57 protein-coding genes (1 of these 57 only partly in view) are annotated in these 55,167 nt (G+C 69.3%); 15 read left to right on the forward strand and 42 right to left on the reverse strand.

Going from position 1 to position 55,167, the window contains the following annotated elements; all coding sequences use genetic code 11:
• The 6 genes from E9232_RS07695 to E9232_RS07720 all read left to right on the forward strand — a co-directional run.
• The coding region (locus E9232_RS07695; protein WP_309793165.1) for a zinc-binding dehydrogenase at positions 1-681 on the forward strand (681 nt) is incomplete at its 5' end.
• Positions 682-717: 36 nt separating this feature from the next.
• Positions 718-1,707, forward strand: coding sequence for an ABC transporter substrate-binding protein (locus E9232_RS07700; protein WP_309793166.1), 990 nt, complete (start codon positions 718-720; stop codon positions 1,705-1,707).
• Complete coding sequence (locus tag E9232_RS07705) at positions 1,697-2,479, forward strand: ABC transporter permease (protein ID WP_309793167.1); 783 nt, start codon at positions 1,697-1,699, stop codon at positions 2,477-2,479. The genes E9232_RS07700 and E9232_RS07705 overlap by 11 nt, the downstream gene beginning before the upstream one ends.
• Positions 2,476-3,222, forward strand: a complete 747-nt coding sequence (locus tag E9232_RS07710) for an ABC transporter ATP-binding protein (RefSeq protein WP_309793168.1) — start codon at positions 2,476-2,478, stop codon at positions 3,220-3,222. The genes E9232_RS07705 and E9232_RS07710 overlap by 4 nt, the downstream gene beginning before the upstream one ends.
• A gap of 60 nt (positions 3,223-3,282) precedes the next feature.
• On the forward strand, positions 3,283-3,561 hold the full coding sequence (locus E9232_RS07715) for a type II toxin-antitoxin system ParD family antitoxin (RefSeq protein ID WP_309793169.1): 279 nt from the start codon (positions 3,283-3,285) through the stop codon (positions 3,559-3,561).
• Positions 3,558-3,872 carry a type II toxin-antitoxin system RelE/ParE family toxin gene (locus E9232_RS07720; RefSeq protein ID WP_309793170.1) on the forward strand — a complete coding sequence of 105 codons (315 nt, stop codon included), beginning with the start codon at positions 3,558-3,560 and terminating at the stop codon, positions 3,870-3,872. The genes E9232_RS07715 and E9232_RS07720 overlap by 4 nt, the downstream gene beginning before the upstream one ends.
• A 3-nt stretch (positions 3,873-3,875) precedes the next feature.
• Here E9232_RS07720 and E9232_RS07725 read toward each other — a convergent pair whose 3' ends face one another.
• The 10 genes from E9232_RS07725 to E9232_RS07765 form a co-directional block, all read right to left on the reverse strand.
• Positions 3,876-4,421 carry a PQQ-dependent catabolism-associated CXXCW motif protein gene (locus E9232_RS07725; protein WP_309793172.1) on the reverse strand — a complete coding sequence of 182 codons (546 nt, stop codon included), beginning with the start codon at positions 4,419-4,421 and terminating at the stop codon, positions 3,876-3,878.
• Positions 4,418-5,263 (reverse strand): substrate-binding domain-containing protein, encoded by an 846-nt coding sequence (locus E9232_RS07730; RefSeq protein ID WP_309793173.1) that lies wholly within the window; start codon positions 5,261-5,263, stop codon positions 4,418-4,420. The genes E9232_RS07725 and E9232_RS07730 overlap by 4 nt, the downstream gene beginning before the upstream one ends.
• 10 nt (positions 5,264-5,273) lie before the next feature.
• Positions 5,274-5,840, reverse strand: coding sequence for a c-type cytochrome, methanol metabolism-related (locus E9232_RS07735; protein ID WP_309793174.1), 567 nt, complete (start codon positions 5,838-5,840; stop codon positions 5,274-5,276).
• Positions 5,841-5,921: 81 nt separating this feature from the next.
• Entirely contained in the window at positions 5,922-7,724 is a 1,803-nt protein-coding gene (locus E9232_RS07740; protein ID WP_309793175.1) for a methanol/ethanol family PQQ-dependent dehydrogenase, read from the reverse strand.
• Between the two features lie 449 nt (positions 7,725-8,173).
• Positions 8,174-9,322, reverse strand: coding sequence for a pyrroloquinoline quinone biosynthesis protein PqqE (gene pqqE, locus E9232_RS07745; protein ID WP_309793176.1), 1,149 nt, complete (start codon positions 9,320-9,322; stop codon positions 8,174-8,176).
• A complete protein-coding gene (pqqD, locus tag E9232_RS07750) occupies positions 9,319-9,609 on the reverse strand; it encodes a pyrroloquinoline quinone biosynthesis peptide chaperone PqqD (protein ID WP_309793178.1) in 291 nt (96 codons plus the stop codon). Before pqqD ends, pqqE begins: the two co-directional genes overlap by 4 nt.
• A complete protein-coding gene (pqqC, locus tag E9232_RS07755) occupies positions 9,606-10,358 on the reverse strand; it encodes a pyrroloquinoline-quinone synthase PqqC (protein WP_441722401.1) in 753 nt (250 codons plus the stop codon). Before pqqC ends, pqqD begins: the two co-directional genes overlap by 4 nt.
• Positions 10,359-10,383: 25 nt before the next feature.
• Entirely contained in the window at positions 10,384-11,301 is a 918-nt protein-coding gene (pqqB, locus tag E9232_RS07760) for a pyrroloquinoline quinone biosynthesis protein PqqB (RefSeq protein WP_309793179.1), read from the reverse strand.
• A 57-nt stretch (positions 11,302-11,358) separates the two neighbouring features.
• Complete coding sequence (pqqA, locus tag E9232_RS35805) at positions 11,359-11,439, reverse strand: pyrroloquinoline quinone precursor peptide PqqA (protein WP_374710610.1); 81 nt, start codon at positions 11,437-11,439, stop codon at positions 11,359-11,361.
• Positions 11,440-11,550: 111 nt separating this feature from the next.
• A complete protein-coding gene (locus E9232_RS07765) occupies positions 11,551-12,033 on the reverse strand; it encodes a hypothetical protein (RefSeq protein WP_309793180.1) in 483 nt (160 codons plus the stop codon).
• Between the two features lie 83 nt (positions 12,034-12,116).
• On the opposite strand from E9232_RS07765, the gene E9232_RS07770 reads away from it, so the two are divergent.
• The gene (locus tag E9232_RS07770; RefSeq protein WP_309793181.1) at positions 12,117-12,464 is read left to right on the forward strand and encodes a hypothetical protein; all 348 of its coding nucleotides are present in this window, start codon (positions 12,117-12,119) and stop codon (positions 12,462-12,464) included.
• 15 nt (positions 12,465-12,479) lie between these two features.
• On the opposite strand, the gene E9232_RS07775 is transcribed toward E9232_RS07770, so the two are convergent.
• Both E9232_RS07775 and E9232_RS07780 read right to left on the reverse strand, forming a co-directional pair.
• Positions 12,480-13,295 (reverse strand): quinoprotein dehydrogenase-associated SoxYZ-like carrier, encoded by an 816-nt coding sequence (locus E9232_RS07775; RefSeq protein WP_309793183.1) that lies wholly within the window; start codon positions 13,293-13,295, stop codon positions 12,480-12,482.
• Between the two features lie 11 nt (positions 13,296-13,306).
• Positions 13,307-14,239 carry a quinoprotein relay system zinc metallohydrolase 2 gene (locus tag E9232_RS07780; protein WP_309793185.1) on the reverse strand — a complete coding sequence of 311 codons (933 nt, stop codon included), beginning with the start codon at positions 14,237-14,239 and terminating at the stop codon, positions 13,307-13,309.
• Positions 14,240-14,499: 260 nt separating this feature from the next.
• Between E9232_RS07780 and E9232_RS07785 the strand changes: the two genes are divergently transcribed.
• From E9232_RS07785 to E9232_RS07810, 6 genes are all read left to right on the forward strand, one after another.
• Positions 14,500-14,889: a c-type cytochrome gene (locus E9232_RS07785; protein WP_309793186.1), complete on the forward strand. Its 390-nt coding sequence runs from the start codon at positions 14,500-14,502 to the stop codon at positions 14,887-14,889.
• A complete protein-coding gene (gene pedA1 / locus E9232_RS07790) occupies positions 14,886-16,097 on the forward strand; it encodes a lanthanide ABC transporter ABC transporter substrate-binding protein PedA1 (protein WP_309793188.1) in 1,212 nt (403 codons plus the stop codon). The genes E9232_RS07785 and pedA1 overlap by 4 nt, the downstream gene beginning before the upstream one ends.
• Before the next feature lie 8 nt (positions 16,098-16,105).
• Complete coding sequence (locus E9232_RS07795; RefSeq protein WP_309793190.1) at positions 16,106-17,071, forward strand: PQQ-dependent catabolism-associated beta-propeller protein; 966 nt, start codon at positions 16,106-16,108, stop codon at positions 17,069-17,071.
• Positions 17,072-17,299: 228 nt separating this feature from the next.
• Complete coding sequence (pedB, locus tag E9232_RS07800; RefSeq protein ID WP_309793191.1) at positions 17,300-18,040, forward strand: lanthanide ABC transporter ATP-binding protein PedB/LutE; 741 nt, start codon at positions 17,300-17,302, stop codon at positions 18,038-18,040.
• A complete protein-coding gene (pedC, locus tag E9232_RS07805) occupies positions 18,037-18,882 on the forward strand; it encodes a lanthanide ABC transporter permease protein PedC (protein WP_309793192.1) in 846 nt (281 codons plus the stop codon). Before pedB ends, pedC begins: the two co-directional genes overlap by 4 nt.
• A gap of 11 nt (positions 18,883-18,893) precedes the next feature.
• A complete protein-coding gene (locus tag E9232_RS07810; protein WP_309793193.1) occupies positions 18,894-19,544 on the forward strand; it encodes a hypothetical protein in 651 nt (216 codons plus the stop codon).
• A 40-nt stretch (positions 19,545-19,584) separates the two neighbouring features.
• On the opposite strand, the gene E9232_RS07815 is transcribed toward E9232_RS07810, so the two are convergent.
• The 9 genes from E9232_RS07815 to glpX all read right to left on the reverse strand — a co-directional run bounded on the left by E9232_RS07815 (position 19,585) and on the right by glpX (position 28,181).
• Positions 19,585-20,325: an HAD family hydrolase gene (locus E9232_RS07815; RefSeq protein WP_309793195.1), complete on the reverse strand. Its 741-nt coding sequence runs from the start codon at positions 20,323-20,325 to the stop codon at positions 19,585-19,587.
• Positions 20,326-20,327: 2 nt separating this feature from the next.
• A complete protein-coding gene (locus tag E9232_RS07820) occupies positions 20,328-20,993 on the reverse strand; it encodes an HAD-IA family hydrolase (protein ID WP_309793196.1) in 666 nt (221 codons plus the stop codon).
• Positions 20,990-21,673: a ribulose-phosphate 3-epimerase gene (rpe, locus tag E9232_RS07825; RefSeq protein ID WP_309793197.1), complete on the reverse strand. Its 684-nt coding sequence runs from the start codon at positions 21,671-21,673 to the stop codon at positions 20,990-20,992. The genes E9232_RS07820 and rpe overlap by 4 nt, the downstream gene beginning before the upstream one ends.
• Positions 21,670-22,596, reverse strand: coding sequence for a CbbX protein (cbbX, locus tag E9232_RS07830; RefSeq protein WP_309793199.1), 927 nt, complete (start codon positions 22,594-22,596; stop codon positions 21,670-21,672). The genes rpe and cbbX overlap by 4 nt, the downstream gene beginning before the upstream one ends.
• Before the next feature lie 188 nt (positions 22,597-22,784).
• Positions 22,785-23,183, reverse strand: a complete 399-nt coding sequence (locus E9232_RS07835) for a ribulose bisphosphate carboxylase small subunit (protein WP_309793200.1) — start codon at positions 23,181-23,183, stop codon at positions 22,785-22,787.
• Between the two features lie 10 nt (positions 23,184-23,193).
• On the reverse strand, positions 23,194-24,687 hold the full coding sequence (locus E9232_RS07840) for a form I ribulose bisphosphate carboxylase large subunit (protein WP_309793201.1): 1,494 nt from the start codon (positions 24,685-24,687) through the stop codon (positions 23,194-23,196).
• A gap of 12 nt (positions 24,688-24,699) precedes the next feature.
• Positions 24,700-25,779 carry a class II fructose-bisphosphate aldolase gene (gene fba / locus E9232_RS07845; protein WP_309793202.1) on the reverse strand — a complete coding sequence of 360 codons (1,080 nt, stop codon included), beginning with the start codon at positions 25,777-25,779 and terminating at the stop codon, positions 24,700-24,702.
• A 190-nt stretch (positions 25,780-25,969) separates the two neighbouring features.
• Positions 25,970-26,917 (reverse strand): phosphoribulokinase, encoded by a 948-nt coding sequence (locus E9232_RS07850; RefSeq protein ID WP_309793204.1) that lies wholly within the window; start codon positions 26,915-26,917, stop codon positions 25,970-25,972.
• Positions 26,918-27,191: 274 nt separating this feature from the next.
• Complete coding sequence (gene glpX / locus E9232_RS07855) at positions 27,192-28,181, reverse strand: class II fructose-bisphosphatase (RefSeq protein ID WP_309793205.1); 990 nt, start codon at positions 28,179-28,181, stop codon at positions 27,192-27,194.
• Between the two features lie 402 nt (positions 28,182-28,583).
• On the opposite strand from glpX, the gene E9232_RS07860 reads away from it, so the two are divergent.
• Complete coding sequence (locus E9232_RS07860) at positions 28,584-31,754, forward strand: 5'-methylthioadenosine/S-adenosylhomocysteine nucleosidase family protein (RefSeq protein ID WP_309793206.1); 3,171 nt, start codon at positions 28,584-28,586, stop codon at positions 31,752-31,754.
• Between the two features lie 176 nt (positions 31,755-31,930).
• Here the strand turns inward: E9232_RS07860 and E9232_RS07865 are convergent, their stop codons facing one another.
• From E9232_RS07865 to E9232_RS07950, 18 genes are all read right to left on the reverse strand, one after another.
• Positions 31,931-32,932 (reverse strand): hypothetical protein, encoded by a 1,002-nt coding sequence (locus tag E9232_RS07865; RefSeq protein WP_309793207.1) that lies wholly within the window; start codon positions 32,930-32,932, stop codon positions 31,931-31,933.
• Between the two features lie 86 nt (positions 32,933-33,018).
• Positions 33,019-33,693 (reverse strand): hypothetical protein, encoded by a 675-nt coding sequence (locus E9232_RS07870; protein WP_309793208.1) that lies wholly within the window; start codon positions 33,691-33,693, stop codon positions 33,019-33,021.
• A 150-nt stretch (positions 33,694-33,843) separates the two neighbouring features.
• On the reverse strand, positions 33,844-34,518 hold the full coding sequence (locus tag E9232_RS07875) for a LuxR C-terminal-related transcriptional regulator (RefSeq protein WP_309793210.1): 675 nt from the start codon (positions 34,516-34,518) through the stop codon (positions 33,844-33,846).
• A 134-nt stretch (positions 34,519-34,652) separates the two neighbouring features.
• The gene (locus E9232_RS07880) at positions 34,653-35,090 is read right to left on the reverse strand and encodes a hypothetical protein (RefSeq protein WP_309793211.1); all 438 of its coding nucleotides are present in this window, start codon (positions 35,088-35,090) and stop codon (positions 34,653-34,655) included.
• 178 nt (positions 35,091-35,268) lie between these two features.
• Positions 35,269-36,027: a DeoR/GlpR family DNA-binding transcription regulator gene (locus tag E9232_RS07885; RefSeq protein ID WP_309793212.1), complete on the reverse strand. Its 759-nt coding sequence runs from the start codon at positions 36,025-36,027 to the stop codon at positions 35,269-35,271.
• Between the two features lie 110 nt (positions 36,028-36,137).
• A complete protein-coding gene (locus E9232_RS07890; RefSeq protein WP_309793213.1) occupies positions 36,138-37,559 on the reverse strand; it encodes an FGGY family carbohydrate kinase in 1,422 nt (473 codons plus the stop codon).
• A 10-nt stretch (positions 37,560-37,569) separates the two neighbouring features.
• Positions 37,570-38,784, reverse strand: coding sequence for an NAD(P)/FAD-dependent oxidoreductase (locus E9232_RS07895; RefSeq protein ID WP_309793214.1), 1,215 nt, complete (start codon positions 38,782-38,784; stop codon positions 37,570-37,572).
• Positions 38,781-40,148 (reverse strand): NAD(P)/FAD-dependent oxidoreductase, encoded by a 1,368-nt coding sequence (locus E9232_RS07900; protein WP_309793215.1) that lies wholly within the window; start codon positions 40,146-40,148, stop codon positions 38,781-38,783. The genes E9232_RS07895 and E9232_RS07900 overlap by 4 nt, the downstream gene beginning before the upstream one ends.
• A 108-nt stretch (positions 40,149-40,256) precedes the next feature.
• Positions 40,257-41,231: an ABC transporter ATP-binding protein gene (locus tag E9232_RS07905; protein ID WP_309793216.1), complete on the reverse strand. Its 975-nt coding sequence runs from the start codon at positions 41,229-41,231 to the stop codon at positions 40,257-40,259.
• The gene (locus E9232_RS07910) at positions 41,228-42,220 is read right to left on the reverse strand and encodes an ABC transporter ATP-binding protein (protein ID WP_309793217.1); all 993 of its coding nucleotides are present in this window, start codon (positions 42,218-42,220) and stop codon (positions 41,228-41,230) included. The genes E9232_RS07905 and E9232_RS07910 overlap by 4 nt, the downstream gene beginning before the upstream one ends.
• A complete protein-coding gene (locus E9232_RS07915; protein ID WP_309793220.1) occupies positions 42,210-43,787 on the reverse strand; it encodes a gamma-glutamyltransferase in 1,578 nt (525 codons plus the stop codon). The genes E9232_RS07910 and E9232_RS07915 overlap by 11 nt, the downstream gene beginning before the upstream one ends.
• Positions 43,784-44,674, reverse strand: a complete 891-nt coding sequence (locus E9232_RS07920; protein WP_309793221.1) for a polysaccharide deacetylase family protein — start codon at positions 44,672-44,674, stop codon at positions 43,784-43,786. The genes E9232_RS07915 and E9232_RS07920 overlap by 4 nt, the downstream gene beginning before the upstream one ends.
• Positions 44,675-44,683: 9 nt before the next feature.
• The gene (locus E9232_RS07925; protein WP_309793222.1) at positions 44,684-45,469 is read right to left on the reverse strand and encodes an SDR family NAD(P)-dependent oxidoreductase; all 786 of its coding nucleotides are present in this window, start codon (positions 45,467-45,469) and stop codon (positions 44,684-44,686) included.
• Between the two features lie 22 nt (positions 45,470-45,491).
• Entirely contained in the window at positions 45,492-46,349 is an 858-nt protein-coding gene (locus E9232_RS07930; protein WP_309793223.1) for an ABC transporter permease, read from the reverse strand.
• On the reverse strand, positions 46,346-47,275 hold the full coding sequence (locus E9232_RS07935) for an ABC transporter permease (protein WP_309793224.1): 930 nt from the start codon (positions 47,273-47,275) through the stop codon (positions 46,346-46,348). The genes E9232_RS07930 and E9232_RS07935 overlap by 4 nt, the downstream gene beginning before the upstream one ends.
• A 34-nt stretch (positions 47,276-47,309) precedes the next feature.
• The gene (locus E9232_RS07940; protein WP_309793225.1) at positions 47,310-48,812 is read right to left on the reverse strand and encodes an ABC transporter substrate-binding protein; all 1,503 of its coding nucleotides are present in this window, start codon (positions 48,810-48,812) and stop codon (positions 47,310-47,312) included.
• A gap of 2 nt (positions 48,813-48,814) precedes the next feature.
• Positions 48,815-50,329, reverse strand: coding sequence for an ABC transporter substrate-binding protein (locus E9232_RS07945; protein WP_309793226.1), 1,515 nt, complete (start codon positions 50,327-50,329; stop codon positions 48,815-48,817).
• The gene (locus E9232_RS07950; protein WP_309793227.1) at positions 50,326-51,114 is read right to left on the reverse strand and encodes a GntR family transcriptional regulator; all 789 of its coding nucleotides are present in this window, start codon (positions 51,112-51,114) and stop codon (positions 50,326-50,328) included. Before E9232_RS07950 ends, E9232_RS07945 begins: the two co-directional genes overlap by 4 nt.
• A 292-nt stretch (positions 51,115-51,406) precedes the next feature.
• Here E9232_RS07950 and E9232_RS07955 point away from each other — a divergent pair, with 292 nt between their 5' ends.
• Entirely contained in the window at positions 51,407-52,513 is a 1,107-nt protein-coding gene (locus E9232_RS07955; RefSeq protein ID WP_309793228.1) for a DSD1 family PLP-dependent enzyme, read from the forward strand.
• Between the two features lie 21 nt (positions 52,514-52,534).
• Here E9232_RS07955 and E9232_RS07960 read toward each other — a convergent pair whose 3' ends face one another.
• The 3 genes from E9232_RS07960 to E9232_RS07970 all read right to left on the reverse strand — a co-directional run.
• Positions 52,535-53,356, reverse strand: coding sequence for a methyltransferase domain-containing protein (locus E9232_RS07960; RefSeq protein WP_309793229.1), 822 nt, complete (start codon positions 53,354-53,356; stop codon positions 52,535-52,537).
• Between the two features lie 112 nt (positions 53,357-53,468).
• The gene (locus E9232_RS07965; RefSeq protein ID WP_309793231.1) at positions 53,469-54,341 is read right to left on the reverse strand and encodes an ABC transporter permease; all 873 of its coding nucleotides are present in this window, start codon (positions 54,339-54,341) and stop codon (positions 53,469-53,471) included.
• 9 nt (positions 54,342-54,350) lie between these two features.
• Positions 54,351-55,167, reverse strand: partial view of an ABC transporter permease gene (locus E9232_RS07970; protein WP_309793233.1) — the 3' portion only. Its footprint extends 104 nt past the window's final position; 817 of the gene's 921 nt are visible here — the last part of the coding sequence; the start codon falls outside the window, past its right edge; its stop codon occupies positions 54,351-54,353.

Here is a 55,167-nt window from a genome sequence, read left to right on the forward strand (position 1 = left end):
ATCGCGCTGGCCAAGGTCAACCCGGACGCGCCCTTCGACAAGATCTGCTACATCGGCTGCGGCGTGACCACCGGCATCGGCGCGGTGATCAACACGGCGAAGGTCGAAGAGGGCGCGACCGCGATCGTGTTCGGGCTCGGCGGCATCGGGCTGAACGTGATCCAGGGCCTGCGGCTGGCCGGGGCCGACATGATCATCGGCGTCGACCTCAACAACTCGAAGAAGGAATGGGGCGAGCGCTTCGGCATGACCCATTTCGTGAACCCGAGCGAGGTCGAGGGCGACCTGGTGCCGTATCTGGTGAACCTGACCAAGCGTGGGGCGGACCAGATCGGCGGCGCGGACTACACCTTCGACTGCACCGGCAACACCAAGGTGATGCGGGCGGCACTGGAAGCGTCCCACCGCGGCTGGGGCCAGAGCATCGTGATCGGCGTGGCCGGGGCGGGGCAGGAGATTTCGACGCGGCCGTTCCAGCTGGTGACCGGGCGGGTGTGGAAGGGCTCGGCCTTCGGCGGGGCCCGGGGCCGCACCGACGTGCCGAAGATCGTCGACTGGTACATGTCGGGCAAGATCGAGATCGACGCGATGATCACCCACAAGCTGCCGCTCGAACGCATCAACGAAGGCTTCGACCTGATGCATGAGGGCAAGTCGATCCGCACCGTGGTCGAGTTCTGATGACCCTGCCGAGGTGCGCTCGGTAGAAGGATCACCATGACGCCCGTGATCGGTCGCCGCGGCCTCATGATCGGGGGCGCCGCCCTGGCCGCTTCCGCGGCCGGGCTGGCCCATGCCCAGGACCTGCCACGGGTCCGGGTCGGCACGCTGCAGTTCGGCACGGTGAACTGGGAGATCGCGGTGATCCGCGACGGGCTGGACCGCGGGCACGGCTTCGTGCTCGACCCGCTGGTGCTGGCCGACCAGGACGCCACGGCGATCGCGTTCCAGGCCGGCGAGGTCGACGCCATCGTCACCGACTGGATCTGGGTGGCACGGCAGCGCGACGCCGGGCGCGACTACACCTTCGTGCCCTGGTCGCTGACGGTCGGCGCGCTGATGGCCGATCCGAAGACCGGCATCCGCACCATCCACCATTTGCCGGGCAAGCGGCTCGGGGTCGCCGGCGGCGCCGACGACAAGAGCTGGGTGCTGATCCAGGCCTATGCCCGCAAGGTCGCCGGTATCGACCTGCCGCGCGCCGCCACGGTCAATTTCGCCGCCCCGCCGCTGTTGAACCAGCTGGCGTTGCGTGGCGACCTCGATGCCGTGCTCAACTTCTGGCAGTTCAACGCCCGGCTGGCGGCGAAGGGCTTCCAGCCGGTGGTCGAGATCGCCCGCATCCTGCCGGAACTTGGCCTCGACCGCCCGCCGCCGCTGCTCGGCTGGGTGTTCCGCGACAGCTGGGCGGCGCAGAATTCCGACCTGGCGCGCGGCTTCCTCGACGCCTCCTTCGCCGCCAAGGCGGTGATGAAGACGGATGATGCGGTGTGGCAGCGGCTGCGGCCGGAGATGAAGGCCGAGGACGAGGCGGTGTTCGCCGCCCTGCGCGACGGCTACCGCGCCGGCATCCCGTCCGGCGCCGGCCCGGCGGACGAGGCCGCGGCCGGGGCCGCGCTGCGCCTGATGGCCGGGATCACCCCGGCGGCGGTCGGCGGACTGGCGGCACTGCCGGCCGGCACCTTCTGGCCGGGCTATGGTCGCTGACGCGGTGCCGGCCGCCCTGGCGACCCCCGTCGGGCGGCGCTGGCGCTGGCTGCTGTCGCTGGCGATCCTGGCCGCTCTGTGGCAGGTCGCGGCGATGCTGGCTGGCAGCCCGGCACTGCCGCCGCCCGCGGCGGTCGCCGCCGCGGCCTGGCAGCACCTGGTCGACGGCGACCTGCTGCGCGACGTCGCCATCACCCTGGCGCGAGTCGCGGTCGCCTTCGCCGCCGCCATGCTGATCGGCAGCGTCGTCGGCTTCGTCCTCGGCCGCAGCCGGGTGCTGGACGAGCTGTTCGACGGCTGGCTGGTGATCGCGCTGAACATGCCGGCGCTGGTGACCATCGTGCTCTGCTACATCTGGTTCGGGCTGAACGAGGCGGCGGCGGTGGTCGCGGTCGCGGTCAACAAGGCGCCGCTGGTGGTGGCGATCACGCGCGAAGGCGCGCGGACGCTGGACCGGTCGCTGCTGGAGATGGCGCAGCTCTTCGCCATCCCGCGCGGCCGGGTGCTGCGGCGGATCGTGCTGCCGCAGCTGGCGCCCAGCCTGATGGCGGCCGCCCGCTCCGGCCTCGCCTTGACCTGGAAGATCGTGCTGGTGGTCGAGCTGCTGGGCCGGCCGAACGGCGTCGGATTCCAGATCCGCAGCTTCTTCAACTTCTTCGACATTGCCGGGATCCTGGCCTACACGCTGGTGTTTATTGCCGTGATCCTGGCGATCGAGGCCTGCATCCTGAAGCCGCTGGACCGCGCCGCCGGCCGCTGGCGGGCGCCGTGATCGGCGTCGCGCTGCACGGCATCCGCCGGCACTTCACCACCCCGGCCCGGCGCGACGTGCTGGATGGCGTCGACCTGGCGATTGCAGGCGGGGAGTTCGTCGCCCTGGTCGGGCCTTCGGGCCGTGGCAAGACCACGCTGCTGCGCATCCTGGCCGGGCTCGACACGGGACACCAGGGCCGGATCGACTGGCCGGACGGGCCGCCGCTGCGCCGCGCCGCGGTGTTCCAGGAACCGCGGCTGGTGCCCTGGCTCAGCCTGCTCGACAACCTGCTGCTGGTCGCCGACCGCGCGGCGGAGCCGCGGGCCCGGCAACTGCTGGCGGCGGTCGAGCTGGCGGGCAGCGAGGCCGCCTATCCCGGCCAGCTCTCCGGCGGCATGCAGCGCCGCGCCGCCCTGGCCCGGGCGCTGCTGGTCGACCCCGACCTGCTGCTGCTGGACGAGCCGCTGGTGTCGCTCGACCACGCCATGGCCGGGCGGATGCGGGCGCTGCTGGCCGACCATTGGCGTCGGCACCGGCCGACCGTGCTGCTGGTGACCCACGACCTGCACGAGGCGGTGGCCCTGGCCGACCGGGTGGTGGTGCTGGCCGCCGGCGCCGGCCGGGTGTCGCTGCAGCGCCGGATCGACCTGCCGCATCCGCGCGACCCGGACGATCCGCGGATCGACGCCATCGTGACGGCCCTGCTGCACTTCGACCCTGGGCTGGCGGTGGAGGAAGACGAGGCGGCGGATCGCGCCTGACTGCACCCTGGCCGGATCTGTGATAGTGTTCCATCCTATTGAATAGGATGGAGGCTGTCGTTGCGCACCACCCAGCAGTTCAGCGTTACCTTGCCGAACGAGATGGCGGACATGGTCCGGGCCAAGGTGTCGTCGGGCGAATATGCCAGCGAGAGCGAGGTGATCCGCGACGGGCTTCGTGCGCTTCAGGCCCGTGATCAGGCCCTCGAGAAATGGCTGCGTACCGAGGTCGCGGCCGCCTATGACGAAGCCAAGGCGAATCCGTCGAGCCTTATCGACGGCGAGCAGGTTCGCGAGCGGTTGGCCCAGTTGCGTGACCGGTCGACGAAGCGCCCGTGAAACGATTCCGCGTCCTCTATTCGGCACAGGCCGTCGACCAGCTGGAGGCGCTGTATCTATACATCGCGGAAGATACAGGACCGGATCGGGCGGCCGGCTATGTCGACGCGATCGCTGACTATTGCGACGGCCTTGAGACCTTTCCCCATCGGGGACAGCGTCGCGACGGCATCCGGCCGGGTCTGCGTCTCATCGGATTCCGGCGCCGGGTGACCATCGCCTTCACGGTCGAGGACGTCAGTGTGACCATCCTCGGCGTCTTCTATGGCGGACAGGATGTCGAGGCCGCGCTGCAAGCTGAAGACCCCTGACGGTCACTTCACCGGCAGCGGGACGTTCGGCAGGGTCGGGCGGTTGCCGGCGGTCCAGTCCTGCATGCCGCCGGGGAACCAGTGGACGGCGGTGTAGCCCTCGGCCACCGCGCGCCGGGCGGCGTTCCAGGACATCCAGCAATTCGCCTCGCAATAGAACACCAGCGGCCGGGCGTGGTCGCCCAGGGTCAGCGCTGCCAAGCTGTCGCGGAAATAGGCCTCCATCTCCGCCGACAGGGCGCCGAAGCCGGTGTTGGCCAGCCACACGCTGCCGGGGATGTCACGGCGCACCGGCGGGTGCCACAGCGTCTCGGGCGGCAGCTTGTCCGGCCGTGGCGGCTGCGGCAGCACGTCGATCAGCAGCACCGGGCCGGTGCGGATCAACTGTTCCAACGCAGCGGCGTCGACCACCGTCGCGCCGTGCAGTGTCGCCGGCACCGGGGCGCGGTAGTCCTCCATGCGGTAGCCGTCCGGCTCCGCCGTCTGGCCCAGCGCCGGGCCGGCGGCCAGCGCCAGGGCGAGAACGGCGAGGCGGAGAAGGCGGGTCATGGAACGGGCTGGCCGTGAGCGTCCAGCAGCGGCACGCCGTAATCCCTCAGGATCGCGTCGATTGCGGCCTTGTTCTCGCGCAGCAGCTGGTTGATCTGGTTCTTCCAGTCGTTCTCGCCCGGGCGCACGCCCATGGTGATGTAGAAGTCCAGCTTGGTGTCCTTGGGCTCGTTCACCAGCGGCGTCACCACCATGTCGTCGCCATGCTGCTTGGCGAAGTAGCCGGCAATCGGCCCCCACAGCACCGCGACGTCGATCTGCTTCGCGGCCAGGTCCTCGATCATCTGCTTGCCCGGCGCGTCGTAGCGGCTGTCGACGAACAGCGGATAGGGCCGCGCCTGCACCATCAGCCCGTTGCGCGCCGCCAGGTTGGCCGGCGGCGTGCCGGCGGTGATGCCGAGATGCAGCGTCTGCAGCCGCGGGTCGGCCAGGCCGGTCAGATCGGCCAGTCCGTCGGCCCGCCGCGTCACCAGGACATAGCCGGAGCGGTAATAGGGGTTGGTGTTCTGCACCATCTCGGCGCCGACGACGATGCCCATCACCAGGTCGCAGCGCCGGGCGCGCAACGTCATGCGCAGGAAGCCGGTCGAGTTCGGGAACCAGGTGTAGCGTACCGGCACGCCCAGCTTGGCGGCCAGGAGCTCGGCGATCTTGTTCTCGAAGCCCTCGCCCTTGTCGTTGGAGAAGGGCGGGTTGGCGGGGTCGGAACAGACCCGCAGCGCCGACCGGTCGATCGCCTCCGGCCGCGGCGGTTCGGCGCGCGACGGGGCGGGGGGCACACACACCATCGCGGCGCCGGCCAGGAGGCCGAGCGCCGCGATGCGCCGGAGGAGGGGGGGCATGCCGGGCGCCCTAGCCGGGCGTCCCCATGCAGGCGTTTTCAGCCGCGGCATAATCTGCGGACTTCTTCTCGAACTTGGCCGGCCGGCCGCGCCCGACGGCGCCGTCGGACCGGGCCTTGAGATAGGCGTAGATGTCGTTGATGTAGCACATCACGTTGGGGTCGGCCCCCAGCGACGGCATCTTCTTGTCGTTCGCCGTGTTCACCGTCTCCTTGCCGTTGACCACGGTGTCGAGGAACTGGTCGAAGCTGAGCGTCTTGAGGGAGTCGATCAGGGCCGGGGCGAAGCTGCTGCCCTCGCCGTCCGGCCCGTGGCAGACGTAGCAGATGCCGTTGTAGCGGCGGAATCCGTTGTAGACCGCCCAGTCGACCGTGCCGTCCGCGGCGATCTTGTAGGGCTTCTCCTCCTCCGCTGCCGGTGCGGTCGCCGCCGGGGCGGGGGCCGCCGCCGGGGCCGCAGGCTGTGCCGCCGGCGTGGCGCTGCTGTCCTGGGCGAAGGCCGCGGCGGTGAAGCCGCCGATCGCGATCAGGCTGCCGGCCATGACGGCGGCGCAAAGCAGGAAGGGACGGAAGGGCATCCTCGATCCTCTCGGATGGTCTGGTCGGGTCGCGAAGAAAAAGAAGGCGGGCCGAAGCCCGCCTTCAGGCACAGGGAGGCTTCAGTCGGGAAGGGCGAAGACGTTCAGGGTTCCGCCCAGCTGGGTGTACTGCGACAGGGACTGGTAGGCACCGACGGCGCCCAGACCTTCCTGCGGGTTGGTCAACCCTGCCGCCATGCCGATGCCGGCCCAGCCGCCGACGCCGGAGAGCACCGCGACGTACTGCTTGCCCTTGCTGGTGAAGGTGTTGATGTTGCCGATGATCCCCGAAGGGGTCTTGAACCGGTACAGCTCCTTGCCGGTCTTGGCGTCAACCGCCTTCAGATAGCCTTCCAGCGTGCCGTAGAAGACGACGCCGCCGGCCGTGGCCAGGGCCCCGCTCCACACCGAGAACGGCTCCGGGATCGACCACTCGATCTTGCCCTTCTCGGCGTCCCAGGCGATGAAGTTGCCGAGATGGTCGCCGCCCGGGGCCGGATACATGCTCAGGGTCGCGCCGACATAGGGCTGGCCGGCGGTGTAGGCCACCTTGTACGGCTCGTAATCCATGCAGACATGGTTGGTCGGCACGTAGAACAGGCCGGTCTCCGGCGAATAGGCCGCCGGCTGCTGGTCCTTCGACCCCAGCGCCGCCGGGCAGATGCCCTGCGAGTTGGTGTCCTCGCCATTGGCCTCGGTCGAGAACTTCTTGTCGCGCACCGGCAGGCCGGTCTTGAGGTCGACCTTGCTGGCCCAGTTGACCGCCGGATCGTACTTCTCGGCCACCAGCAGCTCGCCGGTGACGCGGTCCAGCGTGTAGCCGAAGCCGTTGCGGTCGAAATGGACCAGAACCTTGCGGTCCTTCCCGTCGAACTTCTTGTCGACCAGGATCATCTCGTTGACGCCGTCATAGTCCCACTCGTCATGGGGCGTCATCTGGTAGACCCACTTCGCCATGCCGGTGTCGGCGTCGCGGGCGAAGATGGTCATCGACCATTTGTTGTCGCCGGGGCGCTGCACCGGGTTCCAGGTGCTGGGGTTGCCCGAGCCGTAGTAGATCAGGTTGGTTTCTGGATCGTAGGAGGTCCACCCCCAGGTGGTGCCGCCGCCGATCTTCCACTGGTCGCCCTGCCAGGTCGAGGTGCCGGAATCCTTGCCCACCGGCTTGCCGAGCTCGGTCGTCTTGACCGGGTCCATCAGCGTGTCGGCATCGGGGCCCATCGACGAGGCGCGCCAGACCTGCTTGCCGGTCTTGATGTCGTAGGCCGTCAGATGGCCGCGGACGCCGAACTCGCCGCCGGAATTGCCGATCAGCACCTTGTCCTTGACCACCAGCGGCGCCGAGGTGCCGGTCTCGCCCTTGGTGGCGTCGCCGTCCTTGACGCTCCACACCACCTTGCCGGTCTTGGCGTCCAGCGCCACCACCGTGGTGTCGGCCTGGTGCAGGAAGATCATGCCGTCACCGTAGGCGACGCCGCGGTTGACCGTGTCGCAGCACATCACCGGGATGACGTTCGGATCCTGCTTCGGCTCGTACTTCCACAGGATCTTGCCGCTGTTGGCGAGATCCAGGGCATAGACCGTGTTGGGGAACGGCGCGTGGATGTACATGGTGTCGCCGATCACCAGCGGCCCGCCCTCATGGCCGCGCAGCACGCCGGTCGAGAACGACCAGGCGACCTGCAGGTTCTTCACATTCGCGGTGGTGATCTGCTTCAGCGCGCTGTAGCGGGTGTTGGCGTAGTTGCCCGCCGGCTGGGTCCACTGGTTCGGATCCTTCTGCAGCGTCAGCAGTTCGTCATTGGCCGACGCAACCGTCGGCAGGGCTGCCAGCGCGAACACAAGCGCCAAGGCGGACCCGGAAGTGCGCAGCAATCTGGGCATTCATTATCCTCCCATTGATCGCGATGCGGGATCCGCGGCAATGCCAGCGGCATGCCTGGGATCCGCCTCGACGGTCGTTCACGTCATCGGGCCCGGTCGTCATGGCCTCGTCTCCGGGCCTGCCGATGCTTCATTTGGAATACGACCACCATCAGTTTGCGGAAATTCGTAAATTTCAGTCAATCGCCAAACGCATAAAAGGGCATTGTTCTTTGGTATGAAGCCAATATTTCGCGACTGCGAAAATGTATCTGCTCTTATACCAAAGTCGAACAATCGAGTATTGCTGGGAACTGGAGAGAAATTCCCCGGGCGGGAATCGTCGGGATAGCGCGCCGCCGCAATGGAACGGCCGTCTTGGCGGGATTGTGCGCTGCAAAATCGACCAACAGTCCTGCTCGCCGGAGGTCTTGTTGAATACTGCGACGGCAACGGACCCGCCGCCGCAATCATCCCCGCGGGGCCGCCGCCGGCGCGGCCGCGGCCCGCAGGCGCCGATAGACGAAATCGGGCGGCGCCGGGCGGTGCGCGGCAGACTCGGCGAGATCAAGCATGGCGTCGTGGAAGGGCGACAGGGCGCAGGCCGGGTCGGTCGCATCGGCCCGGCCGGTCAGCGCCATGGCCTGGCAGCGGCAGCCGCCCCAGTCGATCTCGGCCTGCGGGCAGCCGCGGCACGGCTCGGGCATCCAGGCGGTGCCGCGGAAGCGCTGGAAGGCGTCGGACGCGGCCCAGATCTCGGCCAGCGGGCGGTCGCGCACCGATTCGAAGCCGAGGCCGGGGATGGTCTCGGCGGCGTGGCAGGGCAGCACCCTGCCGGTCGGGGTGATGTTCAGGAACTGCCGGCCCCAGCCGCCCATGCAGGCCTTGGGCCGCTGCGCATAGTAGTCCGGCACGACGTAGTCGATCACCAGCCGGCCGTGCAGCCGGTCCCGCGCCGCCGCCACCACGGCGCTGGCGCGGTCCAGCTGCTCCCGGCTCGGCATCAGCGCGTCGCGGTTCTTCAGGGCCCAGCCATAGTACTGGACATGGGCGACCTCCAGCCGGGCGGCGCCGATCTCGACCGCCAGGTCGATCATGGCGTCCAGCCGGTCGAGGTTCTGCCGGTGGACCACGGCGTTCAGGGTCAGCGGCAGGCCCGCCTCCGCCACCCAGCCGGCGAAGGCCAGCTTCTTCGGCTGGGCCCCGGGATAGTGGCCGATGCGCTCGGCCGAGGCCGGGTCGGTGTCCTGGATGCTCAGCTGGGCATGGTCCAGCCCGGCCTCGACCAGGCCCATGAAGCGGTCGCGGTCGATCGCGACGCCCGAGGTGATCAGGTTGGTGTAGAGGCCGGCGTCGCGGGCGCCGCGCACCAACTCCGCCAGGTCGCGGCGGATGGTCGGCTCGCCGCCGGAGAAGTGGATCTGCAGGATGCCCAGGGCCGCCGCCTCGCGCATCACCCGCAGCCACTCCGCGGTCGACAGCTCGTCGCGCGCCTGCTCCATCTCCAGCGGGTTCGAGCAGTAGGGGCATTGCAGCGGGCAGCGGTGGGTCAGCTCGAGCAGGGCCGCCAGCGGCGGTTCCGGCCGAGGGGGGATGCCGGTGGGGGCGATATGGGTCATGGCGCCATGATCCGCTTGGCCAGGAGGTCGGCGATCAGCCGGTCGACATCGGCCGCGACCTCGCCCGGCTCAGCCTCGAAGGTCTTGGCCAGGTCGGCCGTGATCTCGGCGATGGTGCTGGCGCCGTCGCAGCGCCGCACGATCTCATGGGCGATCTCGTCCAGCAGGATCACCCGCTCCGGCGCCAGCACGATCCAGCTCTGCCGCGCCTCGTCCCAGCGCATCCGGCAGCCGCGGGCCAGCCGCGGCCGGATGGCGGGGGCGGCGGGCTCGGCCGCGGCGCTCATCCCCGCCCCTCGGGCACGAAGGCGCCGGGCGGGATGTGGCCGGGCGCGACATAGGCGTGGTGCAGCGCGTCCAGCTGGGCCCACAGCACGTCGCATTTGAAGGTCAGGGCGGCCATCACGTCCTGCTGCTGGTCCGGCCGCCGCGCCTCGCGCCTGACATAGTCGAGGGCGAAATCCGAATCGCGCGGCGCCTGGGTCAGCCGCTTGTCGAAATAGGACAGGGCCTCGGGCGACACGAAGTCGTAATGGGCCAGCATGCCGGCGACGCGGTTGCCGATGATGGCCGGGGCGAACAGTTCGGTCAGCGACGAGGCGATCGCCTCCAGCAGCGTCTTTTCGCGCACGAAGCGGACATAGGCGTCCACGGCGAAGCGGGTCGCCGGCAGGATGCCGCGACCGTCGCTGACCGCGGCGCGGTCGAGGCCCAGCGCGTCGGTCAGATGCAGCCAGCGGGCGATGCCGCCGTCGCCCTCATGGTCGCCGTCATGGTCCTCGATCCGCCGGCGCCATTCCCGGCGCAGCGCCGGGTCCTCGGTGCGCGAGATCAGGGCGGCGTCCTTCAGCGGGATCCGGCTCTGGTAGTAGAACCGGTTCAGGGCCCAGGCCTGGACCTGGCCGCGGTCCAGCTTGCCGCCGTGCAGCAGGCCGTGGAACGGGTGGCGGTCGTGGTAGCGCTCGCGCCCGATCGCGCGCAGCGCCGCCTCCAGCTGGTCGGGGCTCATCGGTTCCGTCATCGCGGGCTCGGTCATCACGGAGTCCATTATCGCAGGGTCTTCATAGCGCGATCTCCATGCCATCCTCCGCCACCTCCCAGCCGGACGCGGTCAGGGCGGCGCGTTCGGGCGAGTCTTCGTCCAGCACCGGATTCGTGGTGTTGACATGGACCAGGACCTTGCGCCGCACGCCGAGATCGGCGAAAGCGGCCACGGTGCCGTCCGGCCCGTCGATGCTCATATGGCCCATGCGCTGCCCGGTCTTGGTGCCGACGCCGGTGGTGATCAGCTCGTCGTCCCGCCACAGCGTGCCGTCGAAGAACACCAGGGGCGACTGGCGCAGCCGGGCGCGCAGGGCCGGGGTCATCGCGGCGCAGCCGGGGATGTAGTGGAAGCGGGCGGGGCCGCAGGCGATCTCCAGCCCCATGGTCTCGTCCGCCGCGCCGGCCAGGTTGCTGCCGGCCTGGCCCTCCAGGTACAGCGGCACCTTGCCGGGCACCGGGAAGGCGGTGACGGTCAGGCCCAGCGCGCCGCCGGGGCCGGCGATCGGGAAGGGGTCGGCGGAGGTGACGCCGTGGCGTTCGACATGGCGCGGGTTCAGGGCGTCGAAGATCGGGTTGGCGGCCAGGGCGGCCAGCACCGGCGGGGCGGCCCACAGGGCGAAGGGCTGGGATTCGCGCATCGACAGCAGCCCGGCGACATGGTCGATCTCGCCGCTGGTCAGGATCACCGCCTCGATCGGGGAATGCCGCAGCCCGCCCCGCGGCCACAGCGCCGGGGTGTCGCCGACCTGCTGGCGGAAATCGGGCGAGGCGTTGACCAACAGCCAACGCTCGCCGTCGGCGCTGACGGCGAGGGACGCCTGGGTGCGCTTCTTGGCGCGCAGGCTGCCGGTGCGCACCCCGTGGCTGGTGGGCGCGTTGCAGTTCCATTGGGGGAAACCTCCGCCGGCGGCGGAACCGAGGACGACGATGCGCATGGTCTCAACCCCGCTTTCGGCAGCCTCGCCGGATCCGACGCACGGCGGAGGGTGGGATTAGACCTTCGCGCAGGCGTAGGCGTTGATCTCGCAGCCCACGGCGATTTCGCGGAGCTTGGGTGTCTTCCAACGCTTCATGGGGATCCTCCGTTGGTATCGTCTGCCTGGGGATAACGCCCCGACCGGGATGTTGGGTCCGGGGCGCGGCGCATCAAGGGCATCATGCGCCTTCCGCGGTTCAGGGGAATACTACTTTGGAGCCATGTCCGAGGTCTCCAGCCGCGGCGGCTCGCCCGGCCGGCAGGGCGGGATCAGCGGATGGGAGCCGAGACGGGCCAGGCGGATCGAGAGCTCCCGGATCGTCGGCGCGGTGTCGCGCAGCCAGCGGTACTGCACGTCATAGGCCTCGCGCTCGCGCTCCAGCCAGGCGGCGCAATCCGCTGCCGGCGCGCCGTGCGCCGCGGCGCGCTGCAGGAAATGGGTCAGCTCATGCACCAGGATGCTGGTGTCGGCAGCATCGCCGCCGATGCGCAGGCTGTCGTCCAGCGCGAGGGTGCCGTCGGCCTCGGCGAAGCCCAGCACGGCGCAGGGATGGGTGCAGGCCATCGCCTCCAGCGCCGCATGCGGCACCAGCGTCACCACCGGCGGGTCGGCCGGCACCTCATAGCCGGTGTAGCCGTGCACGGCGGCGAGCAGCCCGATGACCAGCGCCGCCGGGACCGCGCCGGTCATCGCGGCTTGTACTTTGGGAGCGATTGACCGGTCCGCGCCCCTTTGGTCTGCTGGCCACCCGACGCGACTTCGGAGCCTTCGCCATGAAGGGCTGCGCGGCCTTTTCGCTTCTCGCCCCGGCTGTCCTGTTCCTTGCCGTGCCCGATCCGGCGCGGGCCAATGACTACCCGACGCCGGTGGTGGCCGACTATGTGATCGGCTGCATGGCCAGCAACGGCGAGACCCAGGACATGCTGCAGCGCTGCTCCTGCAGCATCGACGCGGTATCCTCGATCCTGCCGTACCGCGACTACGAGAAGGCCGAGACCGTGCTGCGCATGCAGTTCGCGACCGGCGACCAGGCCGGCATCTTCCGCGAGATGACGTCGCTGAAGGCCATGGTCGACACCCTGCGGCTGGCGCAGATCGAAGCCGACTTCAGGTGTTTCTGAGCAACCCATCCCGGCTCACATCGCCGCAGGCACCGACCAGGCGCCGCTGAACACCAGCCCGTCCGAATCCTTGGCGGTCGCGGTCAGCCGCCCCGCCGCCGGCGGGGTGAAGCTGAACTCGATCATCGGGTTCTCGCTCAGCGAGATGTTGCCTTCGACCTGCATCAGCTCGGTGTCGCCGTAACGTACGTCGATGGTCTCGATGAACTTGGCCGGCACATAGGTGCGCTTGATCTGGTCCATCTGCATGCCCGAATAGTTCGGGTGGCGGATCAGCAGCTCGACCCGGCTCGGCGCGCCGATCTGCGCCGCGTCCAGGTTCTTCGTCCGCATCTCGCCGAGATGGGCCTCGGCCTCGTCGGGCGACTTGGTGGCGGGGGCGGAACAGCCGCCGGCCGCCTTGACGAAGGCGGCGGCGATGAACAGCCCGCCATCGGCGGTTTCGGCCACGGCGTGGATGTTGGTGTATTCGTTCACCCGCACCCGGGTGCCGATGGTCGGGTCGGCCAGCCCGTCCTTGAGGTGGAACACGGCGGCGACCGGGGCCGGGTTCTTGTCGACCACCAGGGTGATCGCGGTGACCTTCCCGGCCGGCATGTGCGCGGGGTCGAAGCGGATGGTCACCGGCACGATCGCGGCGTCATAGGCGCGGGAAGGGGCCTCGACCGCCATGAAGGCCGAGCCGTCGGCGATCGCCTTGTCGCCGAAGATCGCGGTCTTCAGGTCGGGCCAGGGGTCGTCCCCATCGGATTGAACGGGGGCCGCCCGGGCGGCCCCCGTGCCCAGCGTGGCCAGCGCGATCAGGGCCAGGGCCGCGGCGTGCTTCAGCATGGTCTCCTCCCCTATTCCCATTCCAGTTCGGTGTAGGCGGTGGCGACGTTGCGGTCGTTGTAGTCGTCGAACAGCCGCCAGCGGCTGCGTTCGGAGCGGCCGACCGTCGCGACCGCCTGGTCGAGGCTGCGCCCGGCGGCCAGCGCCGCCCGGGTCTCGCTCAGGATCACGCCAAGATAGCGCTCCTCGTCGTCCAGCGCACCCGGCCAATCGGCGGTCACCGGGCCGTGGCCGGGCACCACCTGCCGGATCCCGGCCTCGCGGCGCAGCCCGGCGATGGCGTCCAGCCAGCCGTGCAGCGATCCGTCGATCGCCGGGACCCGCTGCAGGAACACCAGGTCGCCGGCGAACAGCGTGCCGGTGGCGGTGTCCAGGACGGTCAGGTCGGCATCGGTGTGCGCCGGCGGCCAGGCCCTCAGCGCCAGGGGGCGGCCGCCGAGGTCCAGCGTCAGCCGGTCGCGCACCAGCAGCGTCGGGGGCACGATTTCGGTGCCGGCGGCGGCGTCGCCCAGGGCGTCCTTCAGGCCCTGCAGATAGCTGTCGGCCCGGGCGCCCAGGCCGCGCGGCAGATTGGCGTGGCCGATAATGGTGGTGCCCGGCCCGGCGAAGGCGGCGTTGCCCAGCACATGGTCGGGGTGGAAATGGGTGTCGATGACATGGCGGACCGGCAGGTCGGTCTGGCGCCGCACCGCCGCCAGCAGGCGCCGGCCCTCGGCCAGGCTGCCGCCGGTGTCGATCACCGCCACCGCCTCCGCCCCGACGACGAAGCCGAGATTGGCGATGCCGCCGAGATTGCCGGCCGTCGCCTCCTCATGCGCGCCATGGAACACGAAGATCCCGGGCGCGACCTCGGCGACCGGCAGCGGTGGGTCCTCCGCCGGCCCCGCCGCAGCGGCCAGCAGGCCCAGTGCCAGGGCACGGCCCAGGGCCTGCCGGCGGCTCAACGCCTCCGGCCGATCCGGTTCTGGCCCGTGCCGAGACAACGGCAACCGAATTCTCCCGCAAATCCCGGATCATCAGGCCGCGCTTTTATCCCGGCGCTGAATTGGACTTTGGTCTCAGTTCGCTGTTCTCGCCTTGTCGGCACCGGGGGCGGTTCATACAGTCTGGGCCAATCCCGCCGCCGAGCGGGCAGGTGCGGCAAGGGCCTCCGGCCCCGCCGACGCCGAAGCGGAACGCCGGCGCGGCCGGCCCAGGAGGAAGGATGTCCGAGATGCGAGGATTGGCGCTCGTGGTCGCGGCCGCTGCCGCATTCGCCCTGCCGGCCCATGCCCAGGACGCAGGGGATACGGCCAAGGGCAAGCAGATCTTCACCCGCTGCCAGGCCTGCCATTCGCTCGACGCCGGCACCAACAAGCTCGGCCCGTCGCTGCACGGGCTGGTCGGCCGCCCCTCCGGCTCGATCGAGGGCTTCAACTATTCCGACGCGATGAAGAACGCGCACCTGACCTGGGACCAGGCGACGCTGGACAAGTACCTGGCCGGCCCCAAGGCGCTGGTCCCCGGCACCAAGATGGTCTTCCCCGGCCTGCCGAAGGAAGAGGACCGGCTCAACGTCATCGCCTATCTGAAGGAGGCTGGCGGCACGCCATGATCCGTGGCCTGCTCCCGGCGCTCGGCCTCGCCGCCGCGCTGCTGGCCCTCCCGGCCGCGGCGCAGCAGGCGCCGGCCAAGCTGGCGGTGACCATCGGCTATCTCGGCGAGGCGATCCCGGAGCCCGAGCCGCTGTCGCTGGTCGAGCCGGTGGCGAAGGACAAGGGCGTGGCCGGCGCCCGCCTGGCCATCGTCGACGACCAGACCACCGGCCGCTTCCTCGGCCATGACTACGCGCTGGACGAGAGCGTCATCCCGGCCGGCGGGGACCTCGCCGGCGCCGCGTCGGCCATGGCCGGCAAGGGCATCCGCCTGATCGTCGCCGACCTGCCGGCCGACCGGCTGCTGCAGCTGGCCGACCAGCCCGAGCTGAAGGATGCGGTGATCTTCAATGCGAGGGCCGAGGACGACCGGCTGCGCATCGCCGATTGCCGGACCAACCTGTTCCACACCATGCCCAGCCGGGCGATGAAGGCCGACGCGCTGGCCCAGTACCTCGCGTTCAAGCGCTGGACCCGCTGGGTGCTGGTGTCCGGCACGCAGGACGGCGACAAGGCCTTCGCCGACGCCATCCGCCGGTCGGCCAAGCGTTACGGTGCCCAGATCGTCGAGGAGCGCAGCTACGAGTTCCAGGCGGGGTCCCGCCGCTCCGACACCGGCGAGCAGCAGGTGCAGCGGCAGATGACCCAGCTGACCCAGCGCCTGCCCGACTACGACGTGCTGGTGGTGGCGGACGAGAGCGAGGTGTTCGGCGAATACCTGCCGTACCGTACCTGGGATGCGCGGCCGGTCGTCGGCACCCAGGGTCTGGTGCCGACCGCCTGGCACCGCAGCCAGGAGCAATGGGGCGGCACCCAGCTGCAGCGCCGCTTCCAGAAGGCCGCCGGACGCTGGATGCTGGAGCGCGACTACGCCGCCTGGGTGGCGGTGCGCGCGGTGGGCGAGGCGGTGACCCGCACCGGCACCGCCGATCCGGCCGCGATCCGCGCCTATCTCGTCTCCGATGACTTCCAGCTCGGCGCCTTCAAGGGCGTGCCGCTGACCTTTCGCCGCTGGGACCAGCAGCTGCGCCAGCCGATTGTGCTGGCGTCGCCGCTGATGCTGGTCTCGGTCTCGCCGCAGGACGGGTTCCTGCACCAGCGCACGCCGCTCGACACGCTCGGCTACGACGAGCCGGAATCGGCGTGCCGGCTGAACCCCGATCCCTAGGAGGCTGCATGAACAGGCTCGCGCTCTTGGCAGTGGCCGTGGTGCCGGTGCTGGCCTTCGGGCCAGCCCAGGCCTTCACCGCCTATGTCTCGAACGAGAAGGGCAACACCGTCAGCGTGGTCGACCTCGACCAGATGAAGGTGACGGGGACGATCCCGGTCGGCGAACGGCCGCGCGGCATCACCATCAGCAAGGACGGCACCCGCCTCTACGTCTGCACCAGCGACAGCGACCATGTCGAAGTGATCGACACCGCGACCCAGAAGGTGATCGACACGCTGCCCAGCGGCGCGGATCCAGAGCTGTTCGTGCTGTCGCCGGACGACAAGCGGCTCTACGTCGCCAATGAGGACGACAGCATGGTCACGGTGCTCGACCTCGCCAACAAGGTGGTCGAATCCGAGGTGCCGGTGGGGGTGGAGCCGGAAGGCATGGGCGTCAGCCCGGACGGCAAGATTCTGGTCAGCACCTCCGAGACCACCAACATGGCGCATTTCATCGACACCACGACGCTGCAGCTGACCGACAACGTGCTGGTCGACAGCCGGCCGCGCTTCGCCGAGTTCACCCCCGACGGCAAGCAGGTCTGGGTGTCGTCCGAGATCGGCGGCACGGTCAGCGTGATCGACACCGCCACCCGCAAGGTGGTGAAGAAGATCGGCTTCGCGGTGCAGGGCGTGCGCAAGGAGACGGTGCAGGCGGTCGGCGTCGCCATCACCCGGGACGGCAAGACCGCCTTCGTCGCGCTCGGCCCGGCCAACCGGGTGGCGGTGGTGGACACCGCGACCTACGAGGTGACGGACTACCTGCTGGTCGGCCAGCGGGTCTGGCACCTCGACTTCACGCCGGACGGGAAATACGTGGTGTCGGTCAACGGCGCCTCGAACGACATCTCGGTGATCGACGTGGCCGACCGCAAGGTGGTGAAGTCGATCACCGTCGGCGAACTGCCCTGGGGCGTGGCGATTCATTGATGAACGGCTCGATGCCTTCCGCCCATCCTTCGATCCTCCCCCTCCCCCTGCGGGAGGGGGTAGGGGGAGGGGGTGTTGCCGCAGGAGCGGGCGTCGGGTTCTGGATGCTGAATCGTTCGATCGCTTTTGCTTCGGCAGCAAGGCATTCTTCGATCGACAACCCCCTCCCCCTACCCCCTCCCGCAAGGGGAGGGGGAGGTCTGTTTTTTCAGGGCCGGATCCTCGATCATGCCCACAGCTGAAACCGACGCCCTCACCGTCGCCGGGCTGTCGCATCGGATCGGTGGGCGCGAGATCCTGTCCGAGATCGAGATCGCCGTGCCGGCGGGGCGGTTCACCGTGCTGCTGGGCCAGAACGGCGCCGGCAAGACCACGCTGTTCTCGCTGGTCACCCGGCTGTACGGCGCCCAGTCCGGCGCCATCCGGGTGTTCGGCCGCGACCTCGGCGCCGAGCCCGGCCGGGCGCTGGCGCTGATGGGCGTGGTGTTCCAGCAGCGGGCGCTCGACCCCGACCTGTCCGCCCGGCAGAACCTGCGCTACCACGCGGCGCTGCACGGCATGCCGGGCCGCGTCGCCCGGCAGCGCATCGCGGCCGAGTTGGATCGCGTCGGGCTGGCCAAGGAGGCCGACCGCAAGATCCGCAGCTTTTCCGGCGGCGAGATGCGGCGGATCGAGATCGCCCGCGCTTTGCTGCACGAGCCGCGGCTGCTGCTGTGCGACGAGGCCACGGTCGGGCTCGACATCCGCAGCCGCGCCGCGATCCTGGCCGATGTCCGCGGCCTGGTGCGCGACCGCGGCCTGACCGTGCTGTGGGCCACCCATCTGATCGACGAGGTCGAGGCCGGCGACCCCACCATCATCCTGCATCGCGGCCGCATCCTGCGGCAGGGCCCGGCCGCCGCCATCATCTCCGACCTCGGCGCCGACGGCCTGCAGGGCGCCTTCCGCCAGCTGACGGAGGCGGCATGAGCGCGGCCCCGGACTCCCTCGGCACCGTCAGCCTGGCCGGCGCCTGGCGCTGCCTGCTGGGCATCCTGTGGCGCGAGGCGCTGCGCTTCGTGCACCAGCGCACCCGCTTCATCTCGGCGCTGGTGCGGCCGCTGGTCTGGCTGTTCATCTTCGCCGCCGGCTTCCGCTCGGTGCTCGGCGTGTCGATCATCCCGCCCTACGAGACCTACATCCTCTATGACGAGTACATCGTCCCCGGGCTGATCGCGATGATCCAGCTGTTCAACGGGATGCAGAGCTCGCTGTCCATGGTCTACGACCGCGAGATGGGCAGCATGCGGGTGCTGCTGACCAGCCCGATGCCGCGCTGGTACCTGCTGACCGCGCGGCTGCTGGCCGGCACGCTGCTGTCGCTGCCGCAGGTCTATGTCTTCCTGCTGATCGCCCGGTTCTGGGGCATCGAGCCGCCGCCGCTCGGCTACGTCACCGTGCTGCCCGCCCTGGTGCTGTCCGGGCTGATGCTGGGCGCGCTCGGCCTGCTGCTGTCCTCGGCCATCCGCCAGCTCGAGAACTTCGCCGGGGTGATGAACTTCGTGATCTTCCCGATGTTCTTCGCCTCCTCGGCCCTCTACCCCTTGTGGAAGGTGGAGGAGGCGAGCCCGCTGCTGCGCGACGTCTGCGGCTTCAACCCCTTCACCTATGCCGTGGAGCTGGTCCGCTTCATGCTCTACGGCCAGCTCGACACCCAGTCGCTGCTGCTCGTGCTCGGCTTCGCCGTGGTCTTCCTCGGCGGGGCGATCCTGGCCTATGACCCGGCGCGCGGCCTGATCGCCCGCGTCCGCGGCCCGGGCGGCGGCGGATAAGGAGGCCCATGATGACCGGTCGGCTTCTCCCCCTGTTCCTGCTGCTGGTGCCCTTGGCGGCCTCGCCCGCTTGGGCCCAGGATGCGGCTGCGACCCCGCCGAAGGACGCCCCGCCGAAGGATGACTGGCCCTGCGTCCAGGTGCTGCAGCCCGAGCTGTCGATCGGCGCGATGTGGCCGGGCGACGATCCCACCGCCAGCGGCCCGGCCTGGCGCGACGACGCGGTGATCGCCGCGCTGGTCGACCGGGTGGCGCCGCGCCGCGTCCCGGTCGACGAGGCCACGGCCGAGATCCACCGCTTCGCCATCGGCTTCGAGGGGGACCGCAAGGCGGCGCTGACCGAGCTGTTCGCCGGGGTGTTCGAGACCATCAACACCGAGCGCGGCACCATCATCCGCGGCATCCGCCGCTTCAACAGCCGGCAGGAGGCCCTGGCCCAGCGGATCGAGGCCAGCACCCAGGCGCTGGACGGCGTCGACCCGGCCTCGACCGACATGGCGGTGGCGAAGCAGAGGCAGGAGCTGGAGTTCCAGCTGTCGTGGGACCAGCGGGTGTTCGACGATCGCGAGCGGCTGCTGCCGGCGATCTGCGACCAGCCCTTCGTGCTGGAGCGCCGGATGTTCGCCCTGTCGCGCTCGATCCAGGAGGAGATCGGGAAGTAGGGCGGCTCTGTCGGGTTGGCGAGAGCGAGCCCGACCTTCCTCATGCCCCCGTCGACCATCGTCCCAAAGCTTCGACCGTCACCACGCTCTCGCCGGCGCCCGCGCCGCCGAGATGGAGATAGGGCGTGCCCGGCTCGCCCAGGTCGGACAGCACCGCCAGGGCGTGGCGCAGATCGTCGTCGCGGGTGTAGAGGCTCGGCGTGGCCAGCACCGGCAGTCCGGCCCGGCGCGCCGACAGGACGCCGGCACGGGAATCCTCGATCGCAATGCAGCCGGATGAGGGCAGGCCGAGCGCTTCCAGCACCGCGCGATAGACATCCGGGGCCGGCTTCTTGCGCGGCACGGCGTCGCCGGCCACCATCACCTCGAACAGCGACATTCCGTCCGGACCCAGCGTTGTCGCCAGCAGCGCCATCACATTCGCCGGCGTGGTCGTGGTGGCGATGGCCAGGCGCACACCCTGCCGGCGTGCCTCGGACAGCAGGCGGATGACGCCGGGGCGCAGCCTGACGCCGCCGCTGGACACCAACGCCGTATAACACTCGGTCTTGGCGCGGTGCAGAGCCGCGACATCGCAGGGCGGCGGGGCCGCCAGACGGGAGAGGTAGTGGCCGATCCGCTCCTTGCCGCCGGTGACGACCAGCAGCTCGCGATAGAGATCGCGATCCCAGTGCCAGTCCAGGCCGGCGCTCTGGAAGGCGGTGTTGAACGCCCCCCGGTGCGCATCTTCGGTCTCGGCCAGCGTGCCGTCGACATCGAACAGGATCGCCTGCAGCCGCATCGCTATCCGGCCTCGGCCAGGCCGAGCATTCCCGGCAGCGCGGTGTAGTCGGCGAGGATCCCGTCGGGCTCCAGCATGGCGACGTCGCCGTATCCGAACGGCACCGCCAGCACCCGCACACCGGCGGCCCGCGCGGTGGCGATGTCGACATGGTGGTCGCCGAGATAGACCGTGTCCTCGGGCGTGGCGCCCAGATCCGCGATGCAGGCCAGCAGCGGCGCCGGGTCCGGCTTCATGCCGTGGCCGCTGTCGCCGCCGACCACGGCCCCGACATGCGGCGCGAAGCCCAGCGCCCGCAGCACCGCCCGCGCGGTCCAGGCTGTCTTGTTGGTGCAGATGCCGACCGGGATCCCGGCGGCGGCCAGCGCCGCCACCGCCTCGACCGCGCCGGGATAGGCCGTGCTGCGCACCGCCGGCGCCGCGGCGTAGCGGTCGAGGAAGCGCCGCGTCATCCACGCCGCCTCGGTCGAATCGCAGCACCGCAGCCGCAGCGCCCCGCGCAGCAGCCCGGGCGCACCATGACCCATCAGGCCGCGCACCTCGGCCTCGGACAGCGGGTGGATGCCGGCCTCGCGCAGCACCGTGGCCAGGGCGGCGGCGACATCGGCGACGCTGTCGACCAGGGTGCCATCCAGGTCGAACACCACGGCGCGAGCCCCGGCGTTCATGCCGCCGCGGGCCGGCTGGCCCCTCCCGCGGCGCCGCGGCGGATGGCGGCGATATTGGCCTCATAGGCACCGCCGCGGAACACGGCGGAGCCGGCGACCAGCGTGTCCGCCCCGGCCGCGGCCACCACCGCAGCCGTTTCCGGCGTGACGCCGCCATCGACCTCCAGCCGGATCGGCCGGTCGCCGATCATGGCCCGGACCCGGCGGATCTTCTCGGCCATGGCGGGGATGAAGGCCTGGCCGCCGAAGCCGGGATTGACCGTCATCACCAGGATCAGGTCGACCCGGTCCAGCACATGGGCCAGGGCGTCCTCATGCGTCGCCGGGCACAGGGCCACGCCGGCCTGCTTGCCCAGGGCGCGGATGTGCTGCAGCGACCGGTCGAGATGCGGCCCGGCCTCGGCATGCACGGTGATGACGTCGGCGCCGGCCGCGGCGAAGGCGTCGAGATAGGGGGCGGCCGGCGCGATCATCAGATGCACGTCGAAGACGCGGTCGCTGTGCCGCCGCAGCGCCTTCACCACATCCGGGCCGATGGTCAGGTTGGGCACGAAATGCCCGTCCATCACGTCGATGTGGATCCAGTCGGCGCCGGCCTCGACGATGGCGCGGACCTCCTCGCCCAGCTTGGCGAAATCGGCGGACAGGATCGACGGGGCGATCACCAGGGGGGCGGTCACAGCTTGGCCTCCACGCCGAGCGGCTCGGCGGCGAACACCCGGCTGGCGCGGATGTCGGCCTCGGCCAGGGTGATGAAATCCTCGACCGTCAGCGCCGCATTCCGGTCGCGCACCAGCCGGTTGGCCTGGCGCAGCCGGGCGCGGTCCAGCGCGTTGCGGATCGACCGTCCGTTGGCGAAGTGGGGCAGGCGGATGCGGCGGGCGACATAGTCGCGGAAGGCGGCCAGGGCGTCGGCGCTGAAGCGGTAGTTCTGCCGTTCCAGCATGGCCTCGCCGATCGCGATCAGCTCGGCCTCGCTGAAGTCGGGGAATTCGACGTGATGGGCGATGCGCGAGCGGAAGCCGGGGTTGCTGGTGAAGAAGGTCTCCATCCGGTCGCCATAGCCGGCGACGATCACCACCAGATCCTCGCGCTGGTTCTCCATCACCTGCAGCAGGATCTCGATCGCCTCCTGGCCGTAGTCGCGCTCGTTCTCCGGCCGGTAGAGGTAGTAGGCCTCGTCGATGAACAGCACCCCGCCCATCGCCCTTTTGAGGATCTCCTTGGTCTTCGGCGCGGTGTGGCCGATGTACTGGCCGACCAGGTCGTCGCGGGTGACCGAGACCAGGTGGCCGCGGCGGACATAGCCGAGGCGGTGCAGGATGTCGGCCATCCGCAGGGCCACGGTGGTCTTGCCGGTGCCGGGGTTGCCGGTGAAGCTCATATGCAGGGTCGGCGCCTCGGCGGCCAGGCCCAGGCGGCGGCGCACCTTCTCCACCAGCAGCAGCGCCGCGATCTCGCGGATCCGGGTCTTCACCGGCACCAGCCCGACCAGCTCGCGGTCCAGCCGCTCCAGCACCTCGTCGATCTGGGTCTCGGCGAACTCCCGGGCGAGGTCGATGCGGGTTTCGGGCGGCGGGGCGGCGAGGACGGCGTCGGTCATGGCGGGGCCTCTCTCTTCCCACACTCCCCCTCCCCCTGCGGGAGGGGGGTAGGGGGAGGGGGCTCGTGCCGTTGGAGCGGAATGAGAATTGACCGATCGGTCGGTCAGGGATTGGCGGGTGAGGGCGCGTGTGATCGACAACCCCCTCCCCCTACCCCCTCCCGCAAGGGGAGGGGGGACAAGGAAAGCTAAGGCTGAGCCAGCACCAGCCGGGTCGTGTACCGCACGGTCCGGCCCTCCACCTCCTGCCGCTCCAGGGCGAAGCTGGGTTCCACCTCCGGGCGGTTGACCAGGAAGGAGATCCGCACCGATTCCCAGCCGGGGCTGGCGTCGAAGCCGGAGATGCGGATGTAACGGCCGCCATGGGCCTTCCGGCACGAGGTCAGCTCGTGCATCACCGCGGCGGCGTCGCGGATGTCGAACATCGGCAGATCCCACATCTCCCAATAGGTGTTGCGGGGGTGGGGGTCGTCGGTGAACTCGATGTTCACCGCCCAGCCGTGGTCGATGCAGTACTGCACCTGGGCGGAAATCTGCCGGTCGGTCAGGTCGGGCAGGAAGGAGAAGCACCCTTGGGTGTTGCGCATGGCGGTGTCCTCAGCTGGCGGTGACGGCGGGCACGAAGTCCGGCGTGTCGGTCGAGGCGTAGTCGAAGGTGACGTCCTTCCACACGTCCAGCGCCTGGCGCAGCGGCTGGCAGTGGCGGGCGGCGTCGACCAGGATCTGCGGCCCCTCGACCCTTGTGTCGCGGCCCTCGTTGCGGGCCAGGATCATGGCTTCGAGGGCGACGCGGTTGGCGATGGCGCCGGCCTGGATGCCCATGGGGTGGCCGATGGTGCCGCCGCCGAACTGCAGCACCGTGTCCTCGCCGAGATAGTCCAAGAGCTGGTGCATCTGGCCGGCATGGATGCCGCCGGACGCCACCGGCATCACCTTGCGCAAGCTGGCCCAGTCCTGGTCGAAGAACACGCCGTTCTCCAGCCGCGCCGGCACGTGGTCCTCGCGCAGGATGTCGTAATAGCCGCGGGTGGTGGCCGGGTCGCCCTCCAGCTTGCCGACCACGGTGCCGGCATGGATGTGGTCGACCCCGGCCAGGCGCATCCATTTGGCGATGACGCGGAACGACACGCCATGCGTCTTCTGCCGGGTGTAGGTGCCGTGGCCGGCGCGGTGCAGGTGCAGGATCATGTCGTTGCGCCGCGCCCATTTCGACATCGACTGGATCGCGGTGTAGCCGATCACCAGGTCGATCATGACGATGACGCTGCCGACCGACTTGGCGAACTCCGCCCGCTCGTACATGTCCTCCATGGTCCCGGCGGTGACGTTGAGGTAGGTGCCCTTGACCTCGCCGGTCACCGCCTGGGCGCGGTTCACCGCCTCCATGCAGTACAGGAACCGGTCGCGCCAGTGCATGAAGGGCTGCGAGTTGATGTTCTCGTCGTCCTTGGTGAAGTCGAGCCCGCCCTTCAGCGCCTCGTACACCACCCGGCCGTAGTTGCGCCCGGACAGGCCGAGCTTCGGCTTCACCGTGGCGCCGAGCAGGGGGCGGCCGAACTTGTCCAGCCGTTCGCGCTCGACCACGATGCCGGTCGGCGGCCCGTCGAAGGTCTTCACATAGGCGACCGGCAGCCGCATGTCCTCCAGCCGCAGCGCCTTCAGCGGCTTGAAGCCGAAGACGTTGCCGATGATCGACGCGGTCAGGTTGGCGATCGACCCCGGCTCGAACAGGTCGAGGTCATAGGCGATGTAGGCGAAGAACTGGCCCGGCTGGTTCGGCACCGGGTCGACCCGGTAGGCCTTGGCCCGATACTTCTCGCAGGCGGTCAGCCGGTCGGTCCACACCACGGTCCAGGTCGCGGTCGAGCTTTCGCCCGCCACCGCCGCCGCCGCCTCGATCGGGTCGACCCCGTCCTGCGGCGTGATCCGGAACAGGGCCAGGATGTCGGTGTCCTTGGGCACGTAGTCGGGCTCCCAATAGCCCATCTTGCGGTATTGCAGCACCCCGGCCTTGTAGCGCTCCTTGCCCGTGACGGTGCCGGCCTTGGTGTCGAGGGCCTGGGGTTCGAGAAGGGTGAGATCGGTGCTCATGGTGGTCTCCTTTCAGGCCGCCGCGCCGACGGCGATGCGCGGGTCCAGGGCGCCGGACCGGTAGCGCTTCGCCATCTCCGCCAGGGGCAGGGGGGTGATCTTCGCGGCCTGTCCGGCCGTGCCGAACTGCTCGAACCGCTCGCGGCACAGCGCCTCCAGCGCCGCCATCGAGGGTTGCAGGAACTTGCGCGGGTCGAACTCCGCCGGCTTCTCCACCGCGACGCGGCGGATCTCGGCCGCCATCGCCAGCCGGCAGTCGGTGTCGATGTTGACCTTGCGCACGCCGTGCCTGATGCCGCGCTGGATCTCCTCGACCGGCACGCCCCAGGTGCGGGGCATCTCGCCGCCGAAGCGGTTGAACTGCTCCTGCAGCGCCTCGGGGACGGAGGAGGAGCCGTGCATCACCAGGTGGATCTCGGGCAGCCGCTGATGGATCGCCTGGACCACATGCATCGCCAGGATCTCGCCGTCCGGCCGGCGCGAGAACTTGTAGGCGCCGTGCGAGGTGCCCATGGCGATGGCCAGCGCGTCGACCCGGGTCTCGCGGACGAAGGCGACGGCCTGGTCCGGGTCGGTCAGCAGCTGGTCGTGGCCCAGCGCGCCCTCGGCGCCATGCCCGTCCTCGGCCTCGCCCTGGCCCGTCTCCAGGCTGCCGAGCACCCCGAGCTCGCCCTCCACCGACACGCCGACGGCATGGGCGGTGGCGGCGACCCGGCGGGTGATCTCGACATTGTAGTCCCAGCTGGCCGGGGTCTTGGCGTCGGCCTCCAGCGACCCGTCCATCATCACGCTGGTGAAGCCGTGCTGGATGGCCGACAGGCAGGTGCCGTCGTCATTGCCATGGTCCTGGTGCAGGCAGATCGGGATGGCGGGGTGGGTGGCCTCCGCCGCCTCGACCATCTTCGCCAGCATCAGGTCGCCGGCATAGGACCGGGCGCCGCGGCTGGCCTGCAGGATCACCGGCGCGTCGACCGCCCGGGCCGCCGCCATGATCGCCAGGATCTGCTCCATGTTGTTGATGTTGAAGGCGGGCACGCCGTAGCCATGCTCCGCGGCGTGGTCGAGCAGCTGGCGCAGGGTGATGCGGGACATCGGGGGCTCCTTGGGTTCAGTCGAGTTCCGCTCTATTCGAGTCCCCCCTCCCCCCGCGGGAGGGGGTAGGGGGAGGGGGTTGTCGATCGAGGGGCGCGGAGCATGGCCGGGACCAGTTCCGGTCCTTGCTGCCCGAACCCCCTCCCCCTAGCCCCCTCCCGCAAGGGGAGGGGGGACTAGAAAAAGGGCCTCACACCGCGTGCACCCCTTGCGCCGCCTTGACCATGTGGAAGGCGACCAGGAGCTGGGTGAGGGCGAGGGGGTGGCTGATGGCGCGGCCGGCGGCGCCGTCGTAGCGGCCGATGGCCTCGCGCAGGTGGCCGGCCTCGGGGATGTGGTCCCACAGATACTCCTCCACCCGGTCGGCCCGGCGGTCGGAGATCGAGCCGCGGATCTCCAGCACGTCGACCGGCTTGCCCTCGTCGCGGGTCAGCTCGAAGCCGACGCTGCCGTCGCCCACCGCCTCGATCAGGCGGGAGAAGTTGGGGTGCGGCAGGGTGGGGCGCAGGATGTGGGCGACGTCCAGCCGGTGGTCGGTCTCCGGCGCTCCGGCCGCGGCATTGGCCCCGGGCGGCCGCTGGAAGCGGATGACGATGTCGGCGAACAGCCGCTGCGGCCGGATGAAGGTGGGGCTGTCGAACTCCCGCTTCTTCAGCGACTCCAGCACCTGCTCGGTGGTGTAGCCGCGCTTGGTGGTGTCGCGGTGCACCTTCCAGCGCACCCGCAGCTCCTCCTCCGGGTCGAGGTAGATCTTGACGTCGTAGCAGTCGCGCATCGCCCGGGTGGCGTAGCCGAGCAGCCCCTCGGCCACCACGAACTCCTTCGGCTCGATGTAGTCCGGCCGGTCCAGCGTGCCCTGGTCGTGGTTGTAGACCGGCTTCAGGATCGGCTGGCCCGAGCGCAGCAGCTGCAGGTGCTGCTCCAGGATGTCGACATAGTTGCCGGCGGGGTCGAGCGCCGAGACGCCGTTGGCCGCCCGCTCGCGCCGGTCGTAGCGGTGGTAGTCGTCGGTGCAGATCAGGGTGCAGCGCTGCGGCCCCAGGATCTCGGCGATGCCGCGCGACAGCGTGGTCTTGCCGGCGGCGCTGTCCCCGACGATGCCGAGGATGATCGGCCGATCGAAGGCTGGTTTCGACATGGGTGTCTCCCTTCCCGGGGGTCTCAGGTGGTCGAGCCTCGGGCGCGGCTCAGGAGGGCGTGGCGGCTGCGGTGGTGACGGATGGCGGGGCCGGAGAGGCCTGCCGGGGCGGCACTCCCCCTCCCCTTGCGGGAGGGGGTAGGGGGAGGGGGGCAGTCCGCACCGCCGTCTCCGGTGGGCTTGGGGATCGGCCTTGCCGCGCGGGGACCCGCGCAGACCCCTCCCCCAGCCCCCTCCCGCAAGGGGAGGGGGAGGACGAATCTTTGCGGCGCGCTCATCGGCCCGCCCCCGCCGTCTCGACCCAGCTGGTCAGCACCTGGCGCCGGCTGTCGGGGGCCGACAGCAGCAGCGACTGGGTGCGGGTGTGGCCGCCGCCGCGCGACACGCCGTCGAACAACAGGCCGGTGGTGATGCCGGTGGCGCTGAACCAGACGCGGTCGGACCGCACCAGCTCCTCCACCCCCCACCAGCGCGCGGTGTCCATGCCGGCGCGGGCCACGGCCTGGCGCTCATGCTCCAGCTGCGGGTCGATGCGGCCCAGGAACTCGCCGCCCAGGGCGCGGATGGCGCAGGCCGCCAGGATGCCCTCGGGGGTGCCGCCGGTGCCCATCAGGGCGTCGACCGCCCCGCCCGGCATGGCGGCGACGATGGCCCCGGCCACGTCGCCGGCGGGGTACAGGGCGACGCGGGCGCCGGCGGCGTGGATCTCCTCCACCAGCCGGCGGTGGCGCGGCTTCTCCAGCACATAGATCGACAGCTCGGCGACCGGCTTGCCCAGCGCCCCGGCCAGCACCCGCAGCTTGTCGCGGGTGGGGGCCAGCGGGTCGATGCGGCCGCGCACCGCCGGGGGGCCGGCGAACTTCTCCATGTAGAAGGCGGGGCCGGGGTCGAACATGGCGCCCTGCGGCGTCATCGCCACCGCGGCCAGGGCGTTGGTCTGGCCGTTGGCCAGGTGGCTGGTGCCGTCCACGGGATCGACCGCGATGTCGACCCCCAGGGGGGCGGCGGCGCCCTTGACGGGCGCGCGGCCCAGGCGCTCGCCCTTGTACAGCTGCGGCGCCTCGTCCTTCTCGCCCTCGCCGATGACGATGCGGCCGTCGATGTCGAGATGGTTCAGCACGGTGCGCATGGCGTCGACCGCGGCGGCGTCGCCCTCGTCCTTGCGGCCGCGGCCGATCCAGTCGAAGGCGGCGCGGGCGGCCGCCTCGGTGACGCGGCGCAGGGCGTAGAGGAATCCGTCCTCGGCGATGGCGGCACTGGTCATGCGCATCTCCACCCGTTCCCCGGGGTCCGGCCGGAAGGCCGGCCCGCAGGATCTTTCGGGGGAGTCTCGCGCTCCCCGTCAGCTCACGATCGCGGAGGGGGAGGGCGGACGGAACGCCCGCCCGGGTGGGACGGCGCGATCTTTGGGGTGGGACGGGGGCTACCCGGATGGGTGGGGAAAACGAGGCGCTTGACCGGGAATGTGATCAAGGATGAGAGTCGTCCAGCATTTGGGTTGCCGCTGGCTCGCAGGCGTCCGCAAGTTTGGTGAGCAGCGATATGCTGTTTATTGGCTGCACTCTTCGCTTTACTTTTCTACGCTGAATGTCAGATGGGGCTCCGGTCGTTCTGCTTTAGAGAATGTTGAGCATTAATTTAATTTTTGTCGCAAAAAGGAAATAAAATGAACGAAAAGATAGGTGATTTGATGGGAGAATCGCTTTCAAAAAGACAGTATTTTGACATAGTGGTAATTATTCCTCTTGAAGAAGAGGTTGAAGAATTTACCAAATTATTTAATTTAGAGAATGATTATTCTAAGAGGGAAATATTTAGATATAGCGTAGAGTGTGACGATTCGCAGATTAAAATTTTAATGGTGCAACAAGAAGATATGGGTAAGACTCATGCAAGAAACGCCCTCTCTTGTGCGCTAGAGGAATTTGATATCGGAATCGTGATCTGCTTAGGAATTGGGGGATGTCTGTCTGATGATTTGAAATTGGGCGATGTTTGTTACAGTAATAAAATATTTGATGTATTGGATAACGCAAAAGCATCTGATGTTGATGGTGGAAAGTTAAATATCGAATTTTCTCCGACTCATTATGCGACTGATCGTGTGTTGGTTGCTGCCATAAATTTTATCAGACAAAAGAAAAATCTGCGGCCACTCTATGAGCAGTGGCAAAAGGAGCGAGAGGTATTTGCAAATTTGCTTGTCCCTGAGCCGGTCGTTGGTCGTAATGCGCGCGAAGAGAAAATTGGCGCGCCCAGGGCTAAAGATGGAACGATTGCCTGTGCTTCCGTAACGAAAAGTGAAGAGTACAATAAAAAACTTAAAAGGATAGATCGGAAAGTGTTAGTTGTAGAAACGGAAAGCGGTGGAATATACGAAGCAGCAAGATCGAAAAGTGTTCCAGCGATTACCATCCGTGGAATTTCAGATCACGCAGATGATTTTAAAAATGAATTAGAGGCTGGAACCTCCGGAAACATTCGAAAGATAGCTGCTTCGAATGCAGCCAGCTTTCTTAAGCTACAAATCAAAAATCCAGAGTTTCTAGAGTTCTTAAACAATCGACGTAGAGTTGTAGTGGACGGAAGTGAAGGTATTACAACTGGGATGCCAAAAAATAAAAGATCAAAATCTCAGATCATTTCAGATGCTTCTATTGCTATCGATGAAAAGCTTCGAGAGCTGTGCCCTGACTTTAGGCTTCAGCCAAGGGGGTACAGATTGCCTGTTCCAAGAGTGCGGCACATCGAACGCCACAACGCGATGGGTGAAGCCGCGCGCGGAAATCCCATCAATCTCGATGAGGCCCTGGAGGCGCATTCGGCAATTTTGCTCCGGCTACCGCGAACCTATCCCGACCATAGTTTGCCCTGGGTGATCGCAGACGACCTGTTGACGACTGAGATTGGGGGCAACCAGGCTTTACCGGTCGTAATAGATGGGGCATTTTTGAAAGCTCCGAGCGCGGGGTTCAGAGCGCTTTCTTCTCACTCCGTCGAAGACGTTGAGCAGACTGATGGAATACAGGTAATTTATATTGTAGACAATATACCAGTTTCCTCGAAGTCGAGATTTGCTTTTCTAAAAAAGGAAATTAGTGTTGTCAGTAATGCTAAATTCATTTTTATTACGAGAGAGGATTCTCAATTATTGGAAATAACAGATTTCGCAAATGAACAGAAAGCTGCGACATTCGAATTATGTTCTATCTCTTTTTATGAAATAACTCACTTTATACAAAAAAACTTTAGTATGTCGGGATCGGAAGCCGAAGTTGTTGCTTTAAGATTGCAAGATACCTTTGAACAATTTGACCTATCGGCTCATCCGACCTACTTTGCAGGAATTCCTAAAGAGGTACTTTCTGCTCTGCTTCAAGCAAATAGAAGATCCGAGCTCATACAACTGGCGGTCGACGGATTCTTGACTTTCCTCGTAGCTGATGATCGTTCCGATATCACTCTCAGCAGAACAACGAGATCAAGATTTCTCCGTAAGCTAGTTATAGAAACGAATGTCGAAAAGCGGAATTTCTCTCAAGCAGATTTAATAGGATTCACAAAGGAATTCTCTGAGTTATTTGATTTTGCCATCAATCCAATGAAATTTATACAATCGTTTGTTGATCAAGGTATTTTGCATTTTGATGCGAGCGACAACGCGCGGTTCTCTCTTCCGTTTATCGAAAGCTATCTTCTTGCGAGCGAGCTAAGCCAAAAACCCGAAATCGCAATTTCCTACTTTGATTTTAGCTCTCAAGATTTTGACTACGCGACATTTGATCTATATAGCGAGATAGGGGCGTCTGATGAAGTGGTTGGAAGATATTTGGCTCATTTGCAGAAAAGTATCGATAAGGTACTGATTCCCGAGGGCCAGAAGCACATTCTTTTGGCTGATCGCATTCATCCGCCGATGTTAGATAATCCTTCTCGAATGCAAGCGCTCCAAAGGAGATTGCATAAGGCCATCGACGATGTTCAGAACAATAGAGGTGATACCAAGGAAAAACAAAAAGTTATAGATGTTGCGGAGCACGTAAAAGAAGTTGCGACAAAACAAGTTCAAGCTGATTTTAAAAAGAGCGATGATGTTGAGAGTAAGTTGGATATCTCAGATATATTGGATGAGGTGGCGCAATCCTGGACAATTGGGGTAGTGTTATTGGGTTGTGGAGCAGAACACCTGACTGCAGATGTAAAGCAGGATTTGTCAAAAAAACTAGTTATACTCGGAAGCTCTATTATTCATCACTGGACGGAAATCAGGGTGTCCGTGGACTTCAAAGAATTAAAAGAAAGGCTTTTGGACGAAGAGAATATTAAAAAAATGGGTATAATGGTTGGTGGGAAAGGTGAAAATATTAACGATATTAGAAGGTTAATAGGGCTTGTCTCAGATGTGATGCATTATAATTTGCTCTCAGAGCCATTTAGGAGAGTTACCGATTATCTCTGCGAAAACGCAAGACATCGTGTTTTGGCAACAAGTGTCGAGAAAGCGAAATTTGACAACCCGATGGAGCAGATTCTGCATAGCGCGTGGCTGACAGATATAGAAAGCAGGCGAGGGAAAAAGGCACTTTACGAAGCTATTCGAAGATTGCCGGCGTCTCGTTTTCTGAGGATGAATCTCGCGACACATTTTCTTACGAGAGTCCATTGGAATCATTGGCGAAAGGAAGATCGTCTGATTCTTCTAGATGCAGCCGAACAGGCAATCAAGCCGCTGTCTGCAAAAATTGATAAAGGTGAATTGAAGCGAGCAATAGAGAAAACCCCAACCCAAACCAGCCCATCGCAGCGTATAGAAGATAGCGGATCGGAATCGGTTTGATTCGGAATATATGGAAATTAATTGATAATTAATTACATACACAGCCGGCTGTTGGCAATAAGACAGCTGGCTAGATGGCCGGGTTTGTACCAGTTTTTGGTCGATTAGTTCAGGAGCATCCCAATTGGCCGAATGCATAGTTATTCTCTCCGGGCTCACTTCTTCAGAGCGTTCGCTCACTCCCCCCTCTCATAAGCCGGCACATCCACCACCGCGAGGTCGATCGCCCGAAAGCCCTGGCGGGCGGTCCAGGCGGAATGGCCGCCCAGGCGCTCGACCAGGGCGGCGGGTTCGGCGCGCTGCAGGTTCACCAGGCCGATCGCCTGGGCCGTCGCCTTGAGGTACAGCACCGGCGTCGGGCCGATATGGCCCGAGCCGGGGTCCAGCAGGTCGGCCTGCATCACCACCTCGGCCTCGTCCACCGGCAGGGCCTGCAGCAGCTCCAGCGCCACCCGCACCGCGGCCGAGCAGATGGCGTCGCGGTGCAGCTCCAGCAGCCGGGCGTTCGACAGCGGCTTGACCGAGGCCTTGCCCGATTGCAGCAGCGTCACCGACCGGTCCGGCATGTCCTCGAGGTCGAGGCCGTCGATCATGGCGACGATCCGGCCGCCCTCGACGAACACCACATCCATGCCCTCCACCGCGAAGGGCAGGTCGCCCAGCCGGCTGAAGCGGCCCAGCGCGTCCACCACCGTTTCCGGGTCGCGGTCGACCAGGCGCTGGGCGTGGTCGATCTCGGCGGTGCGGGAAGCGGCCGCCGCGACCTGCGCCTGGAACGCCGCCTCGTCGCGCGCCCGCGCCGCCGCCACCGCCGCTTCCAGCGCCGCCCGCCGCCGGGTGGCGCCGCCGAAGGTGCGGGCGAACCAGCCGGGGCGGTAGCCCTCCAGCTCCCGCCGCGCCGCCTCCTCCTGCGCCGCGCCCCGCACCGGCGCGGCCGGCCGGGGGCTGGCGGCGAGCGAGGCCCAGTCACGGCGCTGCAGGTCGATGCGATGGGCGCCGGTCAGGGAGTCGATCAGCCGGTCGTATTCGCCGGCGGCCTCGGCCGCGGCCTCCAGCGCCGCCTGCTTCTGCGCCGCCTTGTCATAGGCCAGGCGCCGGCGCTCCGCGCGCTGGTTCTCGCGCCGCACCGCCCGCACGCTGCGGACCACGCCGCGGCCGACCTGCCGAAAGCTCACCATTCCCGCATCCCCCCGCTGCCTAGTGATGATAGCCGCGGCGGTGCCGGGCTGAACAGCACCCGCCGGGTGTCGGGGCGGGGGGGCGCTCAGCCCTTCAGCGCGGTCACCAGCCCGTCGATGCGGCGGTCGTAGTCGGATTTCGGGCAGGCCTGCGCCAGCAGCAGCACGTCATGCGGCGTCCACCACGCCTTGTGGGTCAGCAGCGGGCTCAGCACGTGCTGCTTCGTCGCCATGCCGGCGCGGATGACGCGGGCGGCGATGGTGGCGCAGTTCTTGCGCATCAGCCGGTAATGCGCGTCCGGCTTGTCGCGGATGGCGTTCCACGCCGCCTGCATCCTCAGGATGTCCAGCCCGCCCATCGGCACCATGTGGTCGGGCAGGCGGAACACGCCCTCCTTGCCCGATTCCGCGGCGCAATCCTCGACGAAGCAGGTGAATTCGGCGGTCAGCATGCGGCCGGGGGCCAGGTGCTCGATGCGCGCGCCCTGCTGCCCGGTGCGGGTGTCCTCGCCCGGGAACAGGCTGGCGTAGCTGCTGGTGTCGGTCTCGGGGAACTCGCCCTGCGGCTCCTGGATGAACACCGAGGCGTGGCCGTAGCCGCGGCCGGCGGCGGGCAGCCAGATGCAGGCCACGGGGTAGGCGAGGCCCTCGGTCGCCCGCATCACCCCGGCCTGGTCGGTCTCCCGCCCGACATGGCCCTTGCCGCCGAACTTCGCCTGCAAGGTCCCATAGGCCGGGATCGCCCGGCTCCAGTTCACCATTCCCTCAACCCCCTTCGTGGCCGGCGCCCTTGTCGTGGCAGGGCAGGCCGGACATGGACATCCAGACTCCACGGTCTAGGGGGGTGCCGCTACCGGACGGTTTCGGTTTCGCTAAAGCTTGTTGCAAATGTAGCGGGCCCGGCCGGCCGGTCAGTCCACCCGGCGCTGCAGCAGCAGGGCGACGGCCTGGGCCCGGTTGGCGGCGCCCAGCTTCTCGTAGAGGTTGCGCAGGTGGAACTTCACCGTGTTCGGCGACAGGCCGAAGCGGCGGGCCAGGCCCTCGTTGCTCAGGCCCTCGGCCAGCCCCTCCAGCAGCTCGCGCTCGCGCGCCGTCAGGCCGGCCCGCGGGTCGGCGGCGGCCGGGCGGGGGTCGAGGAACGGGAACATCATGCGGCCGCGCGCCACCTCGGCCACCAGGTCCAGCAGGCGCTCCGGCGGCTCCGACTTCGACAGGAAGCCGGCGGCGCCCAGCCGCATGGCGGTGCGCGCCGCCTCCAGGTCGGCCCCGGTGTAGACCACGATGCGGGGCAGGGGGCGGGCGGCGGCCTCCTGTGATCGCAGTGCCTCCAGCACGGCGCGGCCGTCGCCATTGGCCATCACCCAGCCGATGATGCCGACGTCGAAATCGAAGCGGGAGACGGCGTCGAGGAAGCGCTCGCCGTCGCTGGCCGAGACCGTCAGCTCGAACCGCCGGTCCTCGCCGAACAGCGACTGCAGGCCGCGCAGCACCAGCGGGTTCTTGTCCGCCAGGCCCAGCCGGATGGGGACGGTGGCGGTCAGGTCGGTCAGGTCGGGCGGGGGCTGCGGCTCCGTGGTCCTGGTCATGCGTTCCGTGGCCGCGGGCGGCCGGCTGGGGCTCAATCCGCGATGCTAGCGCGTCCCGGCCCCCGCTGTCCGTCGTCCTTCCGACCAAGACGGACGACAAAGCGGCGCAGGGGGCGGGGGGACTCACGCAATTCCTACTTCACCACGAAGGTGCCGCTCATGCCGGGGGAGTCGGTCTCGGGGGCGTGGAAGGTGAAGGTGCCGGCGCGGATCGGCACGAAGGAGATCACCGCCTTGCCGGCATCGTCGAACTCGATCGAATCCAGCCCCAGCGGCCGGACCTCGACCTTGTTGATCACCACCTCGTTGATCCAGATGTTGCGGAAGAACTCAGGTGCTGCGATGCCCAGCTCGGCGGTGCCGTCGGCCTCGATGGTCCAGCGGTAGTATTTGCCGGCCTCCAGCTCATAGGGCTTGGTCGGGAAGGCCAGGCCGGAGGACAGCTTCAGCGGCTCGAGGTTGGTGCCGCGCGTGGTCAGGCCGGCCTGGGCCATCGCCGGGCCGGCCAGCAGGGCAGGGGCGGCGAACAGGGCCAAGGCGGCGAGCGCGCCGCAGGTCTTCGATGCACGCATTCCGGACTCCTCCTGGCGCCGGCCGGGCGGCGGCGCCGTGGCGCCAGGGGGCCGCCCGAGCCGGTCTGTTGTGGTTTTCGGTCCGGATTATGGCGGCCGGCGCGGCAGCGGTCGACGCCGGAAGCCGCACTCGCCGTCGTTCTTTGGTGCAAGGAAAGGCCGCGATCCCTCGGCTTCGCTAGGCGACCACGACCTCGACGCCGGCGGCGGCCAAAGCGGCGGCCAGGGCCTCGTCCGGCGCGACATCGACCACGATGCGGTCGATCTCGGCCATCCCGCACACCTGGAACAAAGCGGTGCGGTTCAGCTTCGACCCGTCGGCGATGACCGTGACGTGCTGGGCCTGCGCCACCATCGCCCGCGCGATCTCGGCCTCCTCGATCTGGAAGTCGTAGGCGCCGGCGGCGACCAGCCCGCCCACGGTCAGCACCGCATGGCTGGCGTTGAACGCGGCGATCTGGGCCACCGCCAGCGCGCCGACCGTCTCGCCGACCTCCTCGCGATAGGCGCCGCCGATCACGAAGACGCGGTTGTCGCCCGGCCCCTGGCCGATCGCCTGCGCCACCCCCAGGCCGTTGGTGATCACGGTCAGGCCGTTGCGCCGGGCCAGCGCCTCCGCGAACGCCAGCGTGGTGGTGCCGGCATCGACCAGCAGCGAATCCCCGGGGCTGAACAGCGCCGCCGCGGCCCGGCCGACCGCCCGCTTCTCCGCCCGCGCCTGGGTCAGCCGGGTGGCGAAGGGGCCTTCGCCGCCCGGCTCATGCAGCAGGGCGCCGCCATGGACCTTGCGGATCTCGCCGCGGCCCGCGAGGTCGTTGAGGTCGCGGCGGATGGTTTCGCGCGAGGCGGCGAACAGCTCGGCCAGCGCCTCGACGGTGATGCGCTCGCGGTCGCGCAGGACCTCGACGATCTTGTCTTGCCGCTGCTTCGGTTTCATCGCGTCGCAATCCGCCCCGGGATAGCCGAACAGTCACCCGATCAACCATCCGGTCAGAAATCCCCTTATAGACGGGATCGCGGGCGGCGCCAATTTGGCGGGGCCGGGGGTCAGGGGGCGCTCCGCCATCCCAGGCAGCGCTCCTGCGCCCGGGCGAAGGTGGCGCGCCAGGCCTCGGCGCGGTCGTCCTGGGGCGTGTGCAGCACGCCCGCGTCAGCCGGCCCCGGCAGGTCCATGCCCAGCGCGTGGGCGGCCAGCGCCGCGGCCCCGAAGGCGGTGCGCTCGGCGAAGCCGCGGACCCGGATCGCCATGCCGGAGCAATCGGCCAGGAACTGCGCGAAATAGGGGCTGCGCGACACCCCGCCATCGATCGAGATCTCGGCCGCCAGCGGGGCGTGGGCGGTGATCGCCGCCAGGATGTCGGCGGTCAGGAAGGCGATGCCCTCCAGCAGGGCCTGGCGGATGTCGATGCGGGTCATGTCGGGCTGCAGCCCCAGGATCAACGGGCTGGCGCTGCGGTCCCAATGCGGGCAGCCGAGGCCGGAGAAGGCGGGCACGAACACCAGGCCGCGCGCCACCGCCGGCGGCGACGCGAAACCGGTGAAGTCGGCCATGTCGTCCGCCAGCCCGGCCCGCACCGCCCATTCGATCGCCGAGCCGGCATCCTGCACGCCGCCGTCGATGGCGTAGACCGGCCCGTCGCCGAGATCCCAGGCCACGGTCGGCACCAGCCCGGCGGCCAGGGCGGTGAGCGGCGGGGTCGCGCCGGTCACCGCCAGGGCGAAGGCCCCGGTGCCGAAGGTGATCTTGGCCTCGCCGGGGTGGCGGCAGCCATGGCCGTACAGCGCGGCCTGCTGGTCGACGATCGCAGCGGCGACCGGGGTGCCGCCGATCTGCCCGAAGCCGGCGGTGTTCGCCCGGATCTCGGGCAGGCACTCGATCGGCACGCCGAACATCCGGCACAGCTCCGGGTCCCACGCCCCGGTCGCGATATTCATCAGCCCGGTGCGCGAGGCGGTGGCCCGGTCGGTGGCGAAGGCGCCGGCCAGCCGGTCGAGGAAATAGGCGTCGGTGGTGCCCAGCCGCAGCCGCCCGGCCTTCAGCGCCGCGGCCGCGGCGGGCACCGACCGGATGATCCAGGCCAGCTTGGCGGCGGAGAAATAGGGGTCGAGCGGCAGGCCGGACCGTGCCGCGACCTCGTCGGCCACGCCCTGCCGCGCCATCTCGGCCAGGGCCGGGCCGGTGCGGGTGTCCTGCCAGACGATGACCGGCGACAGCGCCTCGCCGCTGGCGGCGTCCCAGGCCAGGCAGCTCTCGCCCTGGTTGGCCAGCCCGATGGCGTCGACCGGGCCGGCGGCGGCCAGGGCCAGGCGGATGTTGGCCAGCAGCTCGGCGGCATCCTGCTCGACCCGCCCCGGCTGGGGGTAGGTGACGGCGTGGCGCAGGGTGTGGACCACCTCGGCCCGCCCCGCGGTGTCGGCGACGAGAACGCGGGTGGAGGTGGTGCCCTGGTCGATGGCGGCGATGCGCATGGTCTGGCGCTCAGACTGGGTGAACGAGGATACGGAGGCGCTTCGCCGGCGCGGGCAGGGCCTTCAGCGGCACCAGGATGCGCCGTTCCGGCCCGCTGGACAGCCGCCGCGACCACACAGGCCGCCCGTCGGCTTCGACCCGCAGCTCGCCCCGCACCGGGCGGTCGAGCCGCAGCTGGATCGCCTCGAAGGCGCGGCCGGCGGCGGCGATGCGCTGGGGCATCAGCAGGCGGATGCCGTCCCCGGCCTCGATCCGGATCCCCGCCGCGGCCGAGGCGGCATCGCCGGCGAGGTCGGCGGCGACCGAGCGCGCCACCGCCCGGCCCTCGGTCCAGCACCAGCCGGCGGTCTCGACCCCGCGCAGCAGGTTCCCCGCGGCATACACCCCGGCCAGGCTGGTCCGCCCCGCGGTGTCGACCGCCGGCCCGCCGGTGGCGGGGTCGATCTCGATCCCCGACATCCGGGCGACCCCGGCCTCCGGGGTGAAGCGCCCGGTGAACAGCACCCCGTCGCAGGCGATGCTGCGGGTCTCGCCGTCCTGCAGCCGCAGGGTCACGGCCTCGACGATGCGGCCGCCGCGGATGTCGGCGATCTCCGCCCCGTGATGCACCGGCACGCGCAGGGCGTAGGGCAGCCAGCGGAACGGCGCCCGCGCCAGCGACCGGGGGCCGGACTCGATGATCGCCGCGGGTCGGGCACCGGCGCCCAGGCAGGTCAGCACCGCCGACATCGACACCAGCTCGGTGCCGATAATGACCGGCCGCCGGAAGGGCACGGACCGGCGCAGGAACACCTGGTCCTGCAGCGTGCCGGTGTTGAGGATGCCCAGCGGCCGGTCGCCGGACACCAGCCGCGCGGCCCGCGTCGCCTCGCGGATCCCGGTCGCCAGGATCACGCGCCGGGGCGCCAGGGTCGCCGGGCCGTCCGGCGTCGCCACGGTCACCACCGGCCCGGCCGCGATCGCGACCACCGAATGGTGCAGCCGCAGCTCGACCCCGGCGGCCAGCGCCGCCTCGGCCAGCCGGTCGGCATAGCGGCGCCCGGACAGGATGCGGCCGAATTCGCGCATGCCGAACGGGGAATGCCCGCACTGCCGCGGGATGCCGCCGGCGACGCCCTGGCGCTCGACCACCACCACCCGGGCGATGCCGGCCTGGCGCAGGGCGACCGCCGCCGCCAGGCCGGCCGGGCCGGCGCCGACGACCAGGACGTCGATGCCGGTCACAGCGGGTGCCCCGGCAGCGGGTGGGGCAGGCGTCCGGCGGTGATCTCGGTCAGCCGCCCGAGGCAGTTGAAGCCCTGGCAGCGGCCCATGGCGCAGCGGGTGCGCCGCTTGAGGCCGCCGAAATCGCCCGGCGGCATCGGCCCGGCCAGCGCCGCCTCGATCTCCCGCTTCGTCACCATCTCGCAATGGCAGACGATCTCGTCATAGCCCGGCCGCTGCCAGTCGCGCGGCAAATGGTCGGCGAGGTTGGGCATGCGGGGGGCGGCGGGCGCGGCCGTCGCCGCGGGCCCGCTGGCGAACAGTGCCTCGACATGCTGGGCGATGCCGAGCGCCGCGGTCATGCCGGTGGAGCGGATGCCGCCGACCGTGATCCAACGCCGCGCCGTGTCCTGGTGGATGCGGTAGTGCTTCTCCTCGGTCGCCGGCCGCAGCCCGGCATAGGCGGCGGTGACCGGCATGCCGGCCAGCGCCGGCACGATCTCGGCGGCGCGGGCGACCAGGGCGCGCAGCTCGGGCTCGGTGACCGTGGCGCGGGTCCGGTCGGCCTGCTCCTCCGCGGTCGGGCCGACCAGGACGTTGCCGAAGATGGTGCGGCACAGCACGACGCCCTTCGAGCGCTCGGTCGGCACCGGCAGGATGATCGCGGTCAACAGCGCCGACGCCGCCTTGTCGAACACCGCGAACTGCCCCTTGCGCGGCCGGATCTCGAAGCTGGCGCGGCCCAGCAGGCGCTGGTCGACCACATCGCCGAACAGCCCGGCACAGTTGACCACGGCGGCCGCCTGGAACCGCCCTTGGGCGGTGTCGAGCGTCCAGCCCTCGCCGTCGAAGGCGCCGGCGGTGACCTCGGCGTCGAACACCATCCGGCCGCCCTGGGCCACGACCTGGGTCGCATAGGCCAGGAACGGCGACCATGGGTCGATGACATGCTCGCGCGGCACATGCAGGCCGGCCCGGGCGCGGGTCGAAAGCTGGGGTTCGAGGCGCCGGATCTCCGCGGCCGGCAGAATGCGGACGTCGTCGACGCCATTGGCACGGGCCTGCCGCTCCAGCGCCCCCAGCCGCGCCTCCTCCTCCTCGGACCAGGCCACCACGATGGCGCCGGTCTCGAGCAGCGGCAGGTTCATCTCCGCGCGCAGGGCGAGGTATTCAGCATGGCCGCGCTGGATGCATTCGAGCTCCAGGCTGCCCTCCGGCGCGTCGAAGCCGGTGTGGAGGATGGCGCTGTTCGCCTTGCTGGCGCCCGACAGGATGTCGGCGCCCTTCTCCAGGACCAGGACGCGCGCGCCCCGCAGCGCGAAGCGCCGTGCCACCGCGCATCCCACCACCCCGGCGCCGATGACGGCGACATCATACCGATCCATGGGCCCGCCTCGTGGACGCCGGGCCGCCTGGCCGGCGAGTCCGCTTACCGCAGGTGCAGGCTGCCCGTGTCAGACCATGCAGTCAATCACGATGACCGTATGGTCAATTCACCCCGCCCGCACGAAGCAGGCGGCCTCGGTGCCGCCTTCGGCCGGCCGCAGCACCGGGCGGGCGTCGGCGCAGCCTTCGACCCGGATCGGGCAGCGGCTGACGAAGGGGCAGCCGGCCGGCGTCGCCAGCGGGCTGGGCAGGTCGCCGGACAGGATGATCTTGCGGCGCAGCCGCTGCGCCTTGGGGTCGGGCAGCGGGATCGCCGACAGCAGGGCCTCCGTGTAGGGGTGGCGCGGCGCCGCGAACACGGCGTCGGTGTCGCCCTGCTCGACGATGGTGCCGAGATACATCACCGCCACCCGGTCGGCGATGTGACGCACCACCGACAGGTCGTGACTGATGAAGAGGTAGGCGAGGCCCAACTGGTCCTGCAGCCGCACCAGCAGGTTCAGGATCTGCGATCGGATCGAGACGTCCAGCGCCGACACGGGCTCGTCGCAGATCAGCAGCTTCGGCGACAGCGCCAGGGCCCGGGCGATCACCACCCGCTGGCGCTGCCCGCCCGAGAGCTCGTTGGGATAGCGCCCGGCATGGGAGGCGGGCAGGCCGACGAGGTCGAGCAGCTCGGCCACCCGCCGGCGCTGTTCGGCGCCCGGCGTGCCGCGGATGGCCAGGGGCTCGGCGATACTGAGGCCGATCTTCATCTTCGGGTTCAGCGCGGCGCTGGGGTCCTGGAACACGATCTGCGCGGCGCCGGCGACCGCCCGGCGCTCGGCCGGCCCGGCGCGGCTGATGTCCCGCCCCTCGAAGGTCACGGTCCCCCGCGTCGCACGCTCCAGCCCCAGGATGGCGTAGGCGGTGGTCGACTTGCCGCAGCCGCTTTCGCCGACCAGGGCGAGGGTCTCGCCGGCGGCGAGGTCGAGCGCGACGCCGTCCACCGCCTTGACCACGGTGCCCTTGGCCACACCGCGGCCGCGCACCGGGAAATGCACCGCGAGGTCGCGGACGGAGAGGAGAGGGGCGTCGGTCATGCCAGCCCCGCCACGCGGTCGCTGTGCCAGCAGGCGGTGCGGTGGCCGGCGTCGCCCACCACCGACCGCAGCGGCGGGGCCTCGGCGCAGCGGTCGTCGGCCAGCGGGCAGCGGGTGCGGAAGCGGCAGCCTTCCGGCCAACTCGCCGCGTCCGGCACCGCGCCGGCGATGGTTTTCAGCTCGGCCCGGCGCGGCCCGTCCAGCCGCGGCACGGTGGCCAGCAGCAACCGGGTGTAGGGGTGGGCGGGGGCGTCGAAGATCGCGTCGACCGGACCGCTCTCGACCACGGTGCCGCCATACATCACCGCCACCCGGTCGGCCATCTCGGCCACCACGCCCATGTCGTGGGTGATCAGCAGGACGGCGCTGCCGGCCTCGGCCCGCAGGGTCTTCAGCAGGTCCAGGATCTGGGCCTGGATGGTGACGTCCAGGGCGGTGGTCGGCTCGTCGGCGATCAGGATCTCCGGCCGGCAGATCAGGGCGGAGGCGATCATCGCCCGCTGGCACATGCCGCCCGACAGCTCGAACGGGAACTGCCCGGCCCGGCGCTCCGGATCGGCGATTCCGACCCGGGCAAGCATGGCGACGGCCTCGGCCCGGGCTGAGGCGGCGGTCGCGCCGCGATGCAGCCGCAGGCTTTCCGCCACCTGGTCGCCGATCCGGACCAGGGGGTTGAGCGAGGCCACCGGCTCCTGGAAGATCACCGAGACGCGGTTGCCGCGCAGGTCGCGCAGCGACGCCTCGTCCAGCGCCAGAAGATCGGTGCCGTCGAATGCGATGCTGCCGGACGCGACGTGCGCCGCGGCGGGCAGCAGGCGCAGGATCGACAGCGCCGTCAGGCTCTTGCCGCAGCCGCTTTCGCCGACCAGCGCCAGCACCTCGCCGCGCCGGATCGACAGCGTGACGCCATCGACCACCGACCGGCCGCCGATGGCGACCCGGAGGTTATCGATGGCCAGCAGCGGCGGGGCTTCGGCGTCAGCCGGCATAAGCGGGGTCCCCGACCGCGACGGCCGACCACGGGCTGGTCGGATGCGCCATGCCGATATGCTCGCCGCTTGCGGGGTCGCGCCGCACCGCCGACGGGATCGCGAAATTCACGGGGTACAGCGTGTCCTCGACGATGGTGACCGGGAAGTCGCGGGCGACCGCGGCGGCGACGTCGGGTGCTGCCGCCGCATTCACCTTGATCGTCGGGGTGCTGGCGTCCAGCCGCGGCGCGTGGAAGGCCTGCTCCAGGGTCATGCCGCAATCGACGAGGTAGGAGACCAGCTGCAGCAGCGCCGGGAAGATCGACCGGCCGCCGGCGGCGCCGATCGCCAGCAACGGCCGGCCGTCGCGGCCCAGGATCAGCGGGCACATATTGGCCAACGGCCGGGCCGCCGGCGCCATCGAGTTCGGCTGGCCGGGCCGCGGATCGAACCACATCATGCCGTTGTTCATCAGGAAGCCGGCGCGCGGCAGCACCACCTTGGACCCGAAGCGGGACAGGATGGTGTTGGTCAGCGACACCATGGTGCCTTGGGCGTCGACCACGCTGACATGGCTGGTGCAGCCGGGATCGGCACCGAGGCCGGTATGGCCCTCTTGGGCCAACCCGGCATGGCCCATCCCAGTCAGCCGCCGGCGGTAGGCCTCGCGGGCGGCGCGGGCGTAGGCCAGCGCGCCCCGCGCATCCGGCCCGTCGCCCCAGGCGGTCCGCGGCGACAGCAGCTCCAGCGCCTCCAGCAGGCTGGGGCCGCCGCTCAGCCCCGGCATCGCCGCCACCTCCCAGTCGCGATAGCGGCCGCGCAGCGGTTCGCACCAGCGCGGCTGGTAGCCGGCCAGGTCCGCCGCGGTGATGCGGGATCCCGCCTCGGCCAGGTCGGCGGCGATCAGCCGGGCGGTCTCGCCCTCGTAGAAGTCGCGCGCCCCGGCCTCGGCCAGCCGCCGCAGCAGCCGGGCCTTGGCCGGCATCGGCCGGTGCCCGCCCTCCGCCGCCTTCGGCGCCTGGCCGCGGTCGAGCAGCAGGGCGCTGCTCGCCTCGAACCGGGCCAGGGTGTGGGCCTCGATCGAGATGCAGAAGGCGGCGTACCAGTCGACCTCCAGCCCGCGCTCGGCATGGGCGATGGCGGGCGCCAGCGCCTCGGCCCAGCCGATGCTGCCGAACCGCTCCAGCGCCGCCGCCAGGCCGGCGACCGCGCCGGGCACGCAGATCGACGACGGGCCGATCAGGTTGCGGTCCTCGACCACCGACGGCCAGTCGAACCAATTGCCGGTGTCGGCGCCGGCCAGGGGATAGTCGGCCGGGTCCAGCGCCGCCGGCGCCCGGACGTTGAAGTCCAGCGCCGACACCGCGCCGGTCGCGCCGTCGGCATGCAGCAGGAAGCCGCCGCCGCCGATGCCGGACAGCCAGGGCTCGACCACGCTCAGCACCAGCGCCGTCACCACCGCCGCGTCCATGGCGTTGCCGCCGCGGGCCAGCATGGCAGCGCCGGCCTCGGCGGCGTAGCGGTGCTGGGCCGCGACCAGGCCGTGCCGGCTGCGGATCTCGGTCTTGCCGGACCCCACGGTCACTTGGGCCGTCCGAACCGGCGCGGCTCCACCGGCCCGGGAATGTCAGACGCGGCCTGGAACCGCCCGGCATTGGTCGAGCGGACATGGTGCGCCGCGACCTGCCTGACCGTCGCGACCCACACGGTCGGTTCGGCGGTGATCCGCTCCAGCAGCCGCTCCAGCAGCCGCAGCCGCTGGGCACGGCCGGAGATCCAGTCATGGACGGTCAGCATGAACAGCCCGCCCAGCCGGTGCAGCCCGTCCCATTCGTCCAGCCAGCCCTCCAGGATTGGCCCCGGCGCGGCGGGGGGCCACTGGTCGGTGCCGCCGCCGGTGAACTTGAAGAACACCGCGTCGTCGATCGCCCATTGCACCGGCACCTCGACCACTCCGTCGATCTCATAGGGATGGTCGGCACCCATCAGCGAGCTGTCGTAGAAGCCGTGGCGGCGGATCTCCGCCAGCATGTGCGGCGTCATCTCCCAGGCCGGTGAGCGGAAGCCCTTGGGCACCGCCCCGGTCTGGCGCCGGAACACCTCGATCGAGGCCTCAAGCGCGCCGGTGAATTCGGCGTCGCTGCTCTGGGCCACGATCTCGTGGAAATAGCCGTGCAGGCCGATCTCGTGGCCCTGCTCCAGGAAGGCGGGCAGCAGCTCGGGGTTGGCCTCGGCCACCGCGCCGGGCACGAAGAAGCTGCCCTTGACCCCGAAGCGGTCGAGCAGGTCGAGCAGCCGCCAGATTCCCAGCCGCGGGCCGAAGCGGCGCTGTTCCAGCTGGCCGAGCGACCGCGTCGCCTCCGGTGCCCGCTGCGACCACAGATAGGGGGAATCGGCGTCGACATCGACGGTGAAGCAGAAGGCGCTGTCGCGGCCTTCCGGCCAGTGGTAGCGCGGCCAGGGCTGGACCATGGGAACCTCCTAGAGCGGTGTCTTCTTGGCCTGGTAGACGGCGGACGACCCGATCGAGTTGCCGCCATCCACCGTCAGGGTCGACCCGGTCATGTAGGCCGCGGCCTCGCTGGCCAGGAACAGCACGGCGTTGCCGACATCCGCCGCTGAGGACGGCCGGCCCAGCGGGATCGACCCGGTGGTCGCCGCCACATGTTCCTCGGTCAGCAGGCTGACCCGGCTGCCGGCGATGAAGCCGGGCTCGATCGCGTTGACCCGGATGCCGAACTCCGCCAGTTCCAGCGCGAAGCCCTTGGTCAGCCGGTCCAGCGCGGTCTTCGACACGCAGTAGGGCACCACGGTCTTGCGCATCTTGCGCGACGCGCCGGAGGAGATGTTGATGACGCTGCCAGGGACCTTGGCGGCGATCATCTGCTTCGCCAGCACGCGGGTCAGCAGGAAGGGCGCGCGGACATTGACGTCGAAGATCCGGTCCCATTCCTCGACACCGATGTCGAGCAGGAAGCCGCTGGGATAGACCCCGGCGTTGTTGACCAGGATGTCGGCGGTGCCCCAGCGGACAGCGATCTCGGCGGCCAGCCCGTCGATCGCGGCCTCGTCGCGCAAATCCGCGGCGTAGCAGAAGCGGTCGCCGGTCAGGTTCATGGCGAGGCGGTCGAGATCGGCCTCCGAGGTGTCGGTCAGGCACAGGCTGGCGCCGGCCTCGGCGAAGGCCGCGGCGATCCAGCTGCCGACCACGCCGCAGGCGCCGGTCACCACCACGCGCTTGCCGTTCAGATCGTTCGGGATGTTCATGTCCACCTCTCGGCTTGGGGGCTCATCGGCTTTGGGGATCCAGCCGGTCGCGCAGCGCGTCGCCGATCAGGTTGGCGGCGAGCACCAGCAGGAACAGGCACAGCCCGGGGAAGGTCGCGATCCACCAGGCGGTGGCGACGTAGTTGCGGCCGGTCGAGAGCATAGCACCCCAGCTCGGCGTCGGCGGCTGCACCCCGAGGCCGAGGAAGGACAGCCCTGCCTCGAACAGCACCATCAGGCCGAACTCCAGGGTCGCGACCACCAGCACGGCGCCCAGGATGTTGGGCAGGATGTGGCGGAACAGGACACGCAGCGGCCCGGCGCCCATGAAGGCGGACAGCCGGACATAGGGGCGCCCGGCCACGGTCAGGGTCTGGGCATAGGCGACGCGGGCGTAGCGCGGCCAGCGCGTCAGGGCCAGCACCAGGATGACGTTCAGCAGGCCGGGCCCGACCACGGCGACGGTGATGATCGCCAGCAGGATCGCCGGCACCGACAGGAACACGTCGACCACGCGCATCACCGCGATCTCGGTGACCCCGCGCAGATATCCGGCCAGCATGCCCAGCACGGTGCCGACGATGCCGGACAGCACGACGGAGATCACCGCGACCAGCAGCGAGATCCGGGCGCCCCACACCAGCCGGCTCAGCAGGTCGCGGCCGAGCTCGTCGCTGCCCAGGAGGTAGTGCACGTTGCGGGCGACGGTGCCGGGCGGCTTCAGCCGGCCCAGCAGGTTCTGCGCGTTGGGATCATAGGGCGCCACCAGCGGCGCCAGCACCGCGGCCAGGGCGAACAGTGCCAGGATGGCGACGAACGGGGCGGCACGGCGCAGCGGGCTGCGGGCCGCGACGGGAGCGGGGGCGGCTGCCACGCTCATCGCGCCGCGCCCCCCAGCCGGATGCGGGGATCGACCGCGCTGTACAGCAGGTCGGTCAGCAGGTTCAGCGCGATGGTGACGAAGGACCCCAGCAGCACCACCCCCTGTACGATCGGGAAGTCGCGGGCCAGGATCGACTGCACGGTCAGCTGGCCCAGGCCCGGCCAGGCGAACACCGTCTCGACGATCACCGCGCCGGCCAGCAGGTTCGAGATCTCCAGCCCGGCGACGGTGATCACCGGGATCGAGGCGTTACGGGCGAGGTGGCGCAGCAGCAGGCGCCCGGTGCCGGCGCCGCGGGCGCGGGCGGTGCGGACATAGTCCTTCGACAGCTCCTCCAGCAGCGCCGTGCGGGTCACCCGGGCGAAGGTCGCCATGCTGAGCAGCCCGAGCGCCACCGACGGCATCACCAGATGGTCGATCCCGCCGGTGGAGGACGGCGGCAGCCAGCCCAGCGTGACCGCGAAGACCAGGATCATCAGGATGCCGCTCCAGAAGGTCGGCATGCTCTGCGCCGCCAGCACCAGCCCGGCCAGCAGGCGGGCGGCCCAGCGGTCGCGCCACAGCGCCAGCGCCACCCCGATGGGAACCCCGATGCCGCAGGCGACCAGCAGCGCCCCCGCCGCCAGCGCCAGGGTGTAGGGCAGCCGCGAGGCGATGATGACGGTGACCGGCACGTTCTGCACCACCGACCGGCCCAGGTCGAACCGCGCGATCTCGGCCAGGAAGGACAGGTACTGCACCCCGAGCGGCCGGTCGAAGCCGAGGGCATGGCGCAGCGCCTCGATGTCCGCCTGGGTCGCCGTGTCCGGCACCAGCAGGAAGGTCGGATCCCCGGTCAGCCGCTGCAGGAAGAAGATCAGCGTCGCCACGCCGAAGATCGTCAGCAGCGCCTGGCCCAGGCGGCGGAGCAGGAAGGCGGTCATGTCGGGTGCCCGTGCTCCCTCATTTGGGCCTCCCTCATTCCGTCCAGGCCATGCGGTTCAGGAACAGGCTCTCATTCGGCGTCGGGGTCCATTGCAGCGGCTTGGCCGCGCCGTAGATCGCGACGGTCTGGAACAGCGGCACCACCGGAATCTCGGTCGCGATGAAGGTGCTGATCTTGCGGTAGTCGATCAGCCGGCGGTCGGTGTCCAGGGTCGACCGGGCGTCGTCCAGCCAGCTGTCCAGGTCCTTGTTCTCGACGATGGTCCAGGGGTTGCCGGAATGGAACAGTTGGTACAGCGCGCCGTCCGCGTCCTGGCAGGCGCAGGAGGAGCGGCTGACGGCCAGGGCCGGCCCCCCTTGCGCGCCCTGCTGGATCAGCTTGAGGAAGGTCGGGGTGTCGACCAGCTTGATGCTGGCGTCGAATCCGGCATCGGCCAGCTCCTGCTGGATGGCCTGGACCACGCGCTGGTCGAAGAAGGTGCCGGTGGCGATCTGGACCTTGGGCGACCCGCCGGCCTCCGCGACCAGGGCCTTGGCCCGGTCGGGGTCGTAGGGCAGGCCGGGGATGTTGCCGAACCAGCCGAAATGGGCCGGGGTCACCATCTGCCCGATCGGCTTGTCGAGGCCGCCGAGGATGCCCTGGGTGATGCCGTCCTTGTCGATGGCATAGGCCACGGCCTGGCGCAGCCGGGGGTCGTCGAAGGGCGGCTTGGTCGGGTTCAGGCGCAGATACGCTAACCGCTCGGTCAGGGAATACAGCCGCTTGCCCCGGCCCGAGGCCTCGAGCTGGCCGGCCAGGTCGGAATCCAGCGACACCACCAGGTCGGCGGTGCCGGCCTGGACATCGGCCAGCCGGGTGGCGGCATCGGGCACGGCGCGGAACACCGCGGTCGGGAACGGGCCCTTCTGGCCCCAATAGGCGTCGTTGCGGGCCAGGGTCACGGCCACGCCGCGCTGCCACTCCACGAACTTGTAGGGCCCGCTGCCGACCGGATGCAGGTTGAAGGCGTCGTTGCCCGCCGCCTTGACCGCATGCTCCGGCACGATCGACAGCTTCACCAGCTGGGCCAGCAGGGCGGGGTAGGGGCCGGCCAGGGTCAGCACCACGCTGTGCGGCCCGGTCGCCTCGGCCTTGACGATCTTGTCGAACTGACCCTGCTGCGGGCTGGCGAAGGCCGGGTCGATGATCCGGCCGACGCTGAAGGCGACGTCCCCAGGCGTCAGCTTGCTGCCGTCATGGAAGGTGACGTCGTCGCGGATCTGGAACTCGACCTGGGTGTCGGACAGGGTTTTCCAGGACGTGGCGATCTGCGGCACGATCGCCCCCTGGTCGTCGCGGGTGACCAGGTTGTCGAAGATGTTGCGATAGACGTAGTAGCTGTCCGGGTTCCACTGCAGCTGCGGATCCAGCGTCGAGGGTTCGTTGACCAGGTCGACCACGAAGCGGTCCTTGGCCTCCGCCGCCCCAGCCGAGGCCAGCGCGGCGGCCAGGGCGAAGGCGGCGCCCAGCAGGCGGGCCTTGAACAGGCGCGTCATCGTCATTCCGCCCAGGACATGCGGTTCAGGAACAGACTCTCATTCGGCGTCGGCTGCCAGTTCAGCGGCTTAGCGGCGCCGTAGATGATGGCGGACTGGTACAGCGGCAGCACCGGGACCTCGGTCGCGACGATCTTGTTGACCTGGCCGTAGCGGTCGAGGCGGGTGGCGTCGTCCAGGGTCGAACGCGCCTCGACCAGCAGCTTGTCGACCTCGGCGTTGCGGAAGCTCGACCAGCCGCTGCTGCTGTGCAGCAGGGGGAACAGCACGCCGTCCGCATCCTGGCAGGCGCAGGACCAGCGGCCGAAGCTCAGGTTCGGGCCTTCCTCCGAATTGCCCTGCGACCGCTTGAGATAGGTCGCCATGTCGCTCATCGTGATCTTCACGTCGAAGCCGACATCGACCAGCTGCTGCTGCAGCGCCTGGACGATACGCTGGTCGAACACCGGCGCCGTCGCCAGCTCGACCTCGGCCTTCGCCGCCGGCCCGGCCTCGGCGACCAGCGCCTTGGCCTTCTCCGGGTCGTAGCCGTAGCCGTCGACGCCGTTGGTCCAGCCGAAATGGGCGGGGGTCAGCAACTCGGCCACCGGCTTGTCGTAGCCGCCGAGGATGCCCTCGGTCAGCCCCTGCTTGTCGATGGCATAGGCCACCGCCTGGCGCAGCTTCGGGTTGTCGAAGGGCGGCTTCAGCGTGTTCAGCCGGAAATAGGCGACGCGCTCGGTCAGGACCACCAGCGGCTTGGCCTTGTCCGACCCCGTCAGCTGCGCCGCGAGGTCGCTGTCGAGGGTGACGGCCAGGTCGGCGGTGCCGGCCTGCAGGTCGGCCAGGCGGGTGGCGGCGTCGGGCACGGCGCGGAACACCGCGGTCGGGAACGGGCCCTTCTTGCCCCAATAGGCGTCGTTGCGCGCCAGGGTCACGGCCACGCCGCGCTGCCAGCCCTCGACCTTGTACGGGCCACTGCCGACCGGGGCCAGGTTGAACGCCTCGTTGCCGACCGCCTCGACCACATGCTTCGGCACGATCGACAGCTTCACCAGCTGGGCCAGCAGGGCCGGGTAGGGGCCGTCGGTCTTCAGCCGGACCGTGGTCGGGCCGGTGGCCTCGGCGCCGGTGATCTTGTTGAACTGGCCGAGCTGCGGGCTGGCCAACTTCGGGTCGGTGATGCGGCGGACGCTGTAGGCGACGTCCTCGGCGGTCAGCTTCTGCCCGTCATGGAAGGTGATGTCGTCGCGGATCTGGAACTCGATCTCGGTGTCCGAGACGTATTTCCACGACGTCGCCACCTCGGGCGCGATCTTGCCCGCGTCATCGCGGGTGACCAGGTTGTCGAAGACGTTGCGGTAGACGTAGTAGCTGTCCGGGTTCCACTGCAGCTGTGGGTCCAGCGACGACGGCTCGTTGACCAGGTCGACGACGAAGCGGTCCTTCGCCGCCCAGGCCGGCGCCGCCGCCAGCATCATGGCGCCGAGCGCGATCCCGACGGTCGCGCCGAGCCATCCGTTTCCCATCCGCGTCATGTCCTGTCCCCCTGTTGTGGTGGCCGCTGCGGATGGGCCTGCGGCGCCATCGCATCCGGTCCGGTTTGTCGTGTCCGTTCGCCATCCCTGGTCCCGGCCCAGTCCAGGGCCGAGGGCAGGGTCAGCAGGCCATCGGTCGCGAAGTCCTGGAAGGCGGTGATCGCGGCGTCGATCGCGCGCCTCGCCGCCTCGGCGTCGCCGGCGGCGAGGGCGGCGACCAGCGCCTCCCGCCCGATCGGCCGGTGGTGGCGCCCGGCAAGGTCGAAGAAGGCCACGATCCGGTCCGCCTGGTTCCAGGCCTCCGCCAGCCAGCGGCCGACCAGCCCGCCGGCCCGGGCGGCGAGATGGTCCAGGATCTGCCGGTCGGTGCTGCGGGCGGTGACCGCGGCCTGGCGGTCCTCGCGGCCCTGCAGCGCGGCGGCAATGCGCGTCAACGCGGTCAGCCGGGCGGCTTCGTCCGCCGACAGCCGCAGGGCGGCCAGGCCGGGTTCGATCGCCCGGCGGGCCTGGATGACGTCGCCGATCAGGGCGCCGGTCACCGGCGCCACCCGCCAGCCGCGGCGCGGCTCAGCGGTGACCAGCCCTTCGCCGGCCAGGGTGGTCAGGGCGGCGCGGATGGCGGCCCGGCCCAGGCCGAACCGGCCGGCGATCTCCGGCTCCGAACACTGGTCGCCCGGCCGCAGCTCGCAGTCGATCAGGGCGCGGCGCAGCCGCTTCACGGCGAAGGCGGCCTTCGGCTCCGCTCCCGGCGGGGTCAGGGCGAAGGGCGAGGAATAGTCGTACATAAATCGGATCGTGTCATTGTACGTGACATCTCACAAGCGGAAATCTGATATTTCACTCAATGAAAATGGATTAAAAGTGGGCCGGCCTCAGTGGATCCAACCGTCAGCGACCAAGTTCCCTCTTCCGTCATTGCCGGGCTTGACCCGGCAATCCAGAGGATGTCGACAGTCTCTGGATGCCCGGATCAAGTCCGGGCATGAAAGGGTGGGAATGCGCAGGACCCGTGGCTCACCCTCGGGGAACGCGGCCTGTCGACGTTGTGATCAAATCATCCGTCAGGAGTCCAAGCCGATGCTGCAGCCGCCGCCCGCCGAGCCGGGCATGCGCGAGGATGAGGTCGACACGCCGGCCTTGATCCTCGACCTCGATGTCTTCGAGGCCAATCTCGACCACATGGCCGGGCTGGCGGCAGCGGCGGGCGTGCGCCTGCGGCCGCATGCCAAGACGCACAAATCGCCGGTCATCGCCCATCTGCAGCTGGCCCGCGGCGCGGTCGGCCAATGCGTCCAGAAGGTCGCCGAGGCCGAGATCCTGGCCTGGGGCGGCGTTCCCGACATCCTGGTCAGCAACGAGGTGGTCAGCCCGCGCAAGCTGGCGCGCCTGGCCGCGCTGTCGCGGCTGGCGCAGGTCGCCGTCTGCGCCGACCATCCCGACGGCGTGGCGGCGATCGAGGCGGCGGCGGAGGCCGCGGGGATCAGGCTGACCGTGCTGGTCGAGATCGATGTCGGCACCGGCCGCTGCGGTGTGGCGCCGGGGCCGGAGGCGGTGGCGCTGGCCGAGCGCATCGCCGCCAGCCGGCACCTGATCTTCGGCGGGCTGCAGGCTTATCACGGCCGGGCCCAGCACCAGCGTTCGGCCGGTGAGCGGGCCGCCAGCATCGCCGCCGCCGGTGAGGCGGCGGGGCGGGTGGTGCAGGCGCTGCGCGGGCGCGGGCTCGACTGCCCGATCGTCAGCGGCGCCGGCACCGGCACCTTCGCGCTCGAAGCGGCGAGCGGCGTGTTCAACGAGCTGCAGGCCGGCTCCTACATCTTCATGGACGCGGATTACGGCCGGAACGATCCGGCCCCGCCGTTCCGCCAGGCCCTGTTCGTGCTGGCGACGGTGATGAGCGCCCGCAGCGGGGCCGCCGTCGTCGATGCCGGGCACAAGGCCGTTGCGGTCGACAGCGGCATGCCCCTGGTCTGGGGCCGGGGCGACGTCCGCTACGAGGGCGCCTCCGACGAACATGGCCGGCTGGCGGTCGGGCCGGAGGCCGGGGCGCTCAAGCTCGGCGAGCGGATCCGGCTGGTGCCGGGCCATTGCGACCCGACCGTCGACCGCTACGACTGGTATGTCGGAATCCGGGCCGGCCGGGTCGAATGCCTGTGGCCGGTCGCGGCGCGGGGCGCCATGGCCTGATCGGCTACCGGGAGATCCGGCTCAGGGCACGCGGCCCGCGACGATCACGCCGATCATGCTGGCGAAGAAGCCGCCCGCTGCGGAGCGGGCCTGGGTCTGGTCCCACCACACCCGGGCCGCTTCCTCGGAGACCCAGCCTTCGGCGACCGCGCCCTCGAGGCTCGCCGAAAGGCCCAGGATGCTGTCGGCCAGGGCGAGGTCGCGGACACTATGGGCAATCGGCTCGACCGAGATGTCCTGGCAGCCCGCGGTCACGAACAGGTGCGGCAGCTCGCGGCCGATGCCGCCATGGGCGGTGCGGATATCGACCTTGTGGCGCCGCAGGGCGCGCTGGACCTCATTGTCGCCGCCCGTCGCCAGCACCATGGTTTCCCAATCCGGCTCGAACGCGCAGACGCGGCCGCCGGGCCGCACCACGCGGATGAGTTCGCGCACGACCAGCGCGGGATCGGGCACGTGCTGCAGCATCCGCTCGACCCGCGCGGCATCGAATTCGCCATCGCGGTAGGGCAGGGCCTGCGCGTCGGCAACCTCGAAGCGGATCGGCAGGCCCAGCGACCGGGTCCGGGCCTGCGCCTGCAGGATCATCTCGCCGCTCAGGTCGGTCGCGACCACGCGGCCGGCGGACCCGACCAGCGCCGCCAGGCGCTCGGCTTCGAGGCCATTGCCGCAGCCGACCTCCAGCACCGACCCCCCTGGCTCCAGGCCCAGCCGGCTGGTGGCCCGCGCCCGGATCTCGTCGATCAGATTCGCGACCAGGTCCAGATAGCGCCCGGCGGTTGCCGGATCGCTGTCGACATTGCGCCAGTCCAGGCGGCTTTCGTCCGGCTCGTACCCGTCCATATCGGCTCCTGCATCGGGCTTCTCAAGGGATCCCGAAGCCTAGGACGCAGGGGGAAACGTGCCAATTCCTGGAGGGTTACGGCCGCAACGCAGGCCGGGGAAACGCCGCGGCCTAGCGCCGCGGATCGAGCAGGTCGCGCAGCCCGTCGCCGAACAGGTTGAAGCCCAGCACCGAGAAGGTGATGGCCAGGCCGGGGAACAGCGACAGCCAGATGTTCACGCCCAGGAAGTTGCGCCCGTCGCTCATCATCGCACCCCATTCCGGGGTCGGCGGCTGGGCGCCGAGGCCGAGGAAGCTCAGGGACGCGGCGGTCAGCACCACGCTGCCGGCGGTCAGCGTCGCCTGGACGATGATCGGGCCCAGCGCGTTGCGCAGGATGTGCTGGAACAGGATGCGCCACAGCCCGGCGCCCAGGGCCCGCGCGGCCTCGGTGTACTCCACCTGCTTCAGCGACAGTGCCAGATTGCGCGCCAGCCGGCCATAGACCGGGATCGAGAAGATGGCGATGCCGATCATCAGGTTGACCAGGCTGGTGCCGAGAATGCTGACGATCAGGATCGACAGCACGATGCCGGGGAAGGCGAACAGAATGTCCATGAACCAGATGACGATCTGGTCCACCCGCCCGCCGGAATAGCCGGCGAGCAGGCCGAGCGGGATGCCGACCACCAGGGCGATGCCGACCCCCAGCACGATCTCCAGCAGCGACAGCCGGGCGCCGTAGATGATGCGCGAGAACAGGTCGCGGCCGTATTGGTCGGTGCCGAACAGGTGCTCGGCGGATGGCGGCCGCAGCGCGGTGGCCAGCGACTGCTGCACCGGGTCATGGGTGGCCAGCAGCGGCGCCAGGATGCCGGCCAGCACCAGCAGCAGCACCATGGCGCCGCCGATGGTCAGGTTCTTGTGCCGGCGCAGGATGCGGCCCAGGCGCTTGGCCCGGGACGGGCCGGCCGGAAGGTCGTCGCTGTCGGCGATCGTGGTCAAAGGCCTGCCCTAGTCGAAACGGATGCGGGGGTTGATGGCGGCGATCACCAGATCGGCCAGGAAGTTGACCAGCACCACCGACACCACGGTCAGCAGGGTCACGCCCTGGATGATGGGGTAGTCGCGGTAGCGCACGGCGTCGACCAGCAGCCGGCCGATCCCCGGCCAGTTGAACACCGATTCCGTGACCACGGCGCCGCCCAAGAGGCCGCCGAAGTTCAGCCCGATGATGGTGACGATCGGGATCAGCGCGTTGCGCAGCGCGTGCTTGCGGTAGATCACCGAACTGCCCAGCCCCTTGGCCCGGGCGGTGCGGATGTAGTCCTGGCCGATGACCTCCAGCATGCTCGACCGCGTCATCCGCGCGATCAGCGCGGCCGGCAGCAGGCCGAGGGCGAGGGCGGGCATGACGTAGTTCGGCCAGCCGCCGGCGCCCAGCAGCGGCAGCCATTTCAGCTGCACCGCGAACAGGTTCATCATCATCAGCGCCAGCCAGAAATTGGCCACCGAGGCGCCGCCGATCGCGGCGATCATCACCATGTGGTCGGGCCAGGCGCTGCGGTAGATCGCGGCGAACATGCCGGCGGCGACGCCGATCAGGATGGCGAAGCTGTAGCTGACCACCGCCAGCGAGACGGTGTAGGGGAAGCGTTCGCCGATCTCGTCGATGACCGGTTTCTTCGACTTGATCGACTCGCCGAAATCGCCCCGTGCGGCGTTGCTCAGGAACAGGCCGTACTGGATGAGGAAGGGCTGGTCGAGGCCGAGGCGGGTGCGCATGCCGTCGACCGCGTCCTGGGTCGCCTGCGGCCCGGCCATGATCCGC

Origin of the sequence: Inquilinus ginsengisoli, assembly GCF_031453975.1 — a bacterium.
Taxonomy (GTDB): Bacteria; Pseudomonadota; Alphaproteobacteria; order DSM-16000; family Inquilinaceae; genus Inquilinus; species Inquilinus ginsengisoli_A.

Excerpts from the sequence above, each read along its gene's own strand:
- E9232_RS07810 (WP_309793193.1), top strand. The coding sequence starts at position 18,894 with ATGACCGGTCGGCTTCTCCCCCTGTTCCTGCTGCTGGTGCCCTTGGCG.
- E9232_RS07775 (WP_309793183.1), bottom strand. The coding sequence starts at position 13,295 with ATGCTGAAGCACGCCGCGGCCCTGGCCCTGATCGCGCTGGCCACGCTG.
- E9232_RS07840 (WP_309793201.1), bottom strand. The coding sequence starts at position 24,687 with ATGAGCACCGATCTCACCCTTCTCGAACCCCAGGCCCTCGACACCAAG.
- pedC (WP_309793192.1), top strand. The coding sequence starts at position 18,037 with ATGAGCGCGGCCCCGGACTCCCTCGGCACCGTCAGCCTGGCCGGCGCC.
- glpX (WP_309793205.1), bottom strand. The coding sequence starts at position 28,181 with ATGACCAGTGCCGCCATCGCCGAGGACGGATTCCTCTACGCCCTGCGC.
- fba (WP_309793202.1), bottom strand. The coding sequence starts at position 25,779 with ATGTCCCGCATCACCCTGCGCCAGCTGCTCGACCACGCCGCGGAGCAT.
- E9232_RS07960 (WP_309793229.1), bottom strand. The coding sequence starts at position 53,356 with ATGGACGGGTACGAGCCGGACGAAAGCCGCCTGGACTGGCGCAATGTC.
- E9232_RS07870 (WP_309793208.1), bottom strand. The coding sequence starts at position 33,693 with ATGGTGAACTGGAGCCGGGCGATCCCGGCCTATGGGACCTTGCAGGCG.
- E9232_RS07815 (WP_309793195.1), bottom strand. The coding sequence starts at position 20,325 with ATGCGGCTGCAGGCGATCCTGTTCGATGTCGACGGCACGCTGGCCGAG.
- pqqD (WP_309793178.1), bottom strand. The coding sequence starts at position 9,609 with ATGAGCGCCGCGGCCGAGCCCGCCGCCCCCGCCATCCGGCCGCGGCTG.
- E9232_RS07725 (WP_309793172.1), bottom strand. The coding sequence starts at position 4,421 with ATGACCCGCCTTCTCCGCCTCGCCGTTCTCGCCCTGGCGCTGGCCGCC.
- pqqE (WP_309793176.1), bottom strand. The coding sequence starts at position 9,322 with ATGACCCATATCGCCCCCACCGGCATCCCCCCTCGGCCGGAACCGCCG.
- cbbX (WP_309793199.1), bottom strand. The coding sequence starts at position 22,596 with ATGACCGACGCCGTCCTCGCCGCCCCGCCGCCCGAAACCCGCATCGAC.
- E9232_RS07905 (WP_309793216.1), bottom strand. The coding sequence starts at position 41,231 with ATGACCGACGCCCCTCTCCTCTCCGTCCGCGACCTCGCGGTGCATTTC.
- E9232_RS07700 (WP_309793166.1), top strand. The coding sequence starts at position 718 with ATGACGCCCGTGATCGGTCGCCGCGGCCTCATGATCGGGGGCGCCGCC.
- E9232_RS07940 (WP_309793225.1), bottom strand. The coding sequence starts at position 48,812 with ATGACGCGCCTGTTCAAGGCCCGCCTGCTGGGCGCCGCCTTCGCCCTG.
- E9232_RS07785 (WP_309793186.1), top strand. The coding sequence starts at position 14,500 with ATGTCCGAGATGCGAGGATTGGCGCTCGTGGTCGCGGCCGCTGCCGCA.
- E9232_RS07880 (WP_309793211.1), bottom strand. The coding sequence starts at position 35,090 with ATGCGTGCATCGAAGACCTGCGGCGCGCTCGCCGCCTTGGCCCTGTTC.
- E9232_RS07860 (WP_309793206.1), top strand. The coding sequence starts at position 28,584 with ATGAACGAAAAGATAGGTGATTTGATGGGAGAATCGCTTTCAAAAAGA.
- pedB (WP_309793191.1), top strand. The coding sequence starts at position 17,300 with ATGCCCACAGCTGAAACCGACGCCCTCACCGTCGCCGGGCTGTCGCAT.
- E9232_RS07705 (WP_309793167.1), top strand. The coding sequence starts at position 1,697 with ATGGTCGCTGACGCGGTGCCGGCCGCCCTGGCGACCCCCGTCGGGCGG.
- E9232_RS07900 (WP_309793215.1), bottom strand. The coding sequence starts at position 40,148 with ATGGATCGGTATGATGTCGCCGTCATCGGCGCCGGGGTGGTGGGATGC.
- E9232_RS07765 (WP_309793180.1), bottom strand. The coding sequence starts at position 12,033 with ATGACCGGCGCGGTCCCGGCGGCGCTGGTCATCGGGCTGCTCGCCGCC.
- E9232_RS07730 (WP_309793173.1), bottom strand. The coding sequence starts at position 5,263 with ATGCCCCCCCTCCTCCGGCGCATCGCGGCGCTCGGCCTCCTGGCCGGC.
- E9232_RS07910 (WP_309793217.1), bottom strand. The coding sequence starts at position 42,220 with ATGCCGGCTGACGCCGAAGCCCCGCCGCTGCTGGCCATCGATAACCTC.
- E9232_RS07735 (WP_309793174.1), bottom strand. The coding sequence starts at position 5,840 with ATGCCCTTCCGTCCCTTCCTGCTTTGCGCCGCCGTCATGGCCGGCAGC.
- E9232_RS07770 (WP_309793181.1), top strand. The coding sequence starts at position 12,117 with ATGAAGGGCTGCGCGGCCTTTTCGCTTCTCGCCCCGGCTGTCCTGTTC.
- E9232_RS07850 (WP_309793204.1), bottom strand. The coding sequence starts at position 26,917 with ATGTCGAAACCAGCCTTCGATCGGCCGATCATCCTCGGCATCGTCGGG.
- pedA1 (WP_309793188.1), top strand. The coding sequence starts at position 14,886 with ATGATCCGTGGCCTGCTCCCGGCGCTCGGCCTCGCCGCCGCGCTGCTG.
- E9232_RS07820 (WP_309793196.1), bottom strand. The coding sequence starts at position 20,993 with ATGAACGCCGGGGCTCGCGCCGTGGTGTTCGACCTGGATGGCACCCTG.
- E9232_RS07890 (WP_309793213.1), bottom strand. The coding sequence starts at position 37,559 with ATGCGCATCGCCGCCATCGACCAGGGCACCACCTCCACCCGCGTTCTC.
- E9232_RS07875 (WP_309793210.1), bottom strand. The coding sequence starts at position 34,518 with ATGACCAGGACCACGGAGCCGCAGCCCCCGCCCGACCTGACCGACCTG.
- E9232_RS07925 (WP_309793222.1), bottom strand. The coding sequence starts at position 45,469 with ATGAACATCCCGAACGATCTGAACGGCAAGCGCGTGGTGGTGACCGGC.
- pqqB (WP_309793179.1), bottom strand. The coding sequence starts at position 11,301 with ATGCGCATCGTCGTCCTCGGTTCCGCCGCCGGCGGAGGTTTCCCCCAA.
- E9232_RS07740 (WP_309793175.1), bottom strand. The coding sequence starts at position 7,724 with ATGCCCAGATTGCTGCGCACTTCCGGGTCCGCCTTGGCGCTTGTGTTC.
- E9232_RS07930 (WP_309793223.1), bottom strand. The coding sequence starts at position 46,349 with ATGAGCGTGGCAGCCGCCCCCGCTCCCGTCGCGGCCCGCAGCCCGCTG.
- E9232_RS07950 (WP_309793227.1), bottom strand. The coding sequence starts at position 51,114 with ATGTACGACTATTCCTCGCCCTTCGCCCTGACCCCGCCGGGAGCGGAG.
- E9232_RS07835 (WP_309793200.1), bottom strand. The coding sequence starts at position 23,183 with ATGCGCAACACCCAAGGGTGCTTCTCCTTCCTGCCCGACCTGACCGAC.
- E9232_RS07885 (WP_309793212.1), bottom strand. The coding sequence starts at position 36,027 with ATGAAACCGAAGCAGCGGCAAGACAAGATCGTCGAGGTCCTGCGCGAC.
- pqqC (WP_441722401.1), bottom strand. The coding sequence starts at position 10,358 with ATGACCGAGCCCGCGATGACGGAACCGATGAGCCCCGACCAGCTGGAG.
- E9232_RS07920 (WP_309793221.1), bottom strand. The coding sequence starts at position 44,674 with ATGGTCCAGCCCTGGCCGCGCTACCACTGGCCGGAAGGCCGCGACAGC.
- pqqA (WP_374710610.1), bottom strand. The coding sequence starts at position 11,439 with ATGAAGCGTTGGAAGACACCCAAGCTCCGCGAAATCGCCGTGGGCTGC.
- E9232_RS07865 (WP_309793207.1), bottom strand. The coding sequence starts at position 32,932 with ATGGTGAGCTTTCGGCAGGTCGGCCGCGGCGTGGTCCGCAGCGTGCGG.
- E9232_RS07935 (WP_309793224.1), bottom strand. The coding sequence starts at position 47,275 with ATGACCGCCTTCCTGCTCCGCCGCCTGGGCCAGGCGCTGCTGACGATC.
- E9232_RS07945 (WP_309793226.1), bottom strand. The coding sequence starts at position 50,329 with ATGACGCGGATGGGAAACGGATGGCTCGGCGCGACCGTCGGGATCGCG.
- E9232_RS07955 (WP_309793228.1), top strand. The coding sequence starts at position 51,407 with ATGCTGCAGCCGCCGCCCGCCGAGCCGGGCATGCGCGAGGATGAGGTC.
- E9232_RS07795 (WP_309793190.1), top strand. The coding sequence starts at position 16,106 with ATGAACAGGCTCGCGCTCTTGGCAGTGGCCGTGGTGCCGGTGCTGGCC.